This window comes from Mesorhizobium sp. CNPSo 4661, assembly GCF_057784215.1.
Genome location: NZ_JBWGIO010000021.1, coordinates 1 through 54,010, shown reverse-complemented (window position 1 = coordinate 54,010; position 54,010 = coordinate 1). Strand labels below are relative to the sequence as shown.

Below are 54,010 nucleotides of genomic sequence, written 5' to 3'. Positions count from 1 at the left end.
CTCTTGTCCGCCGTGGCGCTGACCGCGTTTATCGCGTTCAGCGGCAGCGCGTGGGCCGCCGACCTCCTGATCGGCGTCGCCGGTCCGATCACTGGCCCGAACGCCGCCTTCGGCGCGCAGTTGCAGAAGGGCGCGGAACAGGCGATCGCCGACATCAATGCGGCGGGCGGCGTTAATGGCCAGCAGCTCAAGCTCGAGATTGGCGACGACGTCTCCGATCCCAAGCAGGGCATCTCGGTCGCCAACAAGTTCGTCGCCGACGGCGTGAAGTATGTCGACGGCCACTTCAACTCGGGCGTGACGATCCCCGCGTCGGAGGTCTATGCGGAAAACGGCATCCTCGTCATGACGCCGGCGGCGACCAATCCGAAGCTCACCGAGCGTGGCCTCTGGAACACCTTCCGTACCTGCGGTCGCGACGACCAGCAGGGTAAGGTGGCTGGCGATTACATCGCCAAGAACTTCAAGGACGCCAAGATCGCGATCGTCCACGACAAGACGCCTTACGGCCAGGGCCTCGCCGACGAGACCAAGAAGAACCTCAACGCCAACGGCATCAAGGAAGTGATGTATGAAGGCATCAATGTCGGCGACAAGGACTTCTCGGCCCTCATCGCCAAGATGAAGGAAAACGGCGTTACCCTGATCTACTGGGGTGGCCTGCACACCGAAGCCGGCCTGATCATCCGTCAGTCGGCGGATCAGGGCCTGAAGGCGCCGCTGTTCTCGGGCGACGGCATCGTCTCCAACGAACTGGCCTCGATCGCTGGCGACGCCGTTGCCGGCACGCTCAACACCTTCGCTCCGGATCCGCGCAAGAATCCGGCCGCCAAGGAAGTGGTGGAGAAGTTCCGCGCCGCCGGCTTCGAGCCGGAAGCCTACACGCTCTACTCCTATGCCGCCGTGCAGATCATCGCCCAGGCCATCACCAAGGTCGGTTCGGCCGACGATGCGCAGAAGGTTGCGGAAATGATCAAGTCCGGCGGTCCGTGGAAGACGGCCATCGGCGAGATCGGCTACGACGCCAAGGGCGACATCACCCGTCCGGACTATGTCATCTACGAATGGAAGAAGGGTGACGACGGCAAGTACAGCTACTTCGAGAAATAAGCCGGCAAACTCAAGCCGACCTGAACGGGATGCCCGGCGCTTGCGCCGGGCATTTTCGTTTTGCGGTGAGGCCGACCGAAAGCTCCGCGCCGCGTGCTCGGGAACGCCCGTCCACCGCCCACTGCCGGTCTTCGGAGAACGGCAATAAAAGTTTGGCGCAAACAAGCGACCTAAATCGTTTTAGGTGTCGCTCAAATTTGTTTGCACTGCAGCATTTTCACGCTAATCATTGCGCCGGTTCATCTTCCCTTACGCTGCTGGAGCTCAGTCCTTGGCCATCACGAAGATCCTCGTCGCCAACCGGTCCGAAATCGCCATCCGCGTGTTCCGCGCTGCCAATGAGCTCGGCATCAAAACCGTGGCGATCTGGGCGGAGGAGGACAAATATTCGCTGCACCGCTTCAAGGCCGACGAGAGCTACCAGGTCGGGCGCGGACCGCATCTGGCCAAGGACATGGGGCCGATCGAAAGCTACCTGTCGATCGACGAGGTCATCCGGGTCGCCAGGCTGTCGGGCGCCGACGCCATCCACCCCGGTTACGGGCTGCTGTCGGAAAGTCCGGAATTCGCCGAGGCCTGCGCCGAAGCCGGCGTCACCTTCATAGGCCCGAAGCCGGAAACCATGCGCCGTCTCGGCAACAAGGTCGCGGCGCGCAACCTAGCGATCGAGGTCGGCGTGCCGGTCGTGCCGGCAACCGATCCGCTGCCGGACGACATGGACGAGGTCAAGAAGCTCGCCGCGAAAATCGGCTATCCGGTGATGCTCAAGGCCTCGTGGGGAGGCGGCGGGCGCGGCATGCGCGCCATCCGCGCCGAGGCCGACCTCGCGCGCGAGGTCATGGAAGGCAAGCGCGAGGCCAAGGCCGCCTTCGGCAAGGACGAGGTCTATCTCGAAAAGCTGATCGAGCGCGCCCGCCATGTCGAGGTGCAGGTGCTGGGCGACACCCACGGCAACGCCGTGCACCTGTTCGAGCGCGACTGCTCGATCCAGCGCCGCAACCAGAAGGTCGTGGAGCGCGCGCCGGCGCCCTATCTCAGCGAAGAGCTGCGCCAGGAGCTTTGCGGCTATGCGCTCAAGATCGCGCATGAGACCAGCTATATCGGGGCCGGCACGGTCGAGTTCCTGCAAGACGCCGACACCGGCAAGTTCTATTTCATCGAAGTCAATCCGCGCATCCAGGTCGAGCACACCGTCACCGAGCAGGTAACCGGCATCGACATCGTCAAGGCGCAGATCCATATCCTCGACGGCTTCGCCATCGGCACGAAGCAATCGGGCGTGCCGGCGCAGAAGGATATCAGGCTCAACGGCCATGCGCTCCAGTGCCGTATCACCACCGAGGATCCGGAGCACAATTTCATCCCGGATTATGGCCGCATCACCGCCTATCGCGAGGCGGCAGGCTTCGGTATCCGGCTCGACGGCGGCACCGCCTATTCTGGCGCGGTCATCACCCGCTTCTACGATCCGCTGCTGGAAAAGGTGACGGCCTGGGCGCCGACGCCGGGCGAGGCGATCTCGCGCATGAACCGGGCGCTGCGCGAGTTCCGCATCCGCGGCGTGGCCACCAACCTCACCTTCCTCGAAGCGATCATCAACCACCCGCGCTTCGCCGACAATTCCTACACGACCAGGTTCATCGACACGACGCCGGAACTGTTCGAGCAGGTGAAGCGGCAGGACCGCGCCACCAAGCTGCTCAACTACCTCGCCGATGTCAGCGTCAACGGCCACCCCGAGACGCGCGGCCGGCCGATGCCGAAGGCCAATGCGGCCGCGCCCGTGGTGCCCTATCTCAACGGCCACATTCCGGATGGCAGCAAGCAGAGGCTCGACGCGCTCGGCCCGGAGAAATTCGCGGCCTGGATGCGGGAGCAGCGTCAGGTGCTGGTCACCGACACGACGATGCGCGACGGCCACCAGTCGCTGCTCGCCACGCGCATGCGCACGCATGACATTGTCGGCATCGCCGGCACCTATGCGCGGGCGCTGCCGCAATTGCTTTCGCTGGAATGCTGGGGCGGCGCCACCTTCGATGTCGCCATGCGCTTCCTCACCGAGGACCCGTGGGAGCGGCTGAGCAAAGTGCGCGAGGCCGCACCCAACCTTCTGCTGCAGATGCTGCTGCGCGGCGCCAACGGCGTCGGCTACACCAACTATCCCGACAATGTCGTCCAGCATTTCGTCAAGCAGGCGGCAAGCGGCGGCGTCGACCTGTTCCGCGTCTTCGACTGCCTGAACTGGGTCGAGAACATGCGCGTCGCCATGGATGCGGTCGGCGCCGAGGGCAAGCTGGTCGAGGCGGCGATGTGCTACACCGGCGACATCCTCGATCCGGCGCGGGCCAAGTACGACCTCAAATACTATGTCGGGCTGGCCAAGGAGCTGGAGGCCGCCGGCGCGCATATCATCGCCGTCAAGGACATGGCCGGCCTGCTGAAGCCGGCCGCGGCGCGCGCACTGTTCAAGGCGCTGCGCGAGGCGACCGACCTGCCGATCCATTTCCATACGCACGACACGTCGGGCCTCTCGGCGGCGACGGTGCTTGCGGCGGTGGAAAGCGGCGCCGACGCCATCGACGCGGCGATGGATTCCTTCTCCGGCAACACCTCGCAGCCCTGCCTCGGCTCGATCGTCGAGGCGCTGAAGGGCACCGAGCGCGATCCCGGTCTCGATCCGCAATGGATCCGCCGCATCTCCTTCTATTGGGAAGCGGTGCGCAATCAGTACGCCGCCTTCGAGAGCGATCTCAAGGGGCCTGCCTCGGAAGTCTATCTGCACGAAATGCCGGGCGGCCAGTTCACCAACCTCAAGGAACAGGCGCGCTCGCTTGGGCTCGAGACGCGCTGGCACGAGGTCGCGCAGGCCTATCACGACGTCAACCTGATGTTCGGCGACATCGTCAAGGTGACGCCCTCGTCCAAGGTGGTCGGCGACATGGCGCTGATGATGATCAGCCAGGATCTCACCGTCGCCGATGTCGAGAACCCGGCCAAGGACATCGCCTTCCCGGATTCGGTCGTGTCGATGCTGCGCGGCGATCTCGGCCAGTCGCCCGGCGGCTGGCCGGCGGCGCTGCAGAAGAAGGCGCTGAAGGGTGAGAAGCCGATCAAGGTTCGGCCGGGCTCACTGCTAAAAGAAGCCGACCTCAAGGCCAGCCGCAAGGATATCGAGACGAAGCTCGACCGCAAGCTCTCGGAATACGAGTTCGCGTCGTGGCTGATGTATCCGAAGGTGTTCACCGACTTCGCCGCGGCGCAGGAGACCTATGGGCCGGTGAGCGTGCTGCCGACGCCGACCTATTTCTACGGCATGAAGTCGGAAGACGAGATCTTCCTCGATATCGAGAAGGGCAAGACCCTGGTGGTTCGCTGCCAGGCGTTCGGCGATGTCGACGACAAGGGCATGGTCACCGTGTTCTTCGAGCTCAACGGCCAGCCGCGCCGCGTCAAGGTGCCGGACAGGGCGCATGGCGCTTCCGCGGCCAAGGCGCGCCGCAAGGCCGAGCCCGGCAATGAGGGGCATGTCGGCGCGCCGATGCCAGGCGTCGTGTCGGCGCTTGCGGTGGCGGCCGGGCAGACGGTCAAGGCGGGCGACGTGCTCTTGTCGATCGAGGCCATGAAGATGGAAACCGCGCTGCACGCCGAACGCGATGGCGAGATCGCCGAAGTGCTGGTCAAGGCCGGCGACCAGATCGATGCGAAGGATCTGTTGATCGCATTCAAATAGGCGCGCCGATATTCAGGTGAGGCCGGCCTGCAAACGCTGGCCTCCTGCGCTTCCGGTGCTCACGTACTTCACGTACGCTCCGCTCCGGTTCTCGGAAGCCGCCGTTTTCGACTCGGCCTGACCTGAATCTCGACGCACCTTAAGATGTGCCTGGCCGTCCACAGCCGCTCGACAAGTGTCTTGACCCGCCGCGTCCGCTCGGGCAGGGAACCCGCTCCAATTTGCCGTGGCGGGAATCGCCACGGCTCCAGAAGACGCGGAGAGAAAAATGGCCGACGAAATCACCGAGACCAGCCAGACTGTAGCCGCCGGCCAGCTGCGCACCATCATCGAGCGCATCGAGCGGCTCGAGGAAGAGAAGAAGACGATCTCCGACGACATCAAGGATGTCTATGCCGAGGCCAAGGGCACCGGCTTCGACACCAAGGCGATCCGCACCATCGTGCGGCTGCGCAAGAAGGACCAGGCCGAGCGCCAGGAAGAAGAGTCGATCCTGGATCTCTACAAGGCCGCCCTCGGCATGGCGTAAGCCTCGTGGCCGGGAGCCGGCCATGAACGAATTCGACTTCGGCGGCCGTCGCGCCTCGGAGTTCCGCCATCGCGGCTTCTGGGTGCTGTTCGCCGAACGTCACCCGCAAGAAAAGGGAAGGCTCGCGCGACGCGGGCCGTGGTTCTGGCAGCGCGGGCTGCCGGATTTCGCTTTGGTCCTTTCGATGTATGTCGCGCCGGCGCAAAACCATGTCGGCGTCTTCTTCGGGCGCAATGAGAAGTTCGGCGCCACGGAATCATGGTCGCGATTGAAACCGTTCCAGCCGGCGATCGAGGCGAGGCTGAAGCTCAAGCCCGAGCAGAGCTGCGAAGGTCTCGGCATCAACTCGATGTGGCGGGTGAACTGCTATGCCGAGGACAACTGGCCGGCCATGACCGACTGGCTGGTGACGGAATGCTCACGCTTCGAGGAAGCCGTGACCGACGTTCTGGGGCAGAGATAGGGCGCCGGTGATGACGGACTTTTTCCGGACGCGGTGGAGAGGTGAAGCGCCGCTCGACCGGCTGTTCTGGCGCGACATGCTGCTGGTCGGAACCATCCTGAGTATCGCTTCGTCGGCGCTGGCGCTCGTCCTGCTTGGTCTGAAGCTGCCGCTCTGGCTGGTGCTGACGGCGCATTTCCTCCCCGTTCCCTACAACATCTTCCTGACCATCGCCGTCTGGCGGACGGCGGAGAAGAGCGGCGGCCTGAAGGCGCAGCTGATGATGTTGGGCTCCGCGCTCTGGCTGATCGCGACGGCCGTCGTCTAATGCATGTCGCGCAAAAGTGACCTCGGTTTTGCGATGACGACATGCATCAAACAAACACCTAAAGCACGTTGTGTGAATCCGTTTTCACGCGACGCGCTTTAGTGCGTTTCACCGTTTCACGGAAACGGCGAACCGCACTATCTCCTTGTTTTGACGCAATTTCGGACGGAAAACCGCTCACACTTTTCCTGAAATTGCTCTAGAGACCTGGCCCGCATGAAAAAGGGCGGCCGGAGCCGCCCTTTGCGAAGTCATTCCCGAGGCATCAAGCTGTCGGCTCGAAACGCAACGCCACGCCGTTAATGCAATAGCGCAGGCCGGTCGGCGGCGGGCCGTCCTCGAAGACATGGCCGAGATGGCTGCCGCAGCGCGCGCAATGGCATTCGGTGCGGACCATGCCGTAGCTGCGGTCGACGGTGGTCTCGATCGAGCCCGCGACCGGGTCGTTGAAGCTCGGCCAGCCGGTGCCGCTCTCGAACTTCAGTTTGGATTCGAACAGCGGCTGGTCGCAGCCGACGCAGTAGAAGGTGCCGGCGCGCTTCTCATAGAGCAGGGCGCAACTGCCGGGGCGCTCGGTGCCGTGGTTGCGCATCACGGCATACTGCTCCGGCGTCAGCTTGGCGCGCCATTCGGCATCGGTGCGGGTGACGGGATAGGCGTGGGTGTCCATGAAATCTCCTCGGCCTTGGCGGCTCGTTGTTGCTTGCAACGGGTATTCGTCAAAACATAGGCGTTTGTTACAAACGCCGCCAGTGAGAGCGTCCCCGACACGGGGACTTTGAAAGGCTGCCATTTGTCTTGGCGCAGGATTTTCCGTTCATTTTCCGTGAAATCAGCGCAAACGCCGGAGATTGGTTGAAGCCGCCCAACGTCGTCGTTCTATGGCGGAGCAAGGAGCGAAGCGACGCGGCGCAGACCATAGAATGACGATCGCGATGGGCGTTTCGGCCAATCTCCAAGGCATGCCACCTGCCAACGCAAACAGAGCCGACCGGTCAAAATCCCTGGTGCCGGGGAACTAGTGCTTGCGTGACAACTGCCTGGTCGCTGCTTCCAGCCCGGCCAATGTCAGCGGGAACATGCGGCCGCCGAAGATATCGCTGATCAACTGGATCGAATGCGTGTAGCGCCAGTTCTTCTCGGCTTCAGGGTTCAGCCAGATCGCATTCGGCCATTGCTGCAACAGGCGCGCCAGCCACACACTTCCGGCCTCCGGATTCCAATGTTCGACCGAGCCGCCCGGATGCGCGATCTCGTAGGGGCTCATCGAGGCGTCGCCGACGACGATCACCTTGTAGTCCGGTCCGTATTTGTGGATCAGGTCGAAGGTCGGGATCGTCTCGGCCAGCCGCCGGCGATTGTCCTTCCAGACGCGCTCGTAGAGGCAGTTGTGGAAGTAGAAATATTCGAGCTGGCGGAACTCGGCGCGCGCGGCCGAAAACAGTTCCTCGACGCCGCGTATATGGTCGTCCATCGAGCCGCCGACGTCGAAGAACATCAGAAGCTTCACGGCGTTGCGCCGCTCGGGGCGGGTCTGCACGTCGAGATAGCCGTGCTCGGCGGTGGCGTGAATGGTGCCGGGCAGGTCGAACTCTTCCTCGGCGCCCTCGCGCACCCAGCGGCGCAGCCGCTTCAGCGCGACCTTGATGTTGCGCGTGCCGAGCTCGACCGTGTCGTCGAAATTCTTGAACTCGCGCTTGTCCCAGACTTTCACCGCGCGGCGATGCCGGCTCTCATGCTGGCCGATCCGCACGCCTTCGGGGTTGTAGCCGTACGCGCCGAAGGGCGAGGTGCCGCCGGTGCCGATCCATTTCGAGCCGCCCTGGTGGCGGCCTTTTTGCTCTTCCAGCCGCTTCTTCAAGATTTCCATCAGCTTGTCGAAACCGCCCAAAGCCTCGACCAGCTTCTTTTCCTCCTCCGTCAGGTGCTTTTCGGCCAACCGGCGCAGCCACTCCTCCGGGATGTTGGCGACATCGACAGCGTCGGGACCGCCAAGCGCCTCGACGCCCTTGAAGACATGCGCGAACACCTGATCGAAACGGTCGATATGGCGCTCGTCCTTCACCAGGGCCGAGCGGGCGAGGTAATAGAAAGCCTCGACGTCATAATCGACCAGCCCGGCTTCCAGCCCTTCCAGCAGCGACAGATATTCCCTGAGCGAAACGGGAACCCGCGCGGCCTTCAGCTCGAGGAAGAAGGGGATGAACATGGTTGGGCTGCTATCTGTGCCTCACGATCACGGCGGAATCACCGTGGGCGCTGTCGATTTCCCCGGACCGTAGCAAATCCGCCAGCGCACGCGGTTTGGGAACGGGCAGCTGCTTCGCCACCCGAGCTTCGGTCCACTCGCGGATGGCGAGCGACGCGTCGGCAATCGCTTGCTCGGGGCTTACGCCGCCTCCGTGGCAGCCTGGAAGGTCAGGGACCCGCACGCCCCACACGTCATTGGAGCCATCCAAAATTCCAACGTAGCCGGTCATTCAGTTCGTTCTACGGTATTAATCCCGCGCTCTTCATAGCAGATCGTACTCGATGAAGCCCGTACGCCGCGCCACATGGTCGTAGAGCCTGCGCGCCGTGGCGTTGGTCTCGTGCGTCATCCAGTAGACGTTTTTCACCCCGATCTTGCCGGCTTCGTCCTGCACGGCTTTGATGAGTGCTGCGCCCACGCCTTTGCCGCGCACCTGAGGGTCGGCGAACAGGTCCTGCAGGTAGCAGTTGTTTTTCTCGGACCAGCCGGAGCGATGGTAGAGGTAGTGGGTGAGGCCGACAGCCTTGCCGTCGAGCGTGGCGATGAAACCCTTCGGCTCGAACTCCCCGTCCGCGAACAGCCGCTTCCAGGTGATCGCGTAGACCTCTTCCGGCAGCTTCGTCTCATAGAAGGTCAGATAGTCGGTCCAAAGCCGGCGCCACTCGGTGTGGTCGGACTGCGCGAGCGGGCGAATGATGATCTCGGACATTTTTTCCTCCAACATTTGGCCCGAAGCTGCGGCAGCGGCCGCTCGCCGGCAACGGTCCACAGCGCGGGAAAGCGCTATTGCTGCCGCTTAAAGCGCGACGCGCTTTAGGCCGTTGTTTTATGCATGTCGTTGTCCCAGAACCGCTCCACACTTCTGGGCGACACGCATTATTGCTGCCGCCTCGCCATGAAGGCCAGTCGCTCGAACAGATGCACGTCCTGCTCGTTCTTCAGCAGCGCGCCATGCAGCTTCGGCAGCATGTTCTTCGGGTCGCCGCGCAGGTCCTCGGGCGCGATGTCGTCGGCGACCAAAAGGCGGATCCAGTCGAGCGCTTCGGAGGTCGAGGGCTTCTTCTTCAGGCCCGGCACGTCGCGGATCTCGTAGAACTGGGTGAGTGCCGCCCGCACCAGGTTCAGCTTGATGCCCGGATAATGCACCTCGACGATGCGGTGCAGCGTGTCGATGTCAGGAAAGCGGATATAGTGGAAGAAGCAGCGGCGCAGGAAGGCGTCCGGCAGTTCCTTCTCGTTGTTCGAGGTGATGATGACGATCGGCCGGAACTCGGCGCGGATCGTCTCGCCTGTCTCGTAGACGAAGAACTCCATCCGGTCGAGTTCCTGCAGGAGGTCGTTGGGGAATTCGATGTCGGCCTTATCGATCTCGTCGATCAAAAGCACGACCTTCTTTTGCGCCGCGAAGGCGTCCCACAGCTTGCCGCGCTTGATGTAGTTGGCGATGTCGTTGAAGCGCTCGTCGCCGAGCTGGCTGTCGCGCAGCCGCGAGACGGCGTCATATTCGTAAAGGCCCTGCTGCGCCTTGGTGGTCGACTTGACGTTCCATTCGATGAACTCCAGCCCGAGCGCCGTCGCCACCTGGCGGGCGAGCTCAGTCTTGCCGGTGCCGGGCTCGCCCTTGACCAGCAAGGGCCGCTCCAGCGCGATCGCGGCGTTGACCGCAACCATCAGATCCTTGTCGGCGACATAGGCCGCTGTGCCTTCGAAACGCATCTTTTCTCCTGTCCGTGCGGCCGGACCGTAAGGAGGCTGGACGGGCCGCGCAAGGGCGGTTGCGGAAGCGCTTCTTGTCGGGATGGCCTGCAAGACGAATTACAGGCGAATGATTGCCCGTTTCACTGGCGCTCGGCTAACCATCGGCCTATATTTGCTCCCGGCGGTCTGCGCTTCCCGGCAGGAGAAACTTATCCCCGGGGCCTTATCGATCCTTAGGGAGCTGTCCCTGGGAAGACCCGTGGGTTTTCTCACACGGCGCCCACCTACTTTGTAGGCACCCGGGATCGACCTCTCCACCGGTTGTGTGGATCGTCACTTTCTTTTTTCGCATGATCTTTTCACCGAACCGCTGACACTTCGGTGGATCATGCGGTAGAAAACGTCGCTCCTAAAACTCCATCCAAATCTGACCTTTTCTAGCGTCGGCGCATGTCACCATCCAAAGACCTGAAAAAACAGCTTCGCAAGGAAGCGCTGGCGCGGCGCGACGCGCTCGACGAATTCTGGCGCGTGGAAATCGCGCTCGAAATGGCCGAGACCGCGAAGGAAAAAATCGACTTCGAGCCCGGCCGGGTCGTCTCCGGCTTCTGGCCGATGCGCTCGGAGGTCGATGTGCGCCCGCTGATGTTCGCGCTGCGCGAAAAGGGCGCCAGGCTCTGCCTGCCGGCGATCCTCGACAAGACCACGATCGTCTTCCGCGAACTGGTGCGCGGCGCGCCGATGGTCGAGATGGGATTCGGCACGGTCGGGCCGCATGAAGAGGCGGAAGTGCTCGACCCCACGCTGATGCTGGTGCCGCTTGCTGCCTTCGATGCACGCGGCCATCGCATCGGCTACGGCGCCGGCTATTACGACCGCGCCATTTCCAAGCTGGCCGACAAGGGCATCATCCCAAGGCTGATCGGCATCGCCTTCGACTGTCAGGAAGTCGAGCGGGTTCCGGACGAGAACCATGACGTCATCATTCCGGAAATACTGACCGAAAGCGGGTTGCGGCGCTTCGATGTCGCTTAAACTATCGCGACCTGCTTAACCCGTTTCAAACACACATCGGCTATATTCCCGCAAACAGCCCGAGCCGACGGGGATCCTGGTGTTTATTCTTGCGCGCTATTTGCTGATGCCGTTAGCGCTGATCGCGGCGATCCTGTTCCTGATGGCATTGCACATCATAGGAACTGCCCTGCATCACCGGGCCGCCTGGCAGCGCACGGTCGCCACCGCGACGGATGTCAGCCCCTACAGCGAAATGCAGGCGAACGGTCTCAAGACGGACGGCATCAATGTCGTTTTGGCCTACGTCGTCAACGATGCGCCGATGACGTGGTCCGGCAAGGGCAAGGATGTCGGTCTCTACAAGGCGGCCAAGGGCGACAGGATAGAATTCTACTACGACCCTGCCGATCCATCGAACCTCGATACCGCGGCCATGAAAGGCTGGAGCGGCGGGCTGTTGCTGCTTGCGGTCACCGGCGGCTTCACCGCCTTCTATGTCTGGTTCTTCTGGCTGCGCGGGCGCAACGCGCCGCCGGCCATGATGCCCCCAACTGCCCGCGTCCCGGGCGCGGGCGCCAGGCAATCGCAACGGCAGGGCGGCACTTTCGGCCGGCGTTAGGGCCAGTTGCCATCCACGCTTGACGTTCGCGCCTGTCTGGCGAACACTACGGAAATCCAGTAGACAAACATGCTTGAATTCGAGTGGGATGACGAGAAAGCAGCGAGCAATCTTGCCAAGCACGGTGTGGCATTTGCGGATGCCAGACGCCTGTTCGACGACATCCATGCTGTGCATTATTCGGATCGCTCCATGGATTACGAAGAGGAGGGCTTCATCGGCATCGGTATCGTCAATGGATTGGTGCTGACGGTGGTTTACACCGAACGCGGCGACCGAATAAGACTGATCTCCGCCAGAAAGGCGACGCGCCATGAGCAGAAAGCCTATGATCAAGCACGCTGGGACTGAATCCGATTGGAACCGTCTGCGCGCCATGAGCGACGCGGAGGCGGAGGCTGGCGCCTTGGCGGACAAGGACAACCCTCCGCTCAGCACGGATCGGCCCGGACTGGCGCCGGTCGCGCGTGTCAAGGTGATCCGACGGGCCTTGCATCTCACCCAGGAGGAATTTTCCGCCCGCTATCGCATTCCGCTCGGCACGCTTAGAGACTGGGAGCAGGGCAGAACAGAGCCGGACCAGGCAGCGCAGGCCTATCTGCAAGTTATCGCCAAGGAGCCGGAAACGGTGTCGCGGGCGCTCGGGACGCGCAGCGCAGCATGAGACTCCTGTTCCTAGGCGACATGGTTGGCAAGACGGGACGCACGGCGGTTTGGGAACAGCTGCCGGGGCTGATTTCCGACTTCAAGCTCGACTTCGTCATCGTCAATGGCGAGAACGCTGCCGGCGGCTTCGGCATCACCGAAGAAATCTTCCGAGAGACGCTTGCGGCGGGCGCGGATGTCGTCACCACCGGCAACCATGTCTGGGACCAGCGCGACGCGCTGATCTTCGCGCCGCGCGAGGAGCGCTTCCTGCGGCCTTCGAATTTTCCCAAGGGCACGCCGGGGCGCGGCTCGGGCGTCTACATCGCGCGCAACGGCGCGCGCGTGCTGGTCGCCAACATCATGGGGCGCGTCTTCATGCACCCGGAGCTCGACGACCCTTTCCAGGCCGGCGAGCGTGAGCTGGCCGCCTGTCCGCTCGGCGAGCAGGCCGATGCGGCCATCGTCGATTTCCACGCCGAGGCGACGTCGGAGAAGATGTGCTTCGCGCATTTCGTCGACGGCCGTGCCAGCCTGGTGGTCGGCACGCATACGCATCAGCCGACCGCCGACCATCAGATCCTCAATGGCGGCACCGCCTATATTTCGGATGCAGGCATGTGCGGCGATTACGATTCCTCGCTCGGCATGGACAAGGAAGAACCGCTCAACCGGTTTCTGTCCAAGGTGCCGAAGGGTCGCTTCGAGGCGGCGAACGGACCCGCGACCCTGTGCGGCGTCGGTGTCACTATTTCAGACCGCACAGGGCTGGCCGAGAAGATCGCGCCGTTTCGTCGCGGGCCGCGGTTGGAAGAAACGGCGCCGTCCTTCTGGTCGTGACGTTGATATAGGCCAGCTCAATACCTAACTGGCGACGAAACCCGCGAAAACTGCATAGAGCGGCTCAGCGTTTTCATCAAACCGCCGAACCGCTCTAACTATTTATTTTACGAAATTCCGGACGGAAAACCGTCACACACTTTTCCTGGAATTTCTTTGGATCGTAGAGGGGACGACCTTCATGCAGCTTGTCGAATTCCTGGCGCCGCACTTTCACTTTGTTTCCGATCCGACCGCCTGGGTCGCGCTTTTGACGCTGATAGTGCTCGAGGTCGTGCTGGGCATCGACAATCTGATCTTCATCTCGATCCTGACCAACAAGCTGCCGGAAGCGCAGCGCGTCCGCGCGCGCCGGCTGGGCATCTCGGCGGCGCTGGTCATGCGCCTGATCCTGCTCGCCACGATCTCGGTCATCGTGCAACTGACGGCGCCGGTGTTCACCGCCTTCGGCCACGGCTTTTCCTGGCGCGACCTGATCCTGATCGCCGGCGGCCTGTTCCTGGTCTGGAAGGCGACCAAGGAAATCCATCATACGGTCGACCCACAGGACCATCAGGATACGATGGTGGGCACGCTGCAGATGAGCCTTGCCGGTGCTATCTTCCAGATCCTCTTGCTCGACCTCGTCTTCTCGATCGATTCCATCATCACCGCCGTCGGCATGACCGACGAGATCGCCATCATGTATATCGCGGTGATCGTGGCGGTGAGCGTGATGATGCTGGCGGCGACGCCGCTCGCCAATTTCATCGCCAGGAACCCCTCCATCGTCATGCTGGCGCTGGGCTTCCTGTTGATGATCGGCATGACGCTGATCGCCGACGGCATGGGCTACCACGTGCCCAAGGGCTACATCTACGCCGCCATGGGCTTTTCGGCGCTGGTCGAAGGCCTCAACATGCTGGCAAGGAACCGCAAGAAGCAGGGGTCCGGCGGCGGGCATTGAGGCCCGCACACCTTCGTCATTCCAGGGCGGAGCGGCGCGAAGCGGAGCGCAGACCCTGGAATCCATGCCGTTACCCATATCGAAGAACGCAGCGGAGCAGAATTGAGTAACGGCTGAGTGTCAGCCGTCGAACGACTGGGGTATTCATCTGAGACGCGGCGGAACGTCGGCGTCACGGCATGGATGCTGGGGTCTGCGCGCGTCGCTTCGCTCCTTGCTCCGCCCTAGCATGACGAATTCATTTTATGCCCTTCGGGTGACGATCGCCGATCAGGCCGAGCGTCAGGCCCTGTTCCAGCCATGCCTTGGCGCCGGCCAAAACCAGCGAAAAGCCGCCGGTGGATTCGACCGCCTGCCTGACCTGCTCGTCGCTGGAGCCAGCAAAGCCGAAATTGCGGACTTCGAGGAAGGTCGCGTCGTCCGGCATCTCGGTGAACGACCAAACGACGGTCGTCGGCGGATCGCTCCAGCGCATGACGATCTTTTCGTTGGGGACGATCTCGCTCACCTCGACCCTTGTCGAGACGCCATACATGCGCCATTCCCACTCGACCGGCTTGCCTTCGCCCAGCCGACCGCTCGAATGCGTGAACCAGAATTTCGTGGTGACTGCCGGATCGACGATCGCCTCGAAGACCTCGGCGACCGGTCGCCGGATCAGCATGGCGGTTTCGGCGGTAGGGGCTTCCTTGAGTTCCATGAATTTCTCCTGATTGTTTCAGGGCAGATTGACCTGCCAGGAGACGCCGAAGCGGTCGTTGAACCAGGCGAAACGCCGGCTGAAGCCGTAGTCGCCGGTCGGCATCAGAAATCCGCCATCCGTGGAAAGAACGTCGACGATATGGTCCAGTTCCTCTTCGGACGAGCAGTCGACAAAGAAGGAGAAGGACGGCGTGAAGGTGAAGGCGTGGTGCACGGGGCTGTTGTAGATCCTGACCTCGACGCCGCCGATCAAAGCGCGCGCCAGCTTGAGCGTTCCTTCCGTCCCGTCCTCGCCCGAGCCGTAGCGCGTGACGTCGAGGACACGGCTATCGGGAATGGTCCCGCAATAGAGGGTCATGGCCTCCTCGGCCTTTCCCTCGAACATCAGGAATGGTGTTGCTTTCGTCATCGGGCGACCTCCTGCTGCTGGATATTGAATGTCGGGCTCAGATGTTGGTTTCGTTGGCCGGCTCGCCACGCAGCTCGCTGCGATAATAGCCGTCGCGCAGATTGATGCCGTATTCGAGATAGGCCTTCATGCAGGCGAGCATCTGCGACCAGCCTTCGCAGTTGAGGTAGGATTTCTTCAGGCCGACCTCGCCTTCGCGCCAGCCTTCCTCGGCAATGGTGACGAAGGTGCCGCCATCCTCGAGCGGCTCGAAATTCATCTCGATGCGGGTCTTGTAGGCCGGTTTGCCGTCGGCGTCGGTGGCGTCCCAGCGCAGCACGATGCGCTTGTCCTTCGTCACTTCGTCGACCTCCACCGGCACCATCTTCCACCAGGTGACCGTGGTGCCGGCGACAAGTGGGGCCGAGGCGCCGCCAATGGTGGTGAAGTAACCGCTGAGCTTCGTCGGGTTGACGACGGCGTCGAAGACCTCGGCGACCGGTTTCCCGATGCGCCCGGAAATCCTGAATCCCAGGGACATATCCACAGCTCCTTCCTTGCTCGTCCGAACAATATGTTATATAAATATAACATGTCAACCCAAACTGAGGACGACTATGTTTTCAAGGCCTTGGCGCATTCGCGCCGGCGCGAATTGCTGGATCTCCTGAAGGACCAGCCGCAGACCACCGGCGCGCTCTGCGAGGCTTTCCCGGACATGGACCGCTGCACGGTGATGATGCATCTCAAAGTCCTGGAGGAAGCGGATCTGGTCGTGGCGAAGCGCGAGGGGCGCGAGCGCTGGAACCATCTCAATGCCTTGCCGATCAAGCAGATCCATGACCGCTGGATCAGCCAGTATGCCGGCCACGCGATCAGCATTCTCGACCGGTTGAAGTCCGATCTGGAGGGATGAGCGGCCTCTTCGGCGCCTCGGTTACGGCGCGGCTGGACGAATTGAGCCGATTTATCTATAAGCCGGCCATTCCGACAAAGAGCGCCGCGTGCCTTCGCAGGCATGCCCGGGACGTTCTAAAAGGTTGAATTCGAGCATTTTGCCGGAGACGAGGTGATGACACCCCGCTTCGAGATGCTCTAGCCGAACACGACAGGGGTGCCATGGCTGGCCATTCGCAGTTTAAGAACATCATGCATCGCAAGGGTCGTCAGGACGCGGTGCGGTCGAAAATGTTTTCCAAGCTGGCGCGCGAAATCACCGTCGCCGCCAAGACCGGCACGCCGGACCCGGCGATGAACCCCAGGCTGCGCCTTGCGGTGCAGAACGCCAAGGCGGTGTCGATGCCGAAGGACAACATCCAGCGCGCCATCAACAAGGCGTCCGCGGGCGACGGCGAAAACTATGAGGCGGTGCGCTACGAGGGCTACGGTCCCGGCGGCGTCGCGCTGATTGTCGAGGCGCTGACCGACAACCGCAACCGCTCGGCCTCCAATGTGCGCGCCGCCTTCACCAAGGCAGGCGGAGCGCTCGGCGAAACCGGCTCGGTGTCCTTCATGTGGAACCGTGTCGGCGAAATCTACTATCCGGCCTCGGCCGGCAGCGCCGACAAGGTGATGGAAGCGGCGATCGAGGCGGGCGCGGACGATGTCGAGTCGGACGAGGAAGGCCACACCATCTATTGCGGCTTCGAAAATCTCGGCGAAGTGTCGAAGTCGCTCGAAGCCGCGCTCGGCGAGGCGGAATCGGTCAAGCCGATCTGGCAGCCGCAGAACAACGTCCCGGTCGACGAAGAGCGGGCGCAGTCGCTGATGAAGCTGGTCGCCACCCTCGAGGACGACGACGACGTGCAGAGCGTCTACGCCAATTTCGAGGTCGACGACGAGACTATGGCCAAGCTCAGCGCGGCTTGAGCCAAGTCGGGATATGAGCAAAGCTCAATCCGATATGAGCGAGAAGCCGCTTCCCACCATCCGCATCACCTACTGCACGCAATGCCAGTGGCTGTTGCGGGCCGGCTGGATGGCGCAGGAGCTGCTTTCGACCTTCGGCACCGATCTCGGCGAGGTGACGCTGGTGCCGGGCACCGGCGGCATCTTCACCATTTCCTGCAACGATCAGCTCATCTGGGAGCGCAAGCGCGACGGCGGTTTTCCGGATGCGGCAAAGCTCAAGCAGCTGGTCCGCGACGTCATCGACCCGGAGCGGGATCTCGGCCATGCCGACCGCAAGGATCATAAGAAAGATCCCGCCTGAGGTGGGATCTTTTTGCATTTGCGGGCTGCTGTCCTCAGATCAATGCCATGATGAAGCAAGCCATCGCCACGATCGCGGTGACGGTGCGGACGTGGTTCCACATCACCCACTGGTTCAGATGGTTCGCCCACACGGCGGCGCCGTTGGCGCTTTGCGGATCGACGGCGGCCAAGGCGTCGTTGAGCGGAACGTTGAAGACCATGGTCACGATCGGATTGCCGACGAAATAAATCACGGCGCCGGCAAGCAGCCAGTATGAGCCCGACTGGCTCCAGCCGAAGAGAACGGCGGCAATCAACACCAGGCAGATGAGGCCGGTGCCGAACAGCGCGGTCATGAAGGTCGGCGTGATCACCGTGATGTTGATCGAGTTCATCGCCGCGATGCCGCTCGGGACGGGCAGCCGGGCAAGCGCCGCCATGACGAAATTCGAGAAGGCGAAGAAGACGCCGCCGACGACGCCGGCGCCGATCGCGGCGATGAAGGTGAGGGTGGGAAGAAGTTTCATCATCTCGGTTGCTCCAGATGCCGGTTTGTTTTCAAAATGTGATAAATCCTCACATTTGCAAAACGTGATAAACCCTCGTATTTTGTGAGTCAAGCCAGTTTTCGAGAAATTGCCCGGAGAGAGCCATGGACGAAAAAGTCGCCGCGAAGGCCGATCAGGTGGGCATTGCTTCGCCGCGCCGGTCGCCTGCGCAGCAGCGCAGCCGCGAGCGGGTGGAGCGGATGCTCGCGGCAGCCTCGGCACTGATTGCCGAGCAGGGCAGCGATGCCATGCGCATGGGCGAGGTGGCGGAAAAGGCAGGGGTGTCGATCGGCTCGCTCTACCAGTTCTTCCCGGACAAACGGGCGATCGTCTGGGCGCTGGCCGAGCGCTACACCGCCGAAGGCCAGGCCTGTATTTCGGCCGCGCTAAAAGATGTCGAGGACGCCGAGGGCTTTAAGAGCGCGTTTTCAGAGGTGGTCGACATCTATTACCAGCTGTTTCTGGCCGAGCCTGTGATACGCGATGTCTGGTCCGGCACGCAGGCCGACAAGGCGCTGCGCGCGCTCGAACTGGCCGACAGCCGGGCCAACGCCGAATTCCTGGTGGCGGTGCTGAAGCGGCTGCGGCCCGATGCCGATCCGGTCCAACTGGAGACGACGGCATTTCTGGTGTGGCAGATGGGCGAGGCCGCCGTGCGGCTGGCGATCTCGGTCGATCGGGAAGAGGGCGACAGGCTGGTCGAAGCCTACAAGCGCATGGCGCTGAGGGAGTTGGTGGGGGAGTAGGGGCTAAGGCGATTGGCGAAATCGCCGGCGGGAGCGCCCCTCTCCCCGTCACTATACGGGGAGAGGATGCCGGCAGGCAGGTGAGGGGCAGCGCCAGCCTATGACGTAGGCGTCGCCGAAAAGTGCACTGTCACCGAATTGCAAATCGAATTCTCTGGCTAACGGTGGAGGTTAGCGCTGCCCCTCATCCGCCCGTTGGGCACCTTCTCCCCGTGAAACGGGGAGAAGGTAGGAATGTGGCCAACAAAAAACCCGCCTCGAAGGCGGGTTTTTCAAATCTCGCAGGCCTACTGGGCTTAGAGGCCGAAACCCTCGAAACGCTTCTTGAACTTCGACAGGCGGCCGCCGCGGTCGAGCAGGGTCTGCTGGCCGCCGGTCCAGGCCGGGTGCGTGGTCGGGTCGATGTCGAGGTTCATCGTGTCGCCTTCCTTGCCCCAGGTCGAACGGGTCTGGTACTCGGTGCCATCGGTCATGACGACCTTGATGGTGTGGTAGTCGGGATGGATATCGGCCTTCATTGTCGTGTTTCCTGGCTGCCGGCGCTGCTGACGGGCCTATGGCCTGCGTCGATGCGCCCCTTTTTAAAACTCGAAGCCGCAGCTAATGAAAAGCCACGGCTTCTAAAACGGTCGGCGAGCCTATACATCAGCCGGAATTGAATCACAAGGCCGCGGCAAGCGCATATTGAAGCGCGGTATTGACAAGCGGCCAGAGGAAACGCTCATGGCGGAGATCGGTGCCAGTGGAGACCAGCGCAGGCGCTCGGTCCGGCCGCTGAGAAACCTTTTCCCCTATATCATCCGCTACCGGAAACTGGCGGTCGGCGCGATCATCTCGCTGATCGTGGCCGCGGTGACCACGCTTGCATTGCCGATGGCCGTGCGGCGCATGATAGATCACGGTTTCGAAGCCGCGAGTTCCACCTTCATTGCTGAGTATTTCGCAGCGCTCGTGGTGATGGCGGCTTTGCTGGCGGCGGCTTCGGCCAGCCGCTACTATTTCGTCGTCACGCTCGGCGAGCGGGTCGTGGCCGATATCCGCCGCGACGTCTTCTCGCATGTCACGACGCTGTCGCCCGCCTTCTTCGACAAGGCGCATTCGGGCGAGATCGTCTCGCGGCTTGCAGCCGATACCACGCAGGTGAAGTCGGCGGTCGGCGCCACCGCCTCGGTCGCGCTGCGCAATGTCATCCTTGGCCTCGGCGCGGTGGCGATGATGGTCGTCACCAGCCCGAAGCTGTCGGGCCTGGTGATCGCGGCCATCCCGGTGATCGTGCTGCCGCTGGTCGCCTTCGGCCGTTCGGTGCGGCGCAAGTCCCGGCAAGCGCAGGATACGCTCGCCGAAGCAACCGCCTATGCCAGCGAGCAGATCGGCGCGGTGCGCACGCTGCAGGCCTTCACCAACGAGAAGCTGGTCACCGGCCGCTTCGCTGGCGCCGTCGACGCCGCCTTCGAGGCCGCGCGGGCCTCGGTGTTCGCGCGCTCGTTCCTCACCTTCTTCGCCATATTCATGATCTTCTCCTCGGTGGTCGCGGTGCTGTGGTTCGGGTCGCGGGACGTGCTTGCCGGCACCCTGTCACCCGGCACGCTCGGGCAGTTCCTGCTCTATTCGGTATTTGCCGCCGGCGCGCTCGGCGCGCTGTCGGAGGTGTGGAGCGAGCTGTCGCAGGCGGCGGGCGCCGCCGAGCGGCTGACGGAGATCCTGGCCGAGAAACCGGCCATCCAGCCGCCTGCCGATCCTCAACCGCTGCCGGCCACGGCCAAGGGCGCGATCAGCTTCGACGACGTCTCCTTCTCCTATCCGGCGCGGCCGGACCGTGCCGCGGTGCATGGCCTGAGCTTCCAGGTGAAACCGGGCGAGACGGTGGCGATCGTCGGGCCCTCAGGCGCGGGCAAGAGCACCGTCTTCTCGCTGATCCTGCGCTTCTACGATCCCGAGAGCGGCCGCGTCGTCATCGACGGCGTCGATGTGCGCGAGGCCGATCCGACGGCCGTCCGCCAGCGCATCGCGATCGTGCCGCAGGACGTCACCGTCTTCGCGGCGAGCGTGCGCGACAATATCGGCTTCGGCAGGCAAGGCGCCAGCGACGCCGAGATCGAGGCCGCGGCCAAGGCGGCCCTTGCCGACGAATTCATCGCCAGGCTCGACAAGGGCTATGACAGCCAGGTCGGCGAGCGCGGCGTGACGCTGTCCGGCGGGCAGCGCCAGCGCATCGCGATCGCCCGCGCCATCCTGCGCGACGCGCCGATCCTGCTGCTCGACGAAGCGACCTCGGCACTCGACGCCGAGAGCGAGACGCTGGTGCAAAAGGCGCTTGAGCGGCTGATGCGCGGCCGCACCACCATCGTCATCGCCCACCGGCTGGCGACGGTGCTGAAGGCCGACCGCATCCTGGTGATGGATGGCGGGCGCATCGTCGAGGAAGGCACGCATCAGAGCCTGGTCGCCAAGGGCGGCATCTACGCCCGGCTCGCCAAGCTGCAGTTCGAGACCGGCGCCGGCGCCTTCCGGGGCGCGGCGGAATAGAAATGGGTTCAGTCCGCTCGCCAGTCGGCGAGCAGGATGATGCTGCCCAAATGTTTTGTTTTGGCAAAATGCCGCTGGTCGGCTGTCACCAATGTTGCAGTGCGGTTGATGGCGATTGCGTGGTAGACGCAATCGTTGAGCGTGGGATAGCCACCGGCAGGACTGAGCCGCGTTGCCATCTCCTGTGTCTTGGCCAGTTCCTCCGTATCTGGCTCCAGAAGTTCGAAACCGGCTTCCCGCAATCCGCCGATCAGCTTTGCGACCATGACAAAGGATTGCTCATAGTGAAGCGCCGCCGATAGCGCCTCGTAAAGCAGGATGCTGGGGGCGGCCATGACGCGGCCATCCGCAATGTTCTTCATGAACAGATTTCGAGCCAGTTGGCTGTCATCCTCATCCCGAAAGAGCTTGATGAAGATCGACGCGTCGACGATGATCACCTCTTGCGACCTTCGAGGACGTCCGCCGGCCTGCCGTCCATCTCCAGACGAATTCTGCGCAGCACGTCGGTCGAGTCTTCGCCGCCGGTGGAAACTGGCTTGAAGTCCCGGATCATTTTCAGAGCGCGTTCTTTCGCGGCATCCTTCAATGCCTTTGCGATCGCCTCTTCGACAAAGCGGGATCGCTTGCTCTTCGGAACCTGGCTTTCAAGCGTCTCCTTGATCGAGCTGTCGATCGAAAACGTCGCGCGTTCCTTTGGACCCGAAGCGTTCATCTGCGCACCTCTAGATCATAAGATATAGTAGTACGAAATAGTACGCAAATGATCTACCACCGCCGCCCGGTGCAGTTCTCAAGGATGCGCGGGCGATCAGCTATTCTATCAGCCGCCGTAGCGCCTGCGCAGGTGCTGCGTGAAGTAAGTGGCATTGAGCTTTTCGCCGGTGGCGCGCTCGAGCAGGTCCGGCGTCGACCAGCGCGAGCCCTGCGACCAGATCTTTGCGCGACGCCACTCGTTGACGGCGCTGAAATCGCCCTTGGCGAGGTCCTCGTCGGCGGAGGGGTGCTCCCTGATCAAAGCCGCCCATTGCTGCGCCGCCATCATGGCGCCGAGCGTGTAGGAGGGGAAATAGCCGAAGGCGGCGCCCGGCCAGTGCACATCCTGCATCGGCCCGTCGGCGGGGTTGTCGATGGTCGAGAGGCCGAGATAGTCGCGCATCTTGGCGTCCCAGGCTTCGGGCAGGTCGGCGACCTCCAGCCGGCCGGACACGAGCTCCTGCTCGAGCTCGTAGCGCAGGATAACATGCAACGGATAGGTGACCTCGTCGGCGTCGACGCGGATCAGGCCGCGCTCGACATGGTGGACATGCGGCAGGATGTCGTCGAGCGACCAGGCCTCGCCGAGGTGTTTTTCGACCACCGGCAGCGCCCAGCGCCAGAAGGCCGGGTTGCGGCCGATCTGCTTTTCGACGAACAGGCTTTGGCTCTCATGCACAGCCATGCCGCGCGCCTTGCCCAGCGGCCAATGCGACCAGGCTTTCGGCAGGTTCTGCTCGTAGAGCGCGTGGCCGGTCTCGTGCAGCACGCCCATCAGCGCCGACAGGAAGTCGGAGGTCTTGTAGCGGGTGGTGATGCGCACGTCGGTCGGCACGCCGCCGCAGAAGGGGTGGTGCGACACCGAGAGCGAGCCGTGGGTGAGGTCGAAGCCGACCGCCGCCATCATGGCAAGGCCGAGCTCGCGCTGGCGGTCGACGGCATAGCTGCCCGACAGCGGCTTCAACGGATGTTTCGCCAACCGCGCATCCTGCACGGCCAGCGCGCGCGGCAGGAAATCCTTGAGGAAGGCCTTCAGCTCGGCAAACACCGGCGTGATGTCGGTGGCGCGGTTGCCGGGGTCATACTGCTCCATCAGCGCGTCATAGGGGGCGAGGCCGAGCACTTCGGCGCGCAGCGCTGCTTCCTCGCGCACCAGGGCCACGACGCCTTCCAGCGCCGGCAGGAAGCCGGCCCAGTCGTTCTTGGCGCGCAGGTCGCGCCAGAGCTGCTCGGAACGCATGCGCGCCACCGTCTGGCGCTCGACGAATTCGACCGGCAGGCAGGTGAGGTTGGTGTATTGGCGGCGCAGTTCCCGCACCGCCGCCTGCTGCTCTTCGCCCAGCGGCTCGGCTTCGGCGGCGGCAATCCAGTCGCCGATCTCCGGCGCGGTCGCCTGGGCGTGCAGCATGCCGGCAAGCGAGGACATCGCCTCGGCGCGCTTCTCGCCGCCGCCGACCGCCATATGGGTCGCCTCGTCGGCGCCGAGGATGGCCAAGGCATGCTCCAGCGCTTCGAGCTTGTGGCCGAGTTGGTCGAGTTTCTGGAAAGACATGATGGATCCCGAGGTCAATTTGGCTGGCGCGAAAAGATACCAAGGCGCCGAGCTTGGCAACCCTGTCCGGTCGCGATGGGGTCAGCCGTCTTGCCTTGCGAGCCTACTGCGTGATCAATGCCTTCAACAAACTGCTGGAGGGGACAATGGTCGGCAATATCCTGGTCGGGCTGGTGGCACTGATCCACTGCTATATCGTCTATCTTGAGATGGTGTTGTGGGACACGCCGCGCGGCCGCAAGGCGTTTGGACTGACGCCGGAATTCGCCAGCGCCTCGAAGGTGCTTGCCGCCAACCAGGGGCTCTATAACGGCTTTCTCGCCGCGGGCCTGATCTGGGGTCTCTATCTCGGCGCCGGCGGGTTCCAGGTCAAGATGTTCTTCCTGCTCTGCGTCGCCGTCGCCGGCCTCTATGGCGCGGCGACCGTCGGCCGCAAGATCCTCTTCATCCAGACGGTGCCGGCGGTGCTCGCCATCGTCGCGCTTTGGCTCGGCCTGTGATCGAAACGGGTATGCGATCGAAAAAGGACGCCCTCGGGGCCAGGTCCCGCGGGCGCCAGTTGGTCCCTTCCTGTGGGATCAGAGCAAATGCTCTAAAGCATGTCTCCCGAAAGTGGGCCCGGTTTCGGGACAAAGACATGCTTAAAATCAAAAACTTAAAGCAGATCGCGTGAATTCTTTTTCACGCGACCTGCTTTAACCGTTCGGGTAATTCCCGCCATCGTCGCCGTCGCCCATCATGAAGCCGCTGCCGGTGTCGTTCATCAGCCTCTGGTCGACATTGTCGAGACGGCGCAGCAACTCATGGTATTGCGCGGACGGGATCCTGCCGTGATCCGAAGCCGCGACATGCTCCGCGGCCTGGCTGATATGCGCGGCGCGCATATGCAGTTGCTGCGCTTCCGAAGCTGAAATGCTGTTTGCCTGCCGGGCGTCGGTGATGCCCTGATCCACGCCCTGGACCTGATCGATAAGGCTGGTCACGCGCGGGCCGGTGAAATCGGTTGGAGCGGTCGCGTCGAGAAGCCCCTTGTGATGTCCGGCCGCATAGGCGCCGGCGAGCGGAGCCGCGATCAGCGTGGCAGCCAGGGTTACAGTCTTGAGAGATGTTGAAGCGCGCATGGCGGCGCATCCTCCTGCAGGGAAGGAAGCGGTCCTGCCGCATTGCCTTCCGACCTTTCCGGGCCGTCCGGTTCCGTCGCGTCGCGATGGGAGGCATCGCCGGCGGTCCCCGGCCCTGCGTAGCAAATTAGGTGCGTCGATTCGCGATGTGTAATTAAAAAAAGATAATGTTTTCAGGCCTTGCCGCCAGGACTTGTCGCGCTAAGTATTCAGCCGACGAACAACTTCCCGTGACTTTCTGTGATAATGGGTCACCGTTCTGTGAGCTTCAGTTCAATGCGGCGGTTCTTGCCGCGCGCCTCGTCGGTATCGGCCGGGTCGAGCGGCTGGAACTCGCCGAAGCCGGCGGCTACCAGCCGGTTGGCCGGCACGCCGTTCTCGATCAGGAACTTCACGACGGACGTCGCGCGCGCGGTCGACAGTTCCCAGTTGTCGCGATAGCGGCCGGTGCCTGACAGCGGCTTGTTGTCGGTGTGGCCGTCGACGCGCAGCACCCAGCTGATCTCGGGCGGGATTTCCTTCTGCAATTCGATGATGGCGTCGGCGAGCTTCTTCATCTCGACCTTGCCGGCGTCGTTGATCTCGTCGGAGCCGGTTGGGAACAGCACCTCCGACTGGAAGACGAAACGGTCGCCGACGATGCGGATGTTCTCGCGGTCGGCGAGGATCTCGCGCAGCCGGCCGAAGAAGTCGGAACGGTAGCGGTTGAGCTCCTGGACGCGCTGCGCAAGTGCTACATTCAGGCGGCGGCCGAGATCGGCGATCTTGGTGTTGGAGTCGTGGTCGCGCTGCTCGGAAACGTTGAGCGCGTCTTCCAGCGCGCCGATCTGCTTGCGAAGGGCCGCTATCTGCTGGTTGAGGATCTCGACCTGGCTCAGCGCCTGCTGGCTGATCTGGCGCTGGTTGCTGAGCTCGCCGGAAAGCTGGTCCGCCCGCTTGTTGGCCGCGTCGCCGGCGCCGGCGCCCTGCGAGAGCAACTGTTCGAGGCGGCTTTTTTCGGCTTCCGACGCCGACAGCGAAGCCTGCAAATTGGCGAGCGAGTCTTCCTTATCCTGGCTGTTCGAGCGCTCCAGCGCCAGCAACTGGGTCAGCTCGTTGATCTGCGAGTTGAGGCGGTTCAGCACCGTGTCCTTGCCGGAAATCTCGCGGCTGAGCAGGAATTGCGCCAGCACGAAGACCGTGAGCAGGAACATGATCGCCAACAGCAGCGTCGACAGCGCGTCGACGAAGCCAGGCCAGTAGTCGATGCGGCGGTCGGCGCGCCGTCTTGCCAGCGCCACGTCAGTGGACCCCTTGCTTCTTCAGCGCGTCGGCGATCTTTTCCAGCGTGTTGCGCATGGCCTTCTGCTCGTCGGACTGGGCCTCGACCCAGTCGCGCATGATCTGCTGCTCGGAGCGCATGTTCTTGACCAGCCCCGAGATACCGTCGGCAAGATTGGCCATGGCGGTGGCGACGCGCGGATTGGAGCCGCCGCCATTCTCCTGCAGGCTGCGCAGCCGCTCCGACAGCAGGCGGATGTCCTCGGAGGATTCGGTTGTCTTCGACGTGTCGGAGACCACGATGTCGGACGACAGATCGGTGACAGAGGACAGCCAGTTCTCCAGTTCGGTGTAGAAGCGGGTCTGGGCGCGGCCGGCCTGCAGGTCGAGGAAGCCGAGCACAAGCGATCCGGAAAGGCCGAACAGCGAGGACGAAAACGCGGTGCCCATGCCGGCGAGCGGCGCCGACAGGCCCTGTTTCAGCGCGTCGAGAACGGCGGCCGCATCGCCGCTGCCCGGGTCCAGCGCCTCGATCGTCTCGCGGATCGAGGCGATGGTGTTGAGCAGGCCCCAGAAGGTGCCAAGCAGGCCGAGGAACACGAGCAGGCCGACCAGATAGCGCGAGGTGTCGCGGCTTTCGTCGAGGCGCGTGGCGATGGAATCCAGCATCGTGCGCATCGACGAGGTCGAGAAGGCCATCGAGGACGAACGGCCGATCATCGCCTTCATCGGCGCCAAAAGAACCGGCTCGGTGGTCTCGGAGCCGGCGCGGAAGGAATTGACCCAGCGCACCTCGCGGAACAGCCGCCCGACCTGGACGAAGGCAAGCAGGATGCCAACCGCCAGCACGCCGACGATCAGTCCGTTGAGGCCCGGATTGCTGGAGAAGGCGGTCGATATCTGGCGGGTGAGGATGGCGGCGATGAAAGCGACGATGATCAGGAAGATCACCATGGTGAGCAGGAAGACCTGCGGGCTCGACAGCTTGTGCGGATCATAGACCAGGACGTCCGATCGCCTGCCGAAGGATCTGAGAAAAGCCATCCGTGCCCCGTTTCCGATGCCACCGCCGCAGAATTGCCGCGACTCTAAACGGAATTGTGACCAAATTGAATGGCGCTTGGCAATATGGCCTGACAGGCCCGCGCCACAGGCCTAGCTCATGCTCTAGAACCGGTTGACGACAAGGCAGTCGACCATGGCGGCCAAATGAAGGCCGGCGCCGGTGACGACGAAGCCGTGCCAGACGGCATTGTGGAAGCGCAGGCCCTTCCAGGCGAAGAAGATGACGCCGCAGGAATAGACGATGCCGCCGGCGATGAGCAGCGCGACGGAGGTCGTCGGCAGCGTGTGGACCAGCGGTCCGGCGAGCACGACGCCGCTCCAGCCGATGGCGAGATAGAAGACGATGGCCAGCCGGTCGTAGCGGCCGGGCACGAACATCTTGATGGCGATACCGGCCGCTGCCGCGCTCCACACGACGACGATCATGGGCAGCGCCAACGGCGAGTTGTCGAGCTGGGCGAGGAAGGGCGTGTAGGTGGCGGCGATCAGCAGATAGATCGCGGCGTGATCGAAGCGGCGCAGGATCCATTTCGCCGGCCACGACACCGGCCACAGATTATAGGCCAGCGAAACCGAGAGCACGGTGAGCAGCGACACCACGTAGAACACTGCGGCGATATATTCGCCCGGACCGGAATGGAAGGCGGCCAAAGCCAGGAAAGCGGAGCCGGCCGCGATCGCCAGCACGATGCCGACCGCGTGGACGATGCCGTCGGCGATCATTTCGGCACGCGAATAGTGCCAGCGCCCGACAAAGGGGATTTCAAGCGTTGTATCTGGACGCGCGTCGTTCATCGATGATCCTGCAACGCCTAATCTGGGCGCTTGCGGACCAGTATTTCAAGCTTCGGTTGCGGTTTTGCGACTAAAGGCGCGCGTCCTTTCGACGCGCGAAGGACGCCATAGTCAGTCAGCGAGCAGCCAATGGCTTCTTCACGGTCTTGAGCAGCGCGCGCTGGATGAGCTCGTTGCCGGCGACGACCTCGCCATTGTCCAGCATGTCCTGCGCGCCATCCATGTCGGAGACGAAGCCGCCGGCTTCGCGCACCAGAAGGATGCCCGCCGCGATGTCCCAGGAGGACAGGCCGGTTTCCCAGAAACCATCCATGCGTCCGGCCGCGACATAGGCGAGATCGAGCGCGGCGGAACCCAGGCGGCGCACGCCGGAGACTTCGGCCATGACGTTGCGCAGCTCGATCAGGAAATTGCCGTGCTGGCCGCGACCGAGATGCGGCACGCCGCAGCCGATCACCGCGTCGGTCAGCTTGGAGCGCCCGGCGACGCGCAGCCGCCGGTCGTTCATGAAGGCGCCGCCGCCGCGCTCGGCCGTGTAGAGCTCGTCCATCGCCGGATTGTAGACGACGCCGGCGACGACCTGGCCCTGGCGCTCGAGGGCGATCGACACGGAGAAGAGCGGGATGCCGTGCAGGAAATTGGTGGTGCCGTCGAGCGGGTCGACGATCCAGCGGTGCTGGGCGTCCTCGCCTTCGACCGCGCCGCGTTCTTCCATCAGGAAGGCGTAGCCCGGCCGCGCCTTGGAAAGCTCGGTGAAGACGATCTCTTCGGCCTTGCGGTCGGCCTGGCTGACATAGTCGCCCGGCCCCTTCATCGAGACCTGCAAGTTCTGCACCTCGCCGAAGTCGCGCGACAGCGAGCGGCCGGCCTTCATCGCGGCCTGGACCATGACGTTGAGGAGAGCGGAACGCGCCATTTTTTTCTTCCTGCTTTTTGCCGTTAATCCGCGCGGCGCACGTAGGTGATTTCGTTGGTGTCGACGATGATGCGCTCGCCGGCCGAAATGAAGGGCGGCACGAGAACGCGGATGCCGTTCTCCAGCACCGCCGGCTTGTAGGAGGAGGCGGCCGTCTGGCCCCGCACAACCGGGTCGGCCTCGGTAATGGTCAGCGTCACCTGGTCGGGCAGCGAAATGCCGATCGGCCGCTCCTCGTAAAGCTGCACCGTCACCATCATGCCGTCCTGCAGGAAGGCGGCGCGCTCGCCGACGAAGTCCTTCGCCAGCTCGAGCTGCTCGTAGCTTTCGGTGTCCATGAAGACCAGCGCGTCGCCCTGCTCGTAGAGGAACGAAAAATCCTTCAGGTCGAGCCGGATCTGCTCGACGGTCTCGGCCGAGCGGAAGCGCTCGTTGAGCTTGGTGCCGTTGATCAGGTTCTTCAGCTCGACCTGATTATAGGCGCCGCCCTTGCCTGGCTTGACGGTGTTGGTCTTGACCGCCACCCACAGCCCGCCATCGTGCTCGATGACATAGCCGGGACGGATTTCGTTGCCACTGATCTTGGCCATGATGAACTGATCCGGAATGAGATTTTTCTGGCGCGGCGCGCGCTTTGGCGCCTCCAAGACCACAAATTGCGCATAGTAGCAAGGGAGGCCGGACATGCCGTCCGTGGCGCTATGCGTCAAGGCAGGCGATTTGCCTTCTGCAGCGCCTGCTTGGTCTGGTCGTCGTCGAGGCCCTGCAGGAAATCGTCCATCTGCGGGTCGATAAGGCCGGCGCGGCGGGCGACGATGTACCAGGCGCCGGCCAGGATCAGGTCCGGATCGGTGCCGATGCCGCCCATATAGAGCTTGGCGAGGCGGTTCTGGGCCGCGACATTGCCGCCTTGCGCCGCCCGCTTCATCCAGGCAAAGCCCGATTTCAGGTCGCGCGGGCCGCCGCGTCCCTCGATCATCCAGGCGGCGAGGTCGACCTGCGCGGTGTCGTAATTCTGTCGCGCGGCTTGCGCCAGCAGAAGACGCGCCTGGGCGTCGTCATGCGGCTTGCCGCCGGCGCCGTTGGCGTAGAGCTGCGCCATCGCATATTGGGCGTCGGCAAGGCCGGTGGCGGCGGCGCGCTCATAATAGACGGCGGCCTTCACAAGGCCGCCGTCGCCGGGATCCTGCTGGACGAGCAACTGGGCGAAGTTGAACTGCGCAAGCCGGTTGCCGGCCTCGGCCGAGGCCTGCATCAGCGCGAAGGCGCCCTTTTCGTCCTTCTTCGCATAGCGGCCGTCGAGCAGCATCAGCGCATATTGGAACTGCGCCTCTGGCACGCCCTGCTCGGCGGCAAGCGCATACCATTTGCTGGCCTCGGCCGGATTGAGCGGCACGCCCAGCCCGCGCGACAGGATTTCGGCCACCAGCGTCTCGGCCGCCGGATCGCCGTTCTTGGCGCGGTCCATGGCAAGGTTGTAAGCGGTCTTGTAGAGCCCGCGCTGGAAGGCGCCATAGGCGGCGTCCGGCTGCTTGGCGCCGAAGCGGTCGGGATTGACGGCGTCGGCCGATGGCGGCGTCATGGTGGCCGGCTGCGGCAAGGTGTTCTGGATCGGCTTGTCGATATGGGGAGCGCCGCCGAACCTGCTCGCGTCAGGCGCGCCGGCGTCCGGCGTGCCTGCGTTGGGCGTGACCGTATTCGGTGTGCCGGCGTCTGGAGAGCCGGCATCCGGCCGCGGCTGCGGGACGGTCTGAGCCGCCGTCGCGGCCTGCGCAAACAAGCCGGCCAGGACAACCAGAGGAAGGACACGCAGGCGCATGTCAGCTCTCGAAGCGCGGCGCGGTTTGATCGAGCAGCGCGTTGGCGGCGGCGATCGCCGCCCGCGGGTCGCGCGCGTCGGCAAAGACGGCGCTGGACAGCGCCACGAACTCGGCGCCGGTCGCGGCCACCGTCTCGACGGAGGCAAGCTCGGAGCCGGCCATGACGATGCAAGGGATCGAGATCATCTCCGCCCACCATTCGCCGAGGGCGAGGTTGCGGTGATGCGGCTCCGGCTTGTTGTCGTAGCCGAAGCGGCCGAAGAACATGTAGTCTGGCCGCGCTTCGCCGAGATCCAGCGCTTCGTCGCGGGTCTTGGCGCCGCCGACGCCGACCATCATCTTGCCGGCCACGCGCTCGATCGTCTCGGCGAGCTCACCGGGCTTGACATCGACATGGATGCCGTCGGCCTGGACGCGCCCGGCGATGCGGCTGTCGCCGGCAATGATGACGGCGACGCCGGAGGCCTGCGCTATCGGCACGATCCTCGCGGCGAAGGCCTGGAAAGAGGCATCGTCCATGCCGTTGTCCGGCAGGATCAGCGAGGCGACGTCGCCGCCCTCGAACGCCGCGCAGATCTGCTCCGCCGACACGAGCGGCGGCGCGATCAGCACGATGCGGCAGCGGTTGGGCGGGTTTATATCGTTCATTGGCCTTCGATCCCGGTTTCGCCTATGCCGGGCGAACATGGTTGCATTGCGGCATAGAGCAAAGGGGGCGGCTTGAACAGTCGGCTATGCGGCGGACGGAGACCGGTCCGCACGAGCATCGTCGCGCCGGGTCTTCATGATGAGATCCAACACGCGCTGCGGCTGTTCGATTCCGAGAAACTGCGGGACCGGATCCAGCGCCGGAAACCACCCGTTCATCCGTGAGAATGGATATGCCGACATGGCGGCTCCGAAGCGCAAGGTCCCCTTCGTCGCCGTTTCGCCGGTCAACTGGACGTCGGGAATGCGTTCGAGATCGATCGAGGTGAAGTTGGCGGACGGGGCGCCGCGCAGGATCAGGATACGCTTGTTGGTGACGGCGTAGCATATCCGCCGCCTCAGCCAGGCGTCGAATATGAACCTGCCGAAAACCATGAAGAGGCCGACGCAGACGAACATCGCTCCCCAGGCGTCAAAGAACAGTGGCGCGCCTTGCCTCGTCGCCGAATAGGTCCAGAAAATCGCAAAGCCGCACCAGAGCAGGCTGAACGGGATCAGAAAGACGTCGCGACTGGAGAACAGCAGTCCCTGCGCGGGCGTCCCACTCCACAAGATGCGTTCATGCGGCAACAGCCGGCCTTGAAAGAGTTGATTTTCCACGCAGCCACCCGCCACTTTCCGCCGGTTCATTCATTGCATAAGTGGTGTTTCGGCACCAATGCAAATCTCGGCTTCCGGACTTGCAGGCGGCCGGCAATGGGCTGCGAGGACAGGCACATGGCGCAAAATATCTACGACCATCCGGATTTCTTCGATGGCTATAGCCGCCTCGGCCGCTCGGTCGAGGGCCTGGAGGGCGCGCCCGAATGGCCGGCGCTGCGCGCCATGCTGCCCGACGTCGATGGCGCAAGCATTGTCGATCTCGGCTGCGGGTTCGGCTGGTTCTGCCGCTGGGCGCGCTCGCATGGCGCAAGAGAAGTCCTAGGCCTCGACCTCTCGGAAAAGATGCTTGCCCGCGCACGCGCCGCCGGCTCCGACGGCGGCGTCACCTATCAGCGCGCCGACCTCGATGAGCTCAGTCTGTCGAAGGCGCGTTTCAATCTCGCCTACAGTTCGCTTGCGCTGCATTATGTCGGCGATGCAGCGCGCCTGTTCGCGACCGTCCATCAGGCCCTGGTGCCCGGCGGAGCCTTCGTCTTCTCAACGGAACATCCGATCTATATGGCTCCGACCGATCCGGGCTGGTCGGTCGATGCCACGGGCAGGAAGACATGGCCGGTCGACCGGTATCTGGTGGAGGGGCCGCGCAGCACCGACTGGTTCACCAAGGGCGTCGTGAAATATCACCGCACCATCGGCACCACGCTCAATTTGCTGATCCAGGCCGGATTCAGCATCGGCCATGTCGAGGAATTTTGCCCGACGGACGAGCAGATCGCCGCCCGGCCGGAACTCGCCGAGGAGCTGGAACGGCCGATGTTCCTGCTTGTTCAGGCGCGGCGTTGAACGGCCGGACGCTGGCCTAAAGCGCGCCGTACTGAAACGGATTCAGGCGACGCGCTTTAGGTCTTTGTTTTGATGCATGTCGTTATCCCAGAACCGCTGCGCACTTCTGGGCGACATGCATTAGAGTTCAAGCTTGTAGCCGACGTGGCTGGCCTTGAAGCCAAGGCGCTCATAGAAGCGATGCGCGTCGGTCCGGCTCTTGTTGGTCGTCAGCTGGACGACCCGGCAGCCCCGCTCGCGGCATTTGTCGATCGCCCATTCGAACAGACGCTGTCCCAGCCCTTCGCCGCGCCGGCTCGACGCGACGCGCACCGCCTCGATCAGGCCGCGACGGGCGCCGCGCAGCGACAGTCCGGCGATAAAGGTGATCTGCAGCGTGCCGATGACGTCGTCGCCGTCGGTCATCACCGCGAGGAACTAGTTCGGATCGCCGTCTATCGCCGCGAAGGCGTCGAGATAGGCTCGCGACAGCGGCAGCCCGGCGTCTTCGCGGGCCTGGCCGAGCGCATCGTCGGCAAGCATCGCGACGATTGCCGCCACGTCCGCTTCGCGAGCCTTGCGGATGCTGATGGCGCTCATTTCCATACCTCGAGACAGCGAGCCGATCGAAAACGGCCCTGACAGCGCGGCGGCCGTCGATGCCGGCTCGGCAATAGCGGATGCCGGCATTAATGACTATCCCGGCGGCGCCATTCTGCGCTATGGCTGGCTCCCCGCCTTCTCCAACCTTCCCTTGCCGATGTCAGGCCTGCTCAGCGATCCGTGGTTCTATGCCGCCGCCATTCCGGCGGTGATCCTTGTCGGCCTGTCGAAAGGCGGCTTCGGCGGCGCCGTCGGTTTCGTCGGCGTGCCGCTCATGGCGCTGACCATTCCGCCGGTTCAGGCGGCCGCCATCCTGCTGCCGATCCTGTGCCTGATGGATGTGGTTTCCGTGTGGACCTGGTGGGGCGTCTACGACCGCAAGATGCTGGTCGACATGATGCCCGGCGCCGTCATCGGCATCGGACTTGGCTGGCTGACCGCGGCCTTGGTCACCGAGGAGATGGTGCGGCTGATCGTCGGCGCGGTCGCGCTGGTGTTCGTGCTGCGCTGGCTATATTTGCAGTTCCGCCACGGCGCCGGCCATGCGGCGGAGCCGAACCGCATCGCGGCGGCCTTCTGGGGCGCGGTCGCAGGCTTCACCAGCTTCGTCGCCCATGTCGGCGGTCCGCCCTTCCAGGTCTATGCGCTGCCGATCCGGCTCGACCCGAAAGTGCTGTCGGGAACAGCGGCGATCTTCTTTGCTGCCACCAATGCGCTGAAGCTGATCCCCTATTTCGCGCTCGGCCAGTTCGACACCACCAATTTGACCGCCTCGGCGGTGCTGATGCCGCTGGCGCCGCTCTCCACCATTGCCGGCGCGTGGCTGGTGCGCCGCATGCGGCCTGAGATATTCTACCCATTCACCTACGCGACCGTCGCGGTGGTCGCCGTCAAGCTGTTGTGGGATGGCATTGCCGGTTTCTGGTGAGGCCGGCCGCCGGGCCAGCCTCACCAGAAGGATTCAAGCGGCGCTCGGCACCATCTGGCGGCCGCCGCCGAAGGCGAGCGCGGCGCCCAGCGCAACCACCATCGCCATGCCGGCAAGAATACCGATGTCGTGCAAAGTGGGCTTCAGCACCATGTCGGCGATGATCACCAGCATCACCGCGTAGTCGAGGCGCGCCCAATTCATCATGCGCTGGCCGATGGCAAGAACCGCCGGCGTCACGCCCTGCTCGGCGACCATGGCGCCCATGCGCTCGCCGGTCGGCTTGAAGACGAGCATGCCGATCGAGAAGGTGGTGGCGTAGCCGACGAGGCCGATGACGATCCACAGCTCGGTAAAGCCGACCCAGAAGCCGCACATGATGAGGCCGAAGGCCAGCGTCAGCATCGACATCGGCGCGAAGAACCTGCCGCCGAGCTGTCCGCTGGCGCGCATTGCCTGCAGCTTGTCCTCGATGTTGCCGGCACGCTCGGCCAGCACGCCGAGCAGGAACAGCACGAAGCCGCCGCCGACCCACAAAACGGCCGAAACGACGTGAAGGAATTTGACGATCGAATACCAATCCATGATTTGCTCCCGGATATCCCGCCTGGTTTCGAGCGGCGCGGATCCGCGCGCCGCTTCAGAGGAGCGGGCTTTTGCGTGGCGCGTGTTTCGGAACGATGTCGCGGCGGCGGCCAACATGTTTCGATGGCCGGGTTCGGCGTTCGAAGGTCCGGTTTTCAGACGATCCCGGGCGGCGAAGCCGGCTGTCCTGTTCCGGCACAGGAAAGCGCGGTCGCTTAAAAAATCGTCGCCGTGTTAAGGGTTCATTAAGCTTTACGGGCGTTTACTATGCGCATCCAGTTTTGCTGGATTCTTACCGAGTGGTTGGAGCCACTTTGTTTGACGCCTCCCTGTTAAACTCCTGAGAGCCGCCTTATCCGCGGCTCTTTTTTTGTCCGCGGGCGGCAGGCTGGCGCCATCCGCTTGCGGATGGCTGGAACGAGGCCGGCGTTAACCGTTTGTTAAACATGCGCTTGCCTTCATGGGCATCGAAGCGCATTTTCAAGCCTCAGTCATTTAGGGTGCGGGCCACGTCGGCGAGGATTGCCGAATCGGCTTGCGGCAGTGCAGGGGCGTATCGATGAACGAGCCTTCGAAGGGCGCGAAAACCATTAAACTGGCGGAGCGCCGGGTTTTCTCCCAATCCTTCAAGCCGCTCTACCAGGAAGGCATGGGGCTGGTCGAGCAGGCAGCCGAATATCTCGATGGCAAGGGCAGGCTCGAGGCCAAGAAATTGTCGCGCACGGCGGCGACGCTCTATGCGGCCGAATCGATGCGGCTGACCACAAGGCTCATGCAGGTCGCCTCCTGGCTGCTGCTGCAGCGTGCGGCGAATTCCGGCGAGATGACGCGCGACCAGGTGGCCTCGGAGAAATCCAAGGTGCGGCTCGACACGGCGTCGGCGCATGACGAGGCGCTTGGCTGGAACGAGTTGCCCAAGGATTTTCTGGACCTCGTGACGCGCTCGCTGCGCCTGCAGGCGCTGGTGCGGCGCATGGACGAGGAAATCTATGGCGGCGTCATCAACGACACGCTCGCCCCCAGCCGGCGCGCCAACCCGGTTTCCGACCAGATCAGCCTTTTGAATACGGCGTTCGCCCGCGGCTGAAGCTGCGTCTGCAAGAAACGCGCGGGAGCGGGAACCACATCCCCCAATCGAGCCGCGATTTGGCGAGCCGTTTTGGCCGCAAGTCGGACGCCTGCGCTTCCGGCCGTTCTTCGATATTGCGGGCAGCCGTCATAGCATTTGAAGGCCATGCCGGCCTTCGCGAGAAAGATCAGCCTTGCCTTAACGAGATGAGACCCTAGTTGGGGCCGTTCGCCGCAGCCCGGTCGACCCGAGCCGGTTCTGCAGGAAAATCACCGTCACTGTGACCAAAGCAGATTGCGAGGCTTGATCCCGTGCATTCGCCATTGGACCGCATCCCGGTATCGATCATCATCCCCAATTATAACTACGACCAGTTCCTGGGACGCGCCATCGACAGCGCGTTGGAGCAGGACCACCGAAATGTCGAGGTTGTGGTCGTCGACGACGCATCGACGGATGCGTCGGTGGCCGTCATCGAATCCTACGGCGACAAGATCCGCCCGTGCCTGAGGCGCAGGAATGGCGGCCATGCCGCCGCGTTCAATACCGGCTTCGAGGCGAGCACCGGGGAGATCGTCCTTTTCCTCGACGCTGACGATTACCTCTATCCGAACGCCGTCTCCGAGGTCCTGGACGAGTGGGACGCGGACGTCGCCCAGGCGCAGTTCAGGTTGCATCTCGTCGATGAGGACCAGCGTATCAAGGATGTCTTCCCACCTCCGGAACAGCCGTTCGACTCTGGCGATGTCGTGCCGGAATTGTTGCGAAAGGGGCGATACCATACGACGGTGACAAGCGGGCTGGCGTTCGACCGCGAGGCACTGGAAACGATAATGCCCATGCCCGAAAGCGATTTCCGGCAGGGCGCCGATGGCTACCTCGCGACGCTCGCGCCGCTGCACGGGGAGGTGAAATCCATCGACACCTGCCTCGGCGCCTACCGCATCCACGGCTCCAACCATTCGGTCTTCGCCGAAAGGCTTGCCGAGCGGGCGCGTTGGCGCGTGCAGCATGATTTCCGCCGTCTCGAAGCCTTGTCCGGCCGAGCCGCCGAGATCGGTCTCACCGTATCGCCGGATGCCGGCCTTCGCGATCCGGTCCATCTGGAAGAGCGATTGGCTTCGCTCTGTGTCGACGAGCCTCAGCATCCGGTCACGACCGACTCCCGGCTGGGACTGGCAAAAGCGGGCGCCTCCGCCAGTCTGGAAATGAACGCATCCTGGCGTCGGCGGGCCGCGCTGGCGGTCTGGTTCCTCTGCATCGGAATTCTCCCGCGGCGCATGGGCAATGCAGTCCTGGCCTGGAAGCTGGTCGCATCGTCCAGGCCGGCATTTCTCACACGGCTGTCGAAAGCTATCCGTCGCGTGACGAACTAGAACCTCGACACAGGGATTTTGAAAGGTTGCCGTTTGTCTTGGTGCAAGGTTTTCCATCAATCAGCGCAACGCTGGAGATTGGTCGAAGCCGCCCCTACCTCGTCATTCTATGGCGGAGCAAGGAGCGAAGCGACGCGGCGCAGACCATAGAATCCATGCCATGACTTGGAAGCGTCGCTGCGGTGCAGAATTCTGCTCCGTTGCACGCCTTGGCGAAGGTAACGGCATGGATTCTAGGGTCTGCGCGCCGCTGCGCGTCGCTCCGCCCTAGAATGACGATCGCGAAGGGCGTTTCGGCCAATCTCCAACGAACGTATGCCACCTGCCGATGCAAATAGGGCCGATCGGTCAAAACTTCGGTGCAGTGCCACCAGCCGAGATTGGACAATGCCGGCGCGAACGCCGGACCAGGATGCCCATTGGATCGCGATCGTTTCCGGTTTGTTCACATTTCGCTGGCATCGCTTGCCGCCACGGCTAAACTTGGCGCATGGGGGAAGCGATTCGCATCATCGGCATCGATCCGGGGCTGAGGCGCACCGGTTGGGGTATTATCGACAGCGTCGGCAATTCGCTGCGCTTCGTCGCGTCCGGCACGGTGCGGTCCGACGAAAAGGAGTCGCTGGCGACAAGGCTCTGCCAGCTGCATGACGGCTTGGCCGAGGTGCTGCACCAGGCCATGCCGCATGAGGCAGCGGTCGAGCAGACTTTCGTCAACAAGGATGCGACCGCGACGCTGAAGCTCGGCCAGGCGCGCGGCATCGCCATGCTGGTGCCGGCGCGCGCCGGGCTGGTGGTCGCCGAATACGCCCCCAACGCCGTCAAGAAGGCGGTGATCGGCGTCGGCCACGGCGAGAAGAAACAGATCCACATGATGGTGAAGGTGCTGATGCCGAAGGCTGTCTTCGACACCGACGATGCCGCGGACGCTCTGGCCATCGCCATCTGCCATGCGCATCACCGCCCGAGTGCGGCCTATCGGATGGCTGCTCTGGTAGCTTGTTCTTGACTTGTTCTCATTTGCCCGGTAAGTAATACCTCGGAGGTATTACCATGCGTGTGACCACCAAAGGGCAAGTCACGATCCCCAAACAAATAAGGGATCACCTGGGCATAGGCCCGGGTTCGGAGGTCCAGTTCGTGGCCACCGACGAGGGCGCCCGGCTTGTCGCCGTCAACGAAAACATTTCGGAGGAGGAAGCTGCCCGCAAATTCAAGGAGATCCTCGACAAGATGGAGGGGACGCTGGATTTGGGCGGCATGACGACGGACGAGTATATGGAGTGGTTGAGGGGACCACGTGAAAATCTCGACGTTAATTGACACAAACGTGCTCATTGATGTCTGGGGTCCGGCTGGGCCGCTGACGGAATGGTCCGCGTCGGCGATCGTCTCCTGCCGACGCGATGGCGCGCTGGTCATCAACAGCATCGTCTGGTCCGAGCTTGCTCCTCTGGTCGCTTCCGAAGCAATGCTGAGGAAAGCAGCCGAGAGACTTGAAATGGATCGCGAGTTTTTGCCTTGGGAAGCCGCATTCCTGGCTGGGGTGGCACATTCCCGTTATCGGCGGGCCGGCGGTGTTCGGGAGCGGACCTTGCCGGATTTTTTCATTGGCGCTCATGCGGCCGTCGCCGGTCACCGCCTCTTGACGCGCGACGCGCCTCGCTATCGCAGCTATTTCCCAGACCTCGAAATCGTCTCTCCGGAAACACATCCATGAAGGCCAGGCCATGATCGGCAAGCTGAAAGGCACGCTGGACGAGATCGACGAAGACTCCTGCCTCGTCGACGTGCACGGCGTCGGCTATGTCGCCCATTGCTCGGCGCGCACGCTTGCCGCGCTGCCGTCGCCCGGCGAGGCGGTGGTGCTGTTCATCGAGACCTATGTGCGCGAGGACATGATCCGGCTCTACGGTTTCCAGAGCGCGTTGGAGCGCGAGTGGTTTCGCCTCTTGATGAACAATGTGCAGGGCGTCGGCGCCAAGGTGGCGCTGGCTATTTTGTCAACGCTGGCGCCTGCCGACCTCGCCAATGCGATCGCGCTGCGCGACATCGCCATGGTTTCCCGCGCGCCCGGCGTCGGCAAGAAGGTGGCCGAGCGCATCGTCACCGAATTGCGCAGCAAGGCGCCGGCCTATGCGGGCGCGGCCACCGGAACGATCGGCCTCAAGCAGGAGCTCGGCGAAGGGGTGGCGGCCGCACCGATCACGGACGCGGTTTCGGCGCTGGTCAATCTCGGCTATTCGCGCGACATCGCGGCGAATGCGGTTGCGGCCGCGCTGAAATCGGCCGGCGAGGGCGCGGACGCGTCCAAGCTGATCCGCTTCGGGCTGAGGGAGCTGGCGCGGTGAGGCAGCGCTTGTCCCGCCATCGGTCCTATGCAAGGAAGGCGGCATGAGCCTTTCGCCCCGCCTCATTGCCCCCGACAAGCGCGGCGAGGATGCCGACCAGACGCTGCGGCCGCAGTCGCTCGACGAGTTCGTCGGCCAGGCGGCGGTGCGAGCCAATCTCAAGGTCTTCGTCGATGCCGCCAAGGGTCGCGGCGAGGCGCTCGACCATGTGCTGTTCGTCGGGCCGCCCGGACTGGGCAAGACGACGCTGGCACAGATCATGGCGCGCGAGCTTGGCGTCAATTTCCGCTCCACCTCCGGGCCGGTGATCGCGAAGGCGGGCGATCTCGCAGCGCTGCTCACCAATCTCGAAGAGCGCGACGTCCTCTTCATCGACGAGATCCACCGGCTCAATCCGGCGGTCGAGGAAATCCTCTATCCGGCGATGGAGGATTTCCAGCTCGACCTGATCATCGGCGAAGGCCCGGCGGCACGCTCGGTCAAGATCGACCTCGCCCGTTTCACGCTAGTCGCGGCGACAACCCGACTCGGGCTGCTGACCAATCCGCTGCGCGACCGGTTCGGCATTCCGGTGCGGCTCAATTTCTATACGGTCGAGGAGCTGGAGCAGATCGTGCGCCGCGGCGCACGCATCCTGTCGATGCCGCTCGGCGACGACGGGGCGGTGGAGATCGCGCGCCGCGCGCGCGGCACGCCGCGCATTGCCGGCAGGCTGTTGCGCCGGGTGCGCGACTTCGCCAGCGTCGCGGGTGCCGCGCATGTCGACAGGAAGATCGCCGACGAGGCGCTGATAAGACTTGAGGTCGACGCGCTCGGCCTCGACGCGCTCGACCGCCGTTACCTGTCGATGATCGCGCGCAATTTCGGCGGCGGCCCGGTCGGCATCGAGACGATCGCGGCGGGGCTCTCAGAGCCGCGCGACGCGATCGAGGATATCATCGAGCCCTATCTCATCCAGCAGGGCTTCATCCAGCGCACGCCGCGCGGCCGCGTGCTGACCGCCAATGCCTGGCGCCATCTCGGGCTCGACCCTCCGAAGGATATCGCCCAGCAGCAGATCAGCCTGTTCCAGGAAGAGTAACGCAGATTTGTTCGCCGTTTGGCAGCGCAACGGCTCGTCTGCGCAGAATCTGCGCGCCTTGGCCTAGCTCAGGGCGCAATTGCCGCCTTTAACGCAGCTTCCTGATAGAATCCCAAGGGCTTGGGCCGATTCATGATCACCAGACGCGCCTTCCTGCGCCTTGTCGGCGGCTCGGCCTTCAGCCTGGTGTCGCTTGGCGCTTATGCCGTCGGCATCGAGCCGATGCTGCTGACCCACGTGAAGCGCTACACGCTGACGCCGCCGCACTGGCCGGCCGGGCTTAAATTGCGCGTCGTGGCGTTGGCCGACATCCATGCCTGCCGACCCTGGATGACGCCGGAACGGATTGCGGCACTTGCCGAGGAGGCCAATGCGCTGCAGCCGGACGTCATCGTCATGCTTGGCGACTATCCCGCCGGGACCCGGCTGGTGACAGGCTGGGTGAACGCGTCGGAATGGGCGTCAGCGCTCTCCCGGCTCAAGGCACCGCTCGGCGTTTTCTCGATCCTCGGCAATCACGACTGGTGGGAGGATCGCTCGGCGCAGGCAGCCGGGGCGGGGCCGACCATCTCCCGCAAGGCACTGGAGGCGGTCGGCATTCCGGTGCTGGAGAACGACGTCGTGCGCCTGGAAAAGGACGACCAGGGTTTCTGGATTGCCGGGCTCGCCGACCAGATTGCGCTGTTGCCGAACAAGGCCGAGGGCCGCAGGGGGCTCACCGGCCTCGATGATCTTCCCGCCACGCTGGCCAAGGTCGGCGACACCGCTCCCATCATCCTGCTGGCGCATGAGCCGGACATTTTTCCCAAAGTGCCCTGGAGGGTTTCGCTCACCTTGTCCGGGCACACGCATGGCGGACAAGTGCGGTTGTTCGGCTATTCTCCGGTCGTGCCCTCTGCCTATGGCAACCGCTATGCCTACGGCCATGTCGTCGAGAACGACCGAAATCTGATTGTCTCGGGAGGACTAGGCTTCAGCATCGCCCCGGTTCGTTTCGGAGTGCGGCCGGAAATCCTGCAGATCGATCTGGGATAGTCCGCTTCCAGCGCCTCAGCGCAGCGACCTGATCATATCCATCAGGTCCGGCTCGGCCTTCTCGCCGTCGAAGGCGTCGACCACGCCGAAGGCGCCGCCATAGCTCCACACCGACCACGAAAAGCCGTGCGCCTCGGCGCGGGCGATCATGTCGCGCACATAGGCCGCGCGATATGCGGCCGGCATGACGAAGCCGTTGCCATATTCCTTGCGGATCATGCCGAATTCGCCGAGCGTGATGTCCTGCGGCTTGACGCCGTTGGCCTTCGCCCAGGCGTCGACCGTGGCGAACGGCGCGTCCATCACGCCAAGCAGCTTTTCGGAACTGTCCATCGTCGCCACCTGCTCGTCGAGATAGCTGAGCAGGCCGCTCTGCCGCGCCCAGGGCGCCTCGGCCTTGATCCGGTCGCGGATCGTATCCAGCGTCAGGTCCAGCTGCGTGCGCGGCACAGCCGTCAGCGGATAGGGCAGGCCGGTGACATAAGGAATGAAATCGCCGGCCCAGGTCGCGCCCTGATGTGTCAAAAGAAACGGATCGTAGGAATGGAAAGTCCAGATGATGTTGTCATCGGCGATCGTCCTGGGGTCGATTTTGGCCAGTGACTCCGCGTTCGAATAGCAGCCGCCCGTCAGGATCAGCGTGAGCCTGGTGGCGGAGGCGCGGGCGGCCGCGAACAATTGCTTCTGGCGGCCGGGCCAAAGATTGGTGCCGTTCGCGTCGCAATCGACCAACGGCTCGTTCATCAACTCCAGCGCGACCTGATTGGGGTCTTCCTTGGCCAGCGTCCGAGCCATCTCGCGCACCAGCTCGGCATAGGCATCGAAGACGGCCGGGTCGTGCATCACCTCGTTCATGCCGGTCTTGCGGTTGCCGCCAGCGGGGATCAGATGCAGGTCGACGATCACCTTCAGGCCGGCGCGGTTGATCATGCGCGCCGAGTCCAGCACGCTGGCATAGAGGTCTTCGCGAAGGGCCGCGGTCCGGTCCGAAAGAAAGGGCGCGGGATCGACCGGCATGCGCAGGAAGTCGAGGCCGGCATCCTTGAGCGCCTTGAGGTCGTCCTCCTTGAGGAATTTGCGCCACTCCGGATAGGGCAGGATCGCCTGGCGCTCCCCCCATTTGTCCTCGGCCGGCCAGGTCACCCACTGGTCGAGATTGAGGCCGCGTTTCATCGAGAAGGTCGCTGCCCCGGCCGGCAATGGCAGCGTGCCGAGCGCAAGCAACACCGCCAGCAAGGTCTTGATCATCGTGCCCAACAATGCCATCCCGTTCCCGCGCGAAAACACCTGCCTGTTCGGGCCTGAAAAGGAAAGCGCGATGGACGATCATGGTGAATCGGCGGCGCTCAGCGCCGGGCTTTCCGGAGCGCTGACGGAATTCGGCCATCGGCTGATGGCCCGAGTCTACTATGCCGACACCGATTTCTCCGGCGTCGTCTACCATGCGCGCTATCTCGAATTCCTCGAACGCGGCCGCTCCGACTATCTGAGGCTGACCGGCGTCCACCACACCGAACTCCTGGACGGCAAGCATGGCGGGCGCATCGTCTGGGTGGTCCGGCGCATGGAGATCGACTTCCGCTCGCCGGCCCGCATGGACGATATCCTCACCATCGACACGCGCACTGACGATATTTCCGGCGCCCGCATCTTCATGGGCCAGCAATTGAAGCGCGGCGGCGATGTGCTGGTTGAGGCGAAAGTCGAGGCGGCGATCGTCGGCGAAAGCGGCCGCCCGAAGCGTTTCCCGAAGGAATGGATTGCCGCTTTTATGCCGAAGGCCAAGGCCTGAGCTTCGCTTGCCCGCACAGTCTCGAAGCCATTAACCAGACCGCGCAGGCCGCGGGTTGGCCCAAGCCAAGCGCGGCAATGCGCCGCGCCTTACATCCTAACCCATCCTTAACCATAACGGTTCATGAAGGAATTGGCGAAGATTGGCGCAATTCGTGCGCCTTCCTTTCACCAATATTTGCCTCGAAAAGGCCGTGAAACGGTGCATTCGAGGCTTATCCCGCAAGCTTCACGCTTCGCGCGATCGGACCAAAGGGATGCCATGGGCCAGCCGCCAGCGATGCCCGGATAATCTTAAGGACTTAAGTCATGGAAAACATCGCACTCGCCGACCCGGCAGCGCATTTATCGATCTGGGCGCTGTTCATGCAGGCCGGCTGGGTGGTCAAGCTGGTCATGATAGGCCTGCTCGGCGCCTCGATCTGGACCTGGGCCATCATCATCGACAAGCTCGTCGCCTATAGCCGGATGAAGTTGGCACTGAACCGCTTCGAACAGGTCTTCTGGTCCGGGCAATCGCTTGAAGACCTCTACCGCACGCTGGCCGACCGCAAGACCACCGGCATGGGCGCGATCTTCGTCGCCGCCATGCGCGAATGGAAGAAGAGTTTCGAAAAGGGCGCGAAATCGCCGCTGGCGCTGCAGACCCGCATCGACAAGGCCATGGACCTGGCATTGACGCGCGAGATGGAAAGGCTGGAAGGACGCCTTGGCTTCCTCGCCACCACCGGCTCGGCCGCGCCCTTCATCGGCCTGTTCGGCACCGTCATCGGCATCATGACGTCATTCCAGGCGATCGCCGCCTCGAAGAACACCAGCCTTTCGGTCGTGGCGCCCGGTATCGCCGAGGCGCTGCTCGCCACCGCGATCGGCCTGCTCGCGGCCATCCCGGCGGTCATCGCCTACAACAAGCTGTCATCGGATGCGAACAAACTCGGCGTGCGCATGGAAGGGTTCTCGGATGAGTTCTCCGCCATACTCTCGCGCCAAATCGATGAAAAAGTAGCGCAGAAGGCCTGAGGAACGATCATGGGGATGTCTGCTGCTGGCGCAGGTGGCACGGGGCGAGGCGGACGCGGCCATAGGCGCCGTGGCCGTCACCATGCCCTGATGTCGGAAATCAACGTCACGCCGATGGTCGACGTGATGCTGGTGCTGTTGATCATCTTCATGGTCGCGGCGCCGCTCTTGACCGTTGGGGTGCCAATCGACCTGCCGGACACGCAGGCCAAGGCGATGAATGTCGACACGCAGCCGATCACCGTTTCGATCGACGCCGCGGGCAAGATCTTCCTGCAGGAAACCGAAATCCCGATCGAGGAATTGGTGGCCAAGCTGCAGGCGATTTCCAAGACCGGCTATGACGAGCGCATCTTCATCCGCGGCGACAAGTCGACGGACTACGGCACCGCGATGAAAGTCATGGCCCGCATTTCGGCCGCCGGGTACAAGAATATCGGCCTGGTCTCGCTGCAGGAACAGGATCAGTAGACGAGAAGATGCGCACCGGTCTTACCTCATCGGTGATATTGCACGCGGTGGCGCTGGCCTTCGGGTTGTTCACGCTGTCGTCGCCGCCGGCCATGCCTGCCAGCGACGTGGAGTCGGTGGCGGTCGACATCGTGCCGATGGAAGCGATCGCGCAGACGCTGCAGGGCGACAAGAAGTCGGTGATGCATGACAAGCCGGCGCCGCTGCCGACCAAGCGTCCCGATGTCGTGCCGAACGCCCAGAAGGTCGGCGAGAACACCGTCGACACCGACAAGCCGGTGACGGACGAAGCCAAGCCGAAGCCGGTCGAGAAGACGGCGGCGCCGCCGCCCGCACCGACGCCGACCGAGAAGCCGGCGGTCGAGGACGTGCCGAAGCCGCAGGAGAAGCCGAAGCCGACCCCGGCGACCGAAGTCGCGCCGACGCCGACACCGAAGGAAGAGGTCAAGCCCGAGCCGGTCAAGCAGACGGAGCCGAAGCCGACGCCGGCCAAGCAACCGGCGCCGACACCGCCGAAGGACACGACCGCGGCCATCCCGAAGGAAGAGGTGAAGCCGGACGCCGTCGCCGAGGCGATCGATCAGCAGCAGCCGACCGAAGAAGCCAAGCTGCCGGACTCCGCGCCGGCGCCGGAAGCGCGGCCGAAGCCGCAGCCGGCCCAGGCCGAGAGCGCCAAGGCGCCGGACCGCAAGGATGCGGAAAAGCCGGTCAAGGAGGCCTCGTCGAAGCCGAAATCGGATGAAAAGCAATTCAACGCCGACGAGATAACGGCCCTGCTCGACAAGCAGAAGCCGTCCGGTGGTGGCGCCAAGCGCTCGACCCAGCAGGCCTCGCTTGGCGGCGAAAAGGACCAGGGCCAGAAGCTGTCCAAGTCGGAACAAGGGGCGCTGGAGGACCAACTCGGCGGTTGCTGGACCCTTCCGGTCGGCCTCGAAGGTTCCGAGAACTTCACCGTGGTCATCCGTTTCAACCTGAATGCCTCCGGCAAGCTGGAGGGCCGCCCGACCGTCGAGAAATCAAGCGGCAACCCTCAGTTCGACGCCAGCGCGGTTCGCGCCGTGCAGAAATGCGATGTCGCCGGCCTGCAGGTTCCCGCCGGCAAGCAGGACATATGGTCTGACGTTCGCGTCAACTTCGACCCGAGAGCGATGCTTGGTCTTTAAGCCTGAGCGTCCGAGAAATCAGCAAGAGAAGCGAGAAGACATGCAATCCATCCTCAAGCCGCTCCTGATGGTCGCCGCGATGGCGGTCGGCATAATTTCCGTCGCCACCTTGCCTGCCCGGGCAACCCTCGAGCTCAACGTCAACAAAGGCAATGTCGAGCCGATGCCGATCGCCATCCCTGACTTTCAGGGAGGCCTTGGACCGCAGATATCGGAGATCGTGACAGCCGATCTGAAACGGTCAGGACTGTTCGCGCCGATAGACAAGGCCGCTTTCGTAGAAAAGATCACGAATCCCGACGCCGCGCCCCGTTATGAAGACTGGAAGGTCATCAACGCCCAGGCGCTGGTCACCGGCAGCGTGAGCAAGGAGGCCGACGGCCGCATTCGCGCCCAGTACCGGCTGTGGGATATCTTCGGCAACTCGCAGCTGGCCGGCGAGCAGTTTTTCGCCAATGACGCCAATCAACGCCGTGTCGCGCATATCATCGCCGATGCGATCTATGAGAAGATCACCGGCGAGAAGGGCTATTTCGATACGCGCGTCGTCTTCGTCGACGAATCCGGCGCCAAGAACGCGCGCAAGAAGCGGCTGGCCATCATGGATCAGGACGGCGCCAATGTGCGCTACCTGTCGGACGGCCGCGCCATCGTGCTGACGCCGCGCTTCTCGCCGAACCGGCAGGAAATCACCTATATGTCCTATGAAAGCGGGCAGCCGAAGGTCTACCTGCTGCAGATCGAAACCGGACAGCGCGAACTGGTCGGCAATTTCCCGGGCATGACGTTCGCGCCGCGCTTTTCGCCCGATGGCCAGAAGGTGATCATGAGCCTGCTGCGCGACGACGGCAATTCCAACATCTTCGCCATGGACCTGAGGAGCCGTTCAACGACGCGGCTGACCGACTCGACCGCCATCGACACCTCGCCCTCCTATTCGCCGGACGGCTCGCAGGTCGTCTTCACGTCCGACCGCGGCGGCGGCAGCGGCCGCTCGCAGATCTACGCGATGGGTGCGGACGGCTCGAACCCGCACCGCATCTCCTTCGGCGATGGCGTCTATTCGACGCCGGTCTGGTCGCCGCGCGGCGACCTCATCGCCTTCACCAAGCAGAGCGGCGGCGAGTTCCAGATCGGCGTCATGAAAACCGACGGTTCGGGCGAGCGCATCCTGTCCTCCGGCTTCCAGCAGGAGGGTCCGACCTGGGCGCCGAACGGCCGCGTCTTGATGTTCTTCCGCGACTCGGGCGGCGGACCCAAGCTGGTCTCGGTTGACCTTACCGGCCGCAACGAGCAGCCGATCCCGACCGCGAACTATGCGTCGGATCCGGCGTGGTCGCCGTTGCTGGAGTGAGGGAAGGGGAACTGGAGAATTGAGGAATTGAAGAACTGAAGAAATGGACAGCCAGAGACGCTACGTTGGACGCGCCAGGGACCTGGAGGTCTATAAGCGGGCGTACGTAGTTTCTCTTGAAATTCACAAAGCCACGCTGGCCTTTCCGAAGATTGAGCAATACGCGCTAGCCGATCAGTTGCGTCGCTCCAGCAAGGCTATCTGCGCCAATTTGGCTGAGGGCTTCGCCAAGCAGCCTCATTCCAAAGCCGAATTCGCCCGCTTCATTTCAATGGCTATGGGGTCGTGTAGCGAGGTCGAGACATGGATCTCCTACGCCTTCGACCTTGAGTACATTTCGAAGGCACAGCTTGATGAGTGGCTACGATCCTACAACCAGATCTATGGAATGCTGGTGAATCTCAGAGGGTCACTGAAGTGACCTCTTTCTCCAGTTCTTCAATTCTCCAGTTCCTCAATTCCCCCTTTTTTCATGTTTTGGCCGCATTTCTGCCTACGGTCCGCGCGCAATCTCGCCCTTGGTAAATGCGTCGGGCGCAACGGCCGCGGACGGCGGCCGAAACCAAAAATTAACCGTGTTTCTTGAATGCCGGTTAACCCAAACGTGGTTACTGGGTGATCAACGAAATCACTCGAATGCGAAGGAGAGGCGGCATGGGCCGTATCGCAGCACTTACCCGCAACCCGGCGATGATCGCGCTGGTGGCAGCGCTTGCCATTACGGGCTGCGCCTCGAAGAAGAACCTGAACAGCCCAGGCGATCTCGGCCTCAACGGCGCCGGCGCCGCGACGCCGGGTTCCGCGCAGGATTTCACCGTCAACATCGGCGACCGCATCTTCTTCGACACCGATTCCGCTTCGATCCGCGCCGATGCGCAAACCACGCTCGGCCGCCAGGCGCAGTGGCTGAACCAGTACCGCCAGTACGCCATCGTCATCGAAGGCCATGCCGACGAGCGCGGCACGCGTGAGTACAATCTGGCGCTGGGCGCCCGCCGCGCCGCCGCCACGCGCGACTTCCTGGTTTCCAAGGGCGTCTCCGCCAGCCGCCTGAAGACGATCTCCTACGGCAAGGAGCGTCCGGTCGCGGTCTGCGATGACATCTCCTGCTGGTCGCAGAACCGCCGCGCCGTCACCACGCTCTCCGGCGCCGGCTCCTGATCGATTTTGGCCAAGGGCGCCAGGCGCCCCAGGCGGCAAAAATACAACAACCCAAAATGAAAGGCGGCCTCAGGGCCGCCTTTTTCATTTGCAACGGCTTGAAACAAAATTTGGCCGAAGTCTCGCGTCCTGCTATGAGCGCGAGGGCGCTTACTCCCACTGTTTGATTTGGAAAGGCGCATCAGGCCAACACCCACCGCGAGAGACAGAATGCATTTCAGAACGGTCCTGAGCGGCACGCTTGCGCTGCTGCTCGTTTCAAGCCTCCCGAGCCTTGCCGCCTCGGCCGACAGCGCCGCGCGGGCCTCCGACAGCGGGTTCACCTTCCATCTGCCGACGCTCGGCATCTTCGGCGACAAGAAGAAGCCGGAACAGGCGCAGGTCGCGCAGGACAGCAGTGGCGGCATGACGGGTCTGGAGGACCAGTTGCGCCAGATGAACGGCAAGATCGAGGAGCTCAACTTCCAGATCCTGCAGATGCAGGAACAGATGCGCAAGCAGCAGGAAGACAACGAGTTCCGCTTCCAGCAGCTCGAGGGCGGATCGCAAGGCAGCACCAAGCCGGCCGGCCCGAAGAAATCGGAAGCCGCGCCCCAGGATGGAAATAGCAACGGTGGCAACACCAATCTCGGCGATGCCGGCACCGGGGATTCCGGCGCCGGCGACGCCGGAACCGACAACAGCGTCGCCCAGGCCCCGGCGACGCGGGCGCCGGCCGACACCGGCGCGGAAAATGGCGCAGGCAAGAGCGTCGGCGACGTCATCGTGGAATCGCAGACCGGCGATCCCGGCAAGCTGATCACCGGCGCGCCACCGAAGAATTTCGGCACTATCAAGGTCGACAAGAACGGCAATGTCGTCAACGCCGAGACCGACCCGCAGGCCAGTGCGCCGGCGCAAGCTCCCGCCGCCACGGCAAGCGCGCCCTCCGCCGAAACACCGGCCAAGAAGAACAAGGCTGGCGGCACGCAAGTCGCGGCCCTGCCGTCGACCAACGATCCCGACGAGCTCTACCGCAATTCCTACCAGTTCATCCTGTCGGGCGACTATCCGACCGCCGAGCAGGGTTTTCGCGATCATATTTCGCGCTTCCCCAAGGACGCCAAGGCGTCGGACGCGCATTACTGGCTGGGCGAGTCGCTGCTCGGTCAGCAGAAATACCGTGACGCGGCCGAAGTCTTCCTCGCCGCCAGCAAAGACTACCCGAAGGCCAAGAAGGCGCCCGACATGCTGCTCAAGCTCGGCGTTTCACTGGTCGGCCTGAAGCAGAACGACGTGGCCTGCGCCACCTTCAATGAAATCGGCAAGCGCTATCCCGATGTTTCCGGCGCGCTCAAGGAACGCATCAAGCAGGAAAAGGCGCTGGCGGCGTGCTGACGCCCGATACCAAACCTGACCTTCTCGACCGCCTTTTCTCCGACCTAGACCTTTCGACCGGCGCCGTTGCGGCCGTGTCCGGCGGCAGCGACTCGACCGCCCTTCTCCTTCTCCTCAAGGATCACCTAGACCGGACCGCCCCGGCCGCCAGGCTGCTCGCGGTGACCGTCGATCACGGCCTGAGGCCGGACTCGGCCAGCGAGGCTAGGCTCGTCCAACGTTTCTGCGTCGAGCGCGGCATCGCGCACCGCATTCTTTCCTGGCGTGGCGACAAGCCCACGACCGGCCTGCCGGCCGCCGCGCGCGAGGCGCGCTACAGGCTGCTTGCGGAGGCGGCCGGCGCCGAAGGCATCAAGCTGATCCTGACCGGCCACACCGCCGACGATCAGGCCGAGACGGTGCTGATGCGACAGGCCCGCGACGATGATGGCCGAGGCCTCGCCGGCATGGCGCCCGCCACGCTGCACGACTGGCGGACATGGATCGTCCGGCCGCTGCTCGGCACAAGGCGCGCGGTATTGCGCGAAATTCTGCGGGCTCGCGACATTAGCTGGATCGAGGACCCGACCAATATCGACATCCGGTTCGAGCGGCCGCGCGTGCGGGCGAAGCTCGGGCGGGGCGATGGCGAGCGACGGATAGCGGAAGCGCTGGCACGGTCGGAGCAGGCGGCTCTCGAGCGCCTCGACATCGGCCGCCGTGCCGCCACGCTCATCGACGCCTTTGCCGACAGGCCGGTTCCGGGTCTCATCCGCCTCGACCGCGGTTTTGCCGCGCATCAGGATGGCGAGGCGGCCCTCTATGCGCTGCGCATCCTTTTGGCCGCCGTCGGCGGCATGTCGTTCCTCGCCGACGAGGCGCGCTGCGTCGCGCTGCTTTCCCGTCTGCGGTCGGCTCCGCTTTGCGCCACATTGTCGCGGACGGTGGTCGACGCGCGCCGGACCGGCATTTTCCTGCGCCGCGAGAACCGCAACCTGCCGGCAGCCCTGCCGCCGTCGAATAACCAGCTTTGGGACAATCGGCGACGCATCACTTTGAAAGACGGGCCGGGCGGCTTGGTGATCGCGCCGCTGGGGTCCGCCGCCGCCAGGCAAGCGTCCGTGAGCGAGGATGTTCCGCAAAGTGTCGCACGCGCGGCGCTGGCTGCGGAGCCCGCGCTATGGCGCGGAGCCGAACGCCTTGATTTTACTGGCGGCGATACCGGCCCGCAGGCGATCTCGATGGTCCCAGTGGTAGCCCCTTTCGCCCGCTTCCTGCCGTCCTTCGACCTTGCGCCCGCCGTCGCCGTCGCGGCCCTTGTCGGCGCTCCTTTGCCGCCGGCGCCGCCATTCCACGGCCATGATGGCGAGCGAGGGTGGGCGAAAGCTTAACCGATACATGCTGTTCTGCTTGGCAAGGGGAGGCGGTCTCCCTATGTTAGGCCCAAGCTCCTCCATCATCGCGGGTCCGTGCGCGGACCCCAACGGGACAATAGATGAATCCGAATTATCGCAATCTCGCGCTCTGGGCGATCATAGCGGTCCTGCTCATCGCCCTGTTCAATCTGTTCCAGACGCCCCAGACGCGCGGTGCCACGACGGATATCGCCTATTCGCAGTTCCTGCAGGATGTCGCCTCCGGCCGGGTCAAGAGCGTGACCATCGCCGGCGCCCGCATCTTCGGCAACTACACGGACAACGCCAACGGCTTCCAGACCTACTCGCCGGGCGATCCGTCGCTGGTCTCCAGGCTGCAGGACAAGAACGTCACCATCACCGCCAAGCCCGAGACCGACGGCTCCAACTCGCTGTTCGGCTACCTGATCTCGTGGCTGCCGATGATCCTGATCCTCGGCGTATGGATATTCTTCATGCGCCAGATGCAGTCCGGCTCCGGAAGAGCGATGGGCTTCGGCAAGTCGAAGGCCAAGCTTCTGACCGAGGCGCATGGCCGCGTCACCTTCCAGGACGTCGCCGGCGTCGACGAAGCCAAGGAAGACCTCGAGGAGATCGTCGAGTTCCTGCGCGATCCGCAGAAATTCCAGCGCCTCGGCGGCAAGATCCCGCGCGGCGTGCTTCTGGTCGGCCCGCCCGGAACCGGCAAGACGCTGCTCGCCCGCTCCGTCGCCGGCGAGGCCAACGTGCCGTTCTTCACCATTTCCGGCTCGGACTTCGTCGAGATGTTCGTCGGCGTCGGCGCAAGCCGCGTGCGCGACATGTTCGACCAGGCCAAGAAGAACGCGCCCTGCATCATCTTCATCGACGAAATCGATGCCGTCGGCCGTCATCGGGGCGCCGGCCTCGGCGGCGGCAATGACGAGCGCGAGCAGACGCTGAACCAGTTGCTGGTCGAGATGGACGGCTTCGAATCCAACGAAAGCATCATCCTGATCGCCGCCACCAACCGGCCCGACGTGCTCGACCCGGCGCTCTTGAGGCCCGGCCGCTTCGACCGCCAGGTCGTGGTGCCGAACCCCGATATCGTCGGCCGCGAGAAGATCCTCAAGGTGCATGTCCGCAACGTGCCGCTGGCGCCCAATGTCGACCTCAAGGTGGTTGCGCGCGGCACGCCGGGCTTTTCCGGCGCCGATCTGATGAACCTCGTCAACGAATCCGCGCTGATGGCGGCGCGCCGCAACAAGCGGCTCGTCACCATGGCCGAGTTCGAGGACGCCAAGGACAAGATCATGATGGGTGCGGAGCGCCGCTCGTCGGCGATGACGCAGGCCGAGAAGGAGCTGACCGCCTATCACGAGGCCGGCCACGCGATCCTGGCGCTCAACGTGCCGTCGGCCGATCCGCTGCACAAGGCGACCATCATCCCGCGCGGCCGCGCGCTGGGCATGGTCATGCAGTTGCCGGAAGGCGACCGCTATTCGATGAGCTACAAATACATGGTCTCGCGGCTTGCGATCATGATGGGCGGCCGCGTCGCCGAAGAGTTCAAGTTCGGCAAGGAGAACATCACGTCGGGCGCCTCCTCCGACATCGAGCAGGCGACCAAGCTGGCGCGCGCCATGGTCACGCGCTGGGGCTTCTCCGACAAGCTCGGCCATGTCGCTTATGGCGACAACCAGGAAGAGGTCTTCCTCGGCCATTCGGTGGCGCGCACGCAGAACATCTCGGAAGAGACGGCGCAGATCATCGACGCCGAGGTGCGGCGCCTGATCGACGACGCCTATTCAACCGCCAAGGCCATCCTGACCAAGAAGAAGAAGGAATGGATCGCGCTCGCCGAAGGGTTGCTCGAATACGAGACGCTGTCCGGCGACGAGATCAAGCAGCTGATCGCGGGCAACAAGCCCGCCCGCGACCTCGGCGACGACACCCCGCCCAGCCGTGGCTCGGCCGTGCCGAAGGCCGGCACCGGCGGCCGCCGCAAGAAGGGCCCCGAGCCCGAAGGCGGCATGGAGCCGCAGCCGCAAGGCTGAGGTTTTTGCAAACGAACTGATTGGAAAGCGCCGCGGATCAAACCGCGGCGTTTTTGTTTTGGGGCGGCGAATTGGCGATTTGCGAAAGCCGGCGCGACAGCCAATCTCCCCCCAAGTGGGGGAGATGCCCGGCAGGGCAGAAGGGGGCGCTGTCCCGCCGGCCTCTCTTCGTTCATCCTCGGGCTTGACCTAGGATCATGCCGTGACTGCTGCCGGAGGACGCAACGGCGCAGAATTCTGTAACCGCTGCAAAGCCTTAATGTCACGGCATGGATTCTAGAGCATGTCTCCCGAAAGTGGGCCCGGTTTCGGGACAAAGACATGCTTAAAATCAAAAACTTAAAGCAGGTCGCGTGAATCCTTTTTCACGCGACCTGCTGTCTGCGCGCGTCGCTCCGCTCCTTGCTCCGCCCTAGAGCGGGATGAGATTTGTAGGAGTCGTTGGATTCCCAAATCAGCAATGATCTGATTCAACATCGATGCTGGGCAGGAGGCCAGCATCGATGGCTGGATATTCGATGGATTTGCGCGAGCGGGTTGTCGCGGCGGTCAAGGTTGAA

At 63.6% G+C, this 54,010-nt stretch carries 61 protein-coding genes, 1 other RNA gene and 1 pseudogene (1 of these 63 cut by a window edge); 38 read left to right on the top strand and 25 right to left on the bottom strand.

Translation table 11 applies throughout. From position 1 onward, the window contains the following. The 5 genes from AC0YKC_RS27740 to AC0YKC_RS27720 form a co-directional block, all read left to right on the top strand. Nucleotides 1–1,110, top strand: the 3' portion of a protein-coding gene (locus AC0YKC_RS27740) for a branched-chain amino acid ABC transporter substrate-binding protein (RefSeq protein WP_320297632.1). It extends 12 nt beyond the left edge of the window; only the last 1,110 of its 1,122 coding nucleotides appear in the window; the start codon falls outside the window, past its left edge; the stop codon is at nt 1,108–1,110. A gap of 271 nt (nt 1,111–1,381) precedes the next feature. Then, complete coding sequence (gene pyc, locus AC0YKC_RS27735; RefSeq protein WP_488513375.1) at nt 1,382–4,840, top strand: pyruvate carboxylase; 3,459 nt, start codon at nt 1,382–1,384, stop codon at nt 4,838–4,840. Nucleotides 4,841–5,108: 268 nt separating this feature from the next. Then, nucleotides 5,109–5,369 (top strand): DUF2312 domain-containing protein, encoded by a 261-nt coding sequence (locus AC0YKC_RS27730; RefSeq protein ID WP_095767239.1) that lies wholly within the window; start codon nt 5,109–5,111, stop codon nt 5,367–5,369. A 22-nt stretch (nt 5,370–5,391) separates the two neighbouring features. After that, entirely contained in the window at nt 5,392–5,832 is a 441-nt protein-coding gene (locus AC0YKC_RS27725) for a hypothetical protein (protein ID WP_434724374.1), read from the top strand. A 10-nt stretch (nt 5,833–5,842) separates the two neighbouring features. Beyond that, entirely contained in the window at nt 5,843–6,139 is a 297-nt protein-coding gene (locus AC0YKC_RS27720; RefSeq protein WP_488513374.1) for a hypothetical protein, read from the top strand. Between the two features lie 265 nt (nt 6,140–6,404). Here the strand turns inward: AC0YKC_RS27720 and msrB are convergent, their stop codons facing one another. The 5 genes from msrB to AC0YKC_RS27695 form a co-directional block, all read right to left on the bottom strand. Continuing rightward, nucleotides 6,405–6,809 (bottom strand): peptide-methionine (R)-S-oxide reductase MsrB, encoded by a 405-nt coding sequence (gene msrB / locus AC0YKC_RS27715; protein ID WP_434724372.1) that lies wholly within the window; start codon nt 6,807–6,809, stop codon nt 6,405–6,407. Between the two features lie 348 nt (nt 6,810–7,157). After that, nucleotides 7,158–8,348 (bottom strand): vWA domain-containing protein, encoded by a 1,191-nt coding sequence (locus AC0YKC_RS27710; RefSeq protein ID WP_488513373.1) that lies wholly within the window; start codon nt 8,346–8,348, stop codon nt 7,158–7,160. Nucleotides 8,349–8,358: 10 nt separating this feature from the next. Beyond that, complete coding sequence (locus AC0YKC_RS27705; protein WP_488513372.1) at nt 8,359–8,619, bottom strand: type II toxin-antitoxin system HicB family antitoxin; 261 nt, start codon at nt 8,617–8,619, stop codon at nt 8,359–8,361. A gap of 33 nt (nt 8,620–8,652) precedes the next feature. After that, nucleotides 8,653–9,099 carry a GNAT family N-acetyltransferase gene (locus tag AC0YKC_RS27700; RefSeq protein ID WP_488513371.1) on the bottom strand — a complete coding sequence of 149 codons (447 nt, stop codon included), beginning with the start codon at nt 9,097–9,099 and terminating at the stop codon, nt 8,653–8,655. Nucleotides 9,100–9,266: 167 nt separating this feature from the next. Continuing rightward, nucleotides 9,267–10,106, bottom strand: coding sequence for an AAA family ATPase (locus AC0YKC_RS27695; protein ID WP_488513370.1), 840 nt, complete (start codon nt 10,104–10,106; stop codon nt 9,267–9,269). A 162-nt stretch (nt 10,107–10,268) separates the two neighbouring features. Here AC0YKC_RS27695 and ssrS point away from each other — a divergent pair. From ssrS to AC0YKC_RS27660, 7 genes are all read left to right on the top strand, one after another. Continuing rightward, a non-coding RNA gene (ssrS, locus tag AC0YKC_RS27690) (6S RNA) lies at nt 10,269–10,424 on the top strand. A 114-nt stretch (nt 10,425–10,538) separates the two neighbouring features. Beyond that, nucleotides 10,539–11,123, top strand: a complete 585-nt coding sequence (locus tag AC0YKC_RS27685) for a 5-formyltetrahydrofolate cyclo-ligase (protein ID WP_488513369.1) — start codon at nt 10,539–10,541, stop codon at nt 11,121–11,123. A 79-nt stretch (nt 11,124–11,202) separates the two neighbouring features. Next, on the top strand, nt 11,203–11,724 hold the full coding sequence (locus AC0YKC_RS27680) for a hypothetical protein (RefSeq protein WP_488513368.1): 522 nt from the start codon (nt 11,203–11,205) through the stop codon (nt 11,722–11,724). A gap of 69 nt (nt 11,725–11,793) precedes the next feature. After that, complete coding sequence (locus tag AC0YKC_RS27675) at nt 11,794–12,075, top strand: BrnT family toxin (protein WP_488513367.1); 282 nt, start codon at nt 11,794–11,796, stop codon at nt 12,073–12,075. Nucleotides 12,076–12,100: 25 nt separating this feature from the next. Continuing rightward, nucleotides 12,101–12,388 (top strand): helix-turn-helix domain-containing protein, encoded by a 288-nt coding sequence (locus AC0YKC_RS27670; protein ID WP_488513404.1) that lies wholly within the window; start codon nt 12,101–12,103, stop codon nt 12,386–12,388. Further along, nucleotides 12,385–13,209 (top strand): TIGR00282 family metallophosphoesterase, encoded by an 825-nt coding sequence (locus AC0YKC_RS27665; protein WP_320296411.1) that lies wholly within the window; start codon nt 12,385–12,387, stop codon nt 13,207–13,209. Before AC0YKC_RS27670 ends, AC0YKC_RS27665 begins: the two co-directional genes overlap by 4 nt. Before the next feature lie 181 nt (nt 13,210–13,390). Beyond that, entirely contained in the window at nt 13,391–14,155 is a 765-nt protein-coding gene (locus AC0YKC_RS27660) for a TerC family protein (RefSeq protein WP_434724365.1), read from the top strand. 238 nt (nt 14,156–14,393) lie between these two features. On the opposite strand, the gene AC0YKC_RS27655 is transcribed toward AC0YKC_RS27660, so the two are convergent. From AC0YKC_RS27655 to AC0YKC_RS27645, 3 genes are read right to left on the bottom strand one after another with little or no spacing between them, the layout of a single operon-like run. After that, the gene (locus AC0YKC_RS27655) at nt 14,394–14,855 is read right to left on the bottom strand and encodes an SRPBCC family protein (RefSeq protein ID WP_488513366.1); all 462 of its coding nucleotides are present in this window, start codon (nt 14,853–14,855) and stop codon (nt 14,394–14,396) included. Nucleotides 14,856–14,873: 18 nt separating this feature from the next. Then, the gene (locus AC0YKC_RS27650; RefSeq protein ID WP_320296414.1) at nt 14,874–15,266 is read right to left on the bottom strand and encodes a VOC family protein; all 393 of its coding nucleotides are present in this window, start codon (nt 15,264–15,266) and stop codon (nt 14,874–14,876) included. Between the two features lie 37 nt (nt 15,267–15,303). Continuing rightward, entirely contained in the window at nt 15,304–15,786 is a 483-nt protein-coding gene (locus tag AC0YKC_RS27645) for an SRPBCC domain-containing protein (RefSeq protein WP_320296415.1), read from the bottom strand. Between the two features lie 51 nt (nt 15,787–15,837). On the opposite strand from AC0YKC_RS27645, the gene AC0YKC_RS27640 reads away from it, so the two are divergent. The 3 genes from AC0YKC_RS27640 to AC0YKC_RS27630 all read left to right on the top strand — a co-directional run bounded on the left by AC0YKC_RS27640 (nt 15,838) and on the right by AC0YKC_RS27630 (nt 17,457). Beyond that, a complete protein-coding gene (locus AC0YKC_RS27640; RefSeq protein WP_320296416.1) occupies nt 15,838–16,161 on the top strand; it encodes an ArsR/SmtB family transcription factor in 324 nt (107 codons plus the stop codon). Between the two features lie 203 nt (nt 16,162–16,364). Beyond that, nucleotides 16,365–17,114 (top strand): YebC/PmpR family DNA-binding transcriptional regulator, encoded by a 750-nt coding sequence (locus AC0YKC_RS27635; protein ID WP_073984984.1) that lies wholly within the window; start codon nt 16,365–16,367, stop codon nt 17,112–17,114. A gap of 34 nt (nt 17,115–17,148) precedes the next feature. Then, nucleotides 17,149–17,457, top strand: a complete 309-nt coding sequence (locus AC0YKC_RS27630) for an Rdx family protein (RefSeq protein WP_488513403.1) — start codon at nt 17,149–17,151, stop codon at nt 17,455–17,457. Between the two features lie 34 nt (nt 17,458–17,491). Here AC0YKC_RS27630 and AC0YKC_RS27625 read toward each other — a convergent pair whose 3' ends face one another. Next, nucleotides 17,492–17,968, bottom strand: a complete 477-nt coding sequence (locus AC0YKC_RS27625; RefSeq protein ID WP_434724362.1) for an anthrone oxygenase family protein — start codon at nt 17,966–17,968, stop codon at nt 17,492–17,494. A gap of 122 nt (nt 17,969–18,090) precedes the next feature. Between AC0YKC_RS27625 and AC0YKC_RS27620 the strand changes: the two genes are divergently transcribed. Next, complete coding sequence (locus AC0YKC_RS27620) at nt 18,091–18,732, top strand: TetR/AcrR family transcriptional regulator (RefSeq protein ID WP_488513365.1); 642 nt, start codon at nt 18,091–18,093, stop codon at nt 18,730–18,732. Nucleotides 18,733–19,028: 296 nt separating this feature from the next. On the opposite strand, the gene rpmE is transcribed toward AC0YKC_RS27620, so the two are convergent. Then, nucleotides 19,029–19,250, bottom strand: a complete 222-nt coding sequence (gene rpmE / locus AC0YKC_RS27615; RefSeq protein ID WP_027166741.1) for a 50S ribosomal protein L31 — start codon at nt 19,248–19,250, stop codon at nt 19,029–19,031. 205 nt (nt 19,251–19,455) lie between these two features. On the opposite strand from rpmE, the gene AC0YKC_RS27610 reads away from it, so the two are divergent. Continuing rightward, complete coding sequence (locus AC0YKC_RS27610; protein ID WP_488513364.1) at nt 19,456–21,258, top strand: ABC transporter transmembrane domain-containing protein; 1,803 nt, start codon at nt 19,456–19,458, stop codon at nt 21,256–21,258. An 8-nt stretch (nt 21,259–21,266) separates the two neighbouring features. Here AC0YKC_RS27610 and AC0YKC_RS27605 read toward each other — a convergent pair whose 3' ends face one another. From AC0YKC_RS27605 to AC0YKC_RS27595, 3 genes are all read right to left on the bottom strand, one after another. Continuing rightward, nucleotides 21,267–21,698 carry a type II toxin-antitoxin system VapC family toxin gene (locus AC0YKC_RS27605; protein WP_488513363.1) on the bottom strand — a complete coding sequence of 144 codons (432 nt, stop codon included), beginning with the start codon at nt 21,696–21,698 and terminating at the stop codon, nt 21,267–21,269. Then, complete coding sequence (locus tag AC0YKC_RS27600) at nt 21,695–21,973, bottom strand: hypothetical protein (RefSeq protein ID WP_488513362.1); 279 nt, start codon at nt 21,971–21,973, stop codon at nt 21,695–21,697. Before AC0YKC_RS27600 ends, AC0YKC_RS27605 begins: the two co-directional genes overlap by 4 nt. Nucleotides 21,974–22,081: 108 nt before the next feature. Further along, nucleotides 22,082–23,566 (bottom strand): carboxypeptidase M32, encoded by a 1,485-nt coding sequence (locus tag AC0YKC_RS27595; RefSeq protein WP_488513361.1) that lies wholly within the window; start codon nt 23,564–23,566, stop codon nt 22,082–22,084. 146 nt (nt 23,567–23,712) lie between these two features. Here AC0YKC_RS27595 and AC0YKC_RS27590 point away from each other — a divergent pair, with 146 nt between their 5' ends. Beyond that, nucleotides 23,713–24,066, top strand: a complete 354-nt coding sequence (locus tag AC0YKC_RS27590; RefSeq protein ID WP_320296766.1) for a DUF1304 domain-containing protein — start codon at nt 23,713–23,715, stop codon at nt 24,064–24,066. Between the two features lie 195 nt (nt 24,067–24,261). On the opposite strand, the gene AC0YKC_RS27585 is transcribed toward AC0YKC_RS27590, so the two are convergent. From AC0YKC_RS27585 to AC0YKC_RS27545, 9 genes are all read right to left on the bottom strand, one after another. Next, nucleotides 24,262–24,687: a hypothetical protein gene (locus AC0YKC_RS27585; RefSeq protein WP_488513360.1), complete on the bottom strand. Its 426-nt coding sequence runs from the start codon at nt 24,685–24,687 to the stop codon at nt 24,262–24,264. Nucleotides 24,688–24,938: 251 nt separating this feature from the next. Beyond that, complete coding sequence (locus tag AC0YKC_RS27580; protein WP_488513359.1) at nt 24,939–25,967, bottom strand: peptidoglycan -binding protein; 1,029 nt, start codon at nt 25,965–25,967, stop codon at nt 24,939–24,941. Between the two features lies 1 nt (nt 25,968). Beyond that, the gene (locus AC0YKC_RS27575) at nt 25,969–26,991 is read right to left on the bottom strand and encodes a MotA/TolQ/ExbB proton channel family protein (RefSeq protein WP_320296424.1); all 1,023 of its coding nucleotides are present in this window, start codon (nt 26,989–26,991) and stop codon (nt 25,969–25,971) included. A 123-nt stretch (nt 26,992–27,114) separates the two neighbouring features. Next, nucleotides 27,115–27,807 (bottom strand): PAQR family membrane homeostasis protein TrhA, encoded by a 693-nt coding sequence (gene trhA, locus AC0YKC_RS27570; RefSeq protein ID WP_320296425.1) that lies wholly within the window; start codon nt 27,805–27,807, stop codon nt 27,115–27,117. A gap of 115 nt (nt 27,808–27,922) precedes the next feature. After that, the gene (locus AC0YKC_RS27565) at nt 27,923–28,723 is read right to left on the bottom strand and encodes an inositol monophosphatase family protein (protein WP_320296426.1); all 801 of its coding nucleotides are present in this window, start codon (nt 28,721–28,723) and stop codon (nt 27,923–27,925) included. Between the two features lie 23 nt (nt 28,724–28,746). Next, nucleotides 28,747–29,313 carry an elongation factor P gene (efp, locus tag AC0YKC_RS27560; protein WP_320296427.1) on the bottom strand — a complete coding sequence of 189 codons (567 nt, stop codon included), beginning with the start codon at nt 29,311–29,313 and terminating at the stop codon, nt 28,747–28,749. 116 nt (nt 29,314–29,429) lie between these two features. Continuing rightward, nucleotides 29,430–30,542, bottom strand: a complete 1,113-nt coding sequence (locus AC0YKC_RS27555; RefSeq protein WP_488513358.1) for a tetratricopeptide repeat protein — start codon at nt 30,540–30,542, stop codon at nt 29,430–29,432. A 1-nt stretch (nt 30,543) separates the two neighbouring features. Continuing rightward, nucleotides 30,544–31,191: a thiamine phosphate synthase gene (locus AC0YKC_RS27550; RefSeq protein WP_488513357.1), complete on the bottom strand. Its 648-nt coding sequence runs from the start codon at nt 31,189–31,191 to the stop codon at nt 30,544–30,546. An 84-nt stretch (nt 31,192–31,275) separates the two neighbouring features. Continuing rightward, nucleotides 31,276–31,866: a PH domain-containing protein gene (locus AC0YKC_RS27545; protein WP_434724355.1), complete on the bottom strand. Its 591-nt coding sequence runs from the start codon at nt 31,864–31,866 to the stop codon at nt 31,276–31,278. A 102-nt stretch (nt 31,867–31,968) separates the two neighbouring features. Between AC0YKC_RS27545 and AC0YKC_RS27540 the strand changes: the two genes are divergently transcribed. Next, entirely contained in the window at nt 31,969–32,697 is a 729-nt protein-coding gene (locus AC0YKC_RS27540) for a class I SAM-dependent methyltransferase (protein ID WP_488513356.1), read from the top strand. A 120-nt stretch (nt 32,698–32,817) separates the two neighbouring features. Here AC0YKC_RS27540 and AC0YKC_RS27535 read toward each other — a convergent pair. Beyond that, nucleotides 32,818–33,276, bottom strand: a pseudogene (locus AC0YKC_RS27535) (GNAT family N-acetyltransferase). 160 nt (nt 33,277–33,436) lie between these two features. Here AC0YKC_RS27535 and AC0YKC_RS27530 point away from each other — a divergent pair. Then, on the top strand, nt 33,437–34,207 hold the full coding sequence (locus AC0YKC_RS27530; protein ID WP_488513402.1) for a sulfite exporter TauE/SafE family protein: 771 nt from the start codon (nt 33,437–33,439) through the stop codon (nt 34,205–34,207). A 33-nt stretch (nt 34,208–34,240) separates the two neighbouring features. Here the strand turns inward: AC0YKC_RS27530 and AC0YKC_RS27525 are convergent, their stop codons facing one another. Beyond that, the gene (locus AC0YKC_RS27525; RefSeq protein ID WP_488513355.1) at nt 34,241–34,792 is read right to left on the bottom strand and encodes a DUF2269 family protein; all 552 of its coding nucleotides are present in this window, start codon (nt 34,790–34,792) and stop codon (nt 34,241–34,243) included. Nucleotides 34,793–35,351: 559 nt separating this feature from the next. Between AC0YKC_RS27525 and rcdA the strand changes: the two genes are divergently transcribed. The 8 genes from rcdA (at nt 35,352) to AC0YKC_RS27485 (ending at nt 41,704) form a co-directional block, all read left to right on the top strand. After that, nucleotides 35,352–35,879 (top strand): protease adaptor protein RcdA, encoded by a 528-nt coding sequence (gene rcdA, locus AC0YKC_RS27520; RefSeq protein ID WP_488513354.1) that lies wholly within the window; start codon nt 35,352–35,354, stop codon nt 35,877–35,879. A 293-nt stretch (nt 35,880–36,172) separates the two neighbouring features. After that, nucleotides 36,173–37,237, top strand: a complete 1,065-nt coding sequence (locus AC0YKC_RS27515) for a glycosyltransferase family 2 protein (RefSeq protein WP_488513353.1) — start codon at nt 36,173–36,175, stop codon at nt 37,235–37,237. Between the two features lie 490 nt (nt 37,238–37,727). Then, nucleotides 37,728–38,246, top strand: a complete 519-nt coding sequence (gene ruvC / locus AC0YKC_RS27510; RefSeq protein WP_320296436.1) for a crossover junction endodeoxyribonuclease RuvC — start codon at nt 37,728–37,730, stop codon at nt 38,244–38,246. Nucleotides 38,247–38,290: 44 nt separating this feature from the next. Next, nucleotides 38,291–38,560, top strand: coding sequence for an AbrB/MazE/SpoVT family DNA-binding domain-containing protein (locus AC0YKC_RS27505; RefSeq protein WP_320296437.1), 270 nt, complete (start codon nt 38,291–38,293; stop codon nt 38,558–38,560). Continuing rightward, nucleotides 38,538–38,957, top strand: coding sequence for a type II toxin-antitoxin system VapC family toxin (locus tag AC0YKC_RS27500; protein WP_320296438.1), 420 nt, complete (start codon nt 38,538–38,540; stop codon nt 38,955–38,957). The genes AC0YKC_RS27505 and AC0YKC_RS27500 overlap by 23 nt, the downstream gene beginning before the upstream one ends. Nucleotides 38,958–38,967: 10 nt before the next feature. Next, nucleotides 38,968–39,588 carry a Holliday junction branch migration protein RuvA gene (gene ruvA, locus AC0YKC_RS27495; RefSeq protein WP_320296439.1) on the top strand — a complete coding sequence of 207 codons (621 nt, stop codon included), beginning with the start codon at nt 38,968–38,970 and terminating at the stop codon, nt 39,586–39,588. A 43-nt stretch (nt 39,589–39,631) separates the two neighbouring features. Next, complete coding sequence (gene ruvB, locus AC0YKC_RS27490; protein WP_320296440.1) at nt 39,632–40,669, top strand: Holliday junction branch migration DNA helicase RuvB; 1,038 nt, start codon at nt 39,632–39,634, stop codon at nt 40,667–40,669. 132 nt (nt 40,670–40,801) lie between these two features. Further along, on the top strand, nt 40,802–41,704 hold the full coding sequence (locus tag AC0YKC_RS27485; protein ID WP_488513352.1) for a metallophosphoesterase: 903 nt from the start codon (nt 40,802–40,804) through the stop codon (nt 41,702–41,704). A 15-nt stretch (nt 41,705–41,719) separates the two neighbouring features. Here the strand turns inward: AC0YKC_RS27485 and AC0YKC_RS27480 are convergent, their stop codons facing one another. Beyond that, a complete protein-coding gene (locus AC0YKC_RS27480) occupies nt 41,720–42,970 on the bottom strand; it encodes a glycoside hydrolase family 5 protein (protein ID WP_488513351.1) in 1,251 nt (416 codons plus the stop codon). A 52-nt stretch (nt 42,971–43,022) separates the two neighbouring features. Here AC0YKC_RS27480 and ybgC point away from each other — a divergent pair, with 52 nt between their 5' ends. The 10 genes from ybgC to ftsH all read left to right on the top strand — a co-directional run bounded on the left by ybgC (nt 43,023) and on the right by ftsH (nt 53,450). After that, nucleotides 43,023–43,496 (top strand): tol-pal system-associated acyl-CoA thioesterase, encoded by a 474-nt coding sequence (gene ybgC / locus AC0YKC_RS27475; RefSeq protein WP_488513350.1) that lies wholly within the window; start codon nt 43,023–43,025, stop codon nt 43,494–43,496. Nucleotides 43,497–43,804: 308 nt separating this feature from the next. Further along, the gene (gene tolQ / locus AC0YKC_RS27470; protein WP_320296444.1) at nt 43,805–44,515 is read left to right on the top strand and encodes a protein TolQ; all 711 of its coding nucleotides are present in this window, start codon (nt 43,805–43,807) and stop codon (nt 44,513–44,515) included. A 9-nt stretch (nt 44,516–44,524) separates the two neighbouring features. Continuing rightward, complete coding sequence (gene tolR / locus AC0YKC_RS27465; protein ID WP_320296445.1) at nt 44,525–44,986, top strand: protein TolR; 462 nt, start codon at nt 44,525–44,527, stop codon at nt 44,984–44,986. Between the two features lie 8 nt (nt 44,987–44,994). Further along, nucleotides 44,995–46,149 carry a TonB family protein gene (locus tag AC0YKC_RS27460; RefSeq protein ID WP_320296446.1) on the top strand — a complete coding sequence of 385 codons (1,155 nt, stop codon included), beginning with the start codon at nt 44,995–44,997 and terminating at the stop codon, nt 46,147–46,149. 40 nt (nt 46,150–46,189) lie between these two features. Continuing rightward, on the top strand, nt 46,190–47,503 hold the full coding sequence (tolB, locus tag AC0YKC_RS27455) for a Tol-Pal system beta propeller repeat protein TolB (protein WP_320296447.1): 1,314 nt from the start codon (nt 46,190–46,192) through the stop codon (nt 47,501–47,503). A gap of 43 nt (nt 47,504–47,546) precedes the next feature. Beyond that, nucleotides 47,547–47,924, top strand: a complete 378-nt coding sequence (locus AC0YKC_RS27450; protein ID WP_488513349.1) for a four helix bundle protein — start codon at nt 47,547–47,549, stop codon at nt 47,922–47,924. Nucleotides 47,925–48,157: 233 nt separating this feature from the next. Beyond that, on the top strand, nt 48,158–48,664 hold the full coding sequence (pal, locus tag AC0YKC_RS27445; RefSeq protein ID WP_434724345.1) for a peptidoglycan-associated lipoprotein Pal: 507 nt from the start codon (nt 48,158–48,160) through the stop codon (nt 48,662–48,664). Between the two features lie 210 nt (nt 48,665–48,874). After that, nucleotides 48,875–50,041 (top strand): tol-pal system protein YbgF, encoded by a 1,167-nt coding sequence (gene ybgF, locus AC0YKC_RS27440; RefSeq protein WP_488513348.1) that lies wholly within the window; start codon nt 48,875–48,877, stop codon nt 50,039–50,041. Then, nucleotides 50,035–51,411, top strand: a complete 1,377-nt coding sequence (tilS, locus tag AC0YKC_RS27435) for a tRNA lysidine(34) synthetase TilS (protein ID WP_488513347.1) — start codon at nt 50,035–50,037, stop codon at nt 51,409–51,411. The genes ybgF and tilS overlap by 7 nt, the downstream gene beginning before the upstream one ends. Before the next feature lie 104 nt (nt 51,412–51,515). Next, the gene (gene ftsH / locus AC0YKC_RS27430) at nt 51,516–53,450 is read left to right on the top strand and encodes an ATP-dependent zinc metalloprotease FtsH (RefSeq protein ID WP_320296452.1); all 1,935 of its coding nucleotides are present in this window, start codon (nt 51,516–51,518) and stop codon (nt 53,448–53,450) included. Nucleotides 53,451–54,010 lie beyond the last annotated feature (560 nt).

Coding starts and splice junctions, on each gene's coding strand:
- AC0YKC_RS27565 (WP_320296426.1), bottom strand. CDS start 28,723: ATGGCGCGTTCCGCTCTCCTCAACGTCATGGTCCAGGCCGCGATGAAG.
- AC0YKC_RS27590 (WP_320296766.1), top strand. CDS start 23,713: ATGGTCGGCAATATCCTGGTCGGGCTGGTGGCACTGATCCACTGCTAT.
- AC0YKC_RS27640 (WP_320296416.1), top strand. CDS start 15,838: ATGTCAACCCAAACTGAGGACGACTATGTTTTCAAGGCCTTGGCGCAT.
- AC0YKC_RS27645 (WP_320296415.1), bottom strand. CDS start 15,786: ATGTCCCTGGGATTCAGGATTTCCGGGCGCATCGGGAAACCGGTCGCC.
- AC0YKC_RS27630 (WP_488513403.1), top strand. CDS start 17,149: ATGAGCGAGAAGCCGCTTCCCACCATCCGCATCACCTACTGCACGCAA.
- AC0YKC_RS27725 (WP_434724374.1), top strand. CDS start 5,392: ATGAACGAATTCGACTTCGGCGGCCGTCGCGCCTCGGAGTTCCGCCAT.
- AC0YKC_RS27620 (WP_488513365.1), top strand. CDS start 18,091: ATGGACGAAAAAGTCGCCGCGAAGGCCGATCAGGTGGGCATTGCTTCG.
- ruvA (WP_320296439.1), top strand. CDS start 38,968: ATGATCGGCAAGCTGAAAGGCACGCTGGACGAGATCGACGAAGACTCC.
- AC0YKC_RS27675 (WP_488513367.1), top strand. CDS start 11,794: ATGCTTGAATTCGAGTGGGATGACGAGAAAGCAGCGAGCAATCTTGCC.
- AC0YKC_RS27595 (WP_488513361.1), bottom strand. CDS start 23,566: ATGTCTTTCCAGAAACTCGACCAACTCGGCCACAAGCTCGAAGCGCTG.
- AC0YKC_RS27600 (WP_488513362.1), bottom strand. CDS start 21,973: ATGAACGCTTCGGGTCCAAAGGAACGCGCGACGTTTTCGATCGACAGC.
- AC0YKC_RS27730 (WP_095767239.1), top strand. CDS start 5,109: ATGGCCGACGAAATCACCGAGACCAGCCAGACTGTAGCCGCCGGCCAG.
- AC0YKC_RS27710 (WP_488513373.1), bottom strand. CDS start 8,348: ATGTTCATCCCCTTCTTCCTCGAGCTGAAGGCCGCGCGGGTTCCCGTT.
- AC0YKC_RS27655 (WP_488513366.1), bottom strand. CDS start 14,855: ATGGAACTCAAGGAAGCCCCTACCGCCGAAACCGCCATGCTGATCCGG.
- AC0YKC_RS27450 (WP_488513349.1), top strand. CDS start 47,547: ATGGACAGCCAGAGACGCTACGTTGGACGCGCCAGGGACCTGGAGGTC.
- AC0YKC_RS27480 (WP_488513351.1), bottom strand. CDS start 42,970: ATGGCATTGTTGGGCACGATGATCAAGACCTTGCTGGCGGTGTTGCTT.
- tolB (WP_320296447.1), top strand. CDS start 46,190: ATGCAATCCATCCTCAAGCCGCTCCTGATGGTCGCCGCGATGGCGGTC.
- rpmE (WP_027166741.1), bottom strand. CDS start 19,250: ATGAAGGCCGATATCCATCCCGACTACCACACCATCAAGGTCGTCATG.
- AC0YKC_RS27705 (WP_488513372.1), bottom strand. CDS start 8,619: ATGACCGGCTACGTTGGAATTTTGGATGGCTCCAATGACGTGTGGGGC.
- ybgF (WP_488513348.1), top strand. CDS start 48,875: ATGCATTTCAGAACGGTCCTGAGCGGCACGCTTGCGCTGCTGCTCGTT.
- ruvB (WP_320296440.1), top strand. CDS start 39,632: ATGAGCCTTTCGCCCCGCCTCATTGCCCCCGACAAGCGCGGCGAGGAT.
- AC0YKC_RS27585 (WP_488513360.1), bottom strand. CDS start 24,687: ATGCGCGCTTCAACATCTCTCAAGACTGTAACCCTGGCTGCCACGCTG.
- AC0YKC_RS27670 (WP_488513404.1), top strand. CDS start 12,101: ATGAGCGACGCGGAGGCGGAGGCTGGCGCCTTGGCGGACAAGGACAAC.
- tolR (WP_320296445.1), top strand. CDS start 44,525: ATGGGGATGTCTGCTGCTGGCGCAGGTGGCACGGGGCGAGGCGGACGC.
- AC0YKC_RS27555 (WP_488513358.1), bottom strand. CDS start 30,542: ATGCGCCTGCGTGTCCTTCCTCTGGTTGTCCTGGCCGGCTTGTTTGCG.
- trhA (WP_320296425.1), bottom strand. CDS start 27,807: ATGAACGACGCGCGTCCAGATACAACGCTTGAAATCCCCTTTGTCGGG.
- AC0YKC_RS27700 (WP_488513371.1), bottom strand. CDS start 9,099: ATGTCCGAGATCATCATTCGCCCGCTCGCGCAGTCCGACCACACCGAG.
- ftsH (WP_320296452.1), top strand. CDS start 51,516: ATGAATCCGAATTATCGCAATCTCGCGCTCTGGGCGATCATAGCGGTC.
- AC0YKC_RS27695 (WP_488513370.1), bottom strand. CDS start 10,106: ATGCGTTTCGAAGGCACAGCGGCCTATGTCGCCGACAAGGATCTGATG.
- AC0YKC_RS27720 (WP_488513374.1), top strand. CDS start 5,843: ATGACGGACTTTTTCCGGACGCGGTGGAGAGGTGAAGCGCCGCTCGAC.
- tolQ (WP_320296444.1), top strand. CDS start 43,805: ATGGAAAACATCGCACTCGCCGACCCGGCAGCGCATTTATCGATCTGG.
- AC0YKC_RS27485 (WP_488513352.1), top strand. CDS start 40,802: ATGATCACCAGACGCGCCTTCCTGCGCCTTGTCGGCGGCTCGGCCTTC.
- AC0YKC_RS27525 (WP_488513355.1), bottom strand. CDS start 34,792: ATGGATTGGTATTCGATCGTCAAATTCCTTCACGTCGTTTCGGCCGTT.
- AC0YKC_RS27460 (WP_320296446.1), top strand. CDS start 44,995: ATGCGCACCGGTCTTACCTCATCGGTGATATTGCACGCGGTGGCGCTG.
- efp (WP_320296427.1), bottom strand. CDS start 29,313: ATGGCCAAGATCAGTGGCAACGAAATCCGTCCCGGCTATGTCATCGAG.
- AC0YKC_RS27540 (WP_488513356.1), top strand. CDS start 31,969: ATGGCGCAAAATATCTACGACCATCCGGATTTCTTCGATGGCTATAGC.
- msrB (WP_434724372.1), bottom strand. CDS start 6,809: ATGGACACCCACGCCTATCCCGTCACCCGCACCGATGCCGAATGGCGC.
- AC0YKC_RS27635 (WP_073984984.1), top strand. CDS start 16,365: ATGGCTGGCCATTCGCAGTTTAAGAACATCATGCATCGCAAGGGTCGT.
- AC0YKC_RS27530 (WP_488513402.1), top strand. CDS start 33,437: ATGTCAGGCCTGCTCAGCGATCCGTGGTTCTATGCCGCCGCCATTCCG.
- AC0YKC_RS27505 (WP_320296437.1), top strand. CDS start 38,291: ATGCGTGTGACCACCAAAGGGCAAGTCACGATCCCCAAACAAATAAGG.
- rcdA (WP_488513354.1), top strand. CDS start 35,352: ATGAACGAGCCTTCGAAGGGCGCGAAAACCATTAAACTGGCGGAGCGC.
- AC0YKC_RS27610 (WP_488513364.1), top strand. CDS start 19,456: ATGGCGGAGATCGGTGCCAGTGGAGACCAGCGCAGGCGCTCGGTCCGG.
- pal (WP_434724345.1), top strand. CDS start 48,158: ATGGGCCGTATCGCAGCACTTACCCGCAACCCGGCGATGATCGCGCTG.
- AC0YKC_RS27575 (WP_320296424.1), bottom strand. CDS start 26,991: ATGGCTTTTCTCAGATCCTTCGGCAGGCGATCGGACGTCCTGGTCTAT.
- ybgC (WP_488513350.1), top strand. CDS start 43,023: ATGGACGATCATGGTGAATCGGCGGCGCTCAGCGCCGGGCTTTCCGGA.
- ruvC (WP_320296436.1), top strand. CDS start 37,728: ATGGGGGAAGCGATTCGCATCATCGGCATCGATCCGGGGCTGAGGCGC.
- AC0YKC_RS27660 (WP_434724365.1), top strand. CDS start 13,391: ATGCAGCTTGTCGAATTCCTGGCGCCGCACTTTCACTTTGTTTCCGAT.
- AC0YKC_RS27550 (WP_488513357.1), bottom strand. CDS start 31,191: ATGAACGATATAAACCCGCCCAACCGCTGCCGCATCGTGCTGATCGCG.
- AC0YKC_RS27650 (WP_320296414.1), bottom strand. CDS start 15,266: ATGACGAAAGCAACACCATTCCTGATGTTCGAGGGAAAGGCCGAGGAG.
- AC0YKC_RS27625 (WP_434724362.1), bottom strand. CDS start 17,968: ATGATGAAACTTCTTCCCACCCTCACCTTCATCGCCGCGATCGGCGCC.
- AC0YKC_RS27685 (WP_488513369.1), top strand. CDS start 10,539: ATGTCACCATCCAAAGACCTGAAAAAACAGCTTCGCAAGGAAGCGCTG.
- AC0YKC_RS27665 (WP_320296411.1), top strand. CDS start 12,385: ATGAGACTCCTGTTCCTAGGCGACATGGTTGGCAAGACGGGACGCACG.